The following is a 54,957-nucleotide window of genomic DNA, read 5'->3' on the forward strand; positions in this document are numbered from 1 at the left end:
AGACATTAAAAGCCAGGGAGCTGATAAGGTCCGGTGCAAGCGATGAAGAGCTTTACGAAAGGTTCATAGTCGGGGAACTGAGGCTGTACCCGGGAGAAACCATGCTGAACTCTGTAAAAATACTGAAGAAGAGGGTCCTTGAATCATGAACCCCTTTTTTCCATGATCACAGCCAGACCCGGCAGATCCGCAGCAACCGTTGAAACCCTGACCAGGATGGAATGGGCAACTCCGGCATTCAGATTGCTGGAGATAGCAGAAACCAGCAGAGCTGAGCCTGATTCAAAAACTCCAAGCCCAGCAGGAGTTAGAGGAACGAACATCAGGAGAGTCGCCAGGGGCTGAATGAGCATGGCCTGAACGAATCCTGCATCAATCCTGGCTGAAAGGAACAGATAGTACCACTGGAGTCCGGTCAGCAACCAACCCGCAAGCGATATCAGAACGATAAATGGAGTGTGCCTGGCGGTTTTCCGTGCATGAATTCTTATTTCTCTCAGCCGGCCAATGTCTGGGGGAATGTCAGACCACAGGTAGAGTATGGCCGCCACCGTCAGAATGGCGGGAAGAGCGAGAAGATAAACCTCTTCAGGCTTCAGAAAGTAAACCACCGCAAGTGATGCCCCGAATATCTTGACGACCAGCTCCACCGCCTGGGATGACAGGATCACACCCATGAATGCATCCGCGTTCATCCCATATCTCTGAGCGAAAAGCGGTGCAGAGAAGTATCCAACCCTGCCGGGTGTGAAGTCTCCAAGGATCATGCCGGCAAAATGTGCTTTCATAACATCGATGAAGTCAGAGTGCTGTCCCGATTTAACCAGAAGGTAGTGAATTCTGAACGAGAGGATGAGGTTCAGCAGAACGTAGAAAACAACTCCGTAAAAGAAGTAAACAGGATTTGCAGAGAGCAGATACTGGAGCGAATCCCTAAAAAGGAAAACCAGCATGACGACCAATGCCAGCCCCACAGCAAGTCTGAGACGCATTGATGAAGTAAACAGGTTATAAACTTTAAATATTTCGAGTCAGTCTTTCGTCAAATGATATCGATAATATTTCCTGCATATAACGAAGCGGCAAGACTGAAAAAAGCGTTTGAAAGCGTAAGAGAATACATGACAGAAAATTTTGACGAATTTGAGATAATCATAGCTGAAGACGGCTCCACTGACGGCACTGACAGAATAGCACAGAGCTTGGAGGAAAAATACTCTTTCGTCAGGCATCTGCACAGCGATGAAAGGCTTGGGAGGGGGAAAGCCCTGAACAACGCCATAAAAAACTCCAGATACCAGTTTGTCCTCTACATGGACGTTGACCTGTCCACAGATCTCAAACACATAAAAGACGTGTACGACGCCCTCGAAAGCGGTTACGACATCGCCATAGGGTCAAGACTCATGAGAGAGAGCTCCGCCAGCAGACCATTTTCAAGAGACTTTCCCTCGAAAACATACAACTTTCTCGTGAGAACTCTGCTGGGGTCAAAAATTCACGACCACCAGTGCGGATTCAAGGGCTTCAGGAAATCAAGTATCATCAGAATAATAGACAGAATAGAGGACAACCACTGGTTCTGGGATACTGAACTGCTGGTCCTTGCCCAGCGAGAGGGGCTGAAAATAAAGGAAATTCCGGTGAGTTGGAAACACGGCGGCGATTCGAAGGTGAGTGTTGCCAGGGACAGCATCTACATGCTCAGAAACATACTGAGAATGATATGAAATGCAGGTTCTGCTTCTCAGAGCTTGAAGAAGAGTTTGATTTCTGTCTTGTCTGTGGCAACCGCAATCTGAAGCTCGCGGGACTTTTTGCAGAGTCCGGAAGGCTGAACCTGGCATTATTCGGGGACGTGCAGAGAACGCTAACCTTCAGGCTTTACGGTGAATGGGAAAGTCTGAGAAACACCTTTGAGGTTGTCTGGGAAAAGCTGCACAGAAAAAGAGCAGATAAGCTGTATCTGTCGGGAGAAAGCAGAGACATTATCTCCGAAACCGAAAGAATGCTCAAACTGAGTGCCCTCTACCCTCTGGAGATCTCGGTTCTTGAACCGATGGAGAGGAATGAATTCCTCAGAACTCTGAGTGAGTTTATGACAAGCTCCGGAGAGATGGAAAAAGTGCATTTAAGGCCTGAGAGCAAGATAGGTGGGGCGCATTCGACAATCATAGGGGGGCGGGAGGGAAGAGGGCTTGTGATGAGAATAGCTGAATCAGAATTCGTGAAAAAGATTGTGCCCGGAATTATAGAAAACAAGGGAACCACCACAGGCAGTGTCAGATTGAAGCTCACGAGAAGCGATGACAGGGGGAACATAAGGGCGCTGCTCATCCACGGGGGAAGTGTCCAGCAGATTCACGTGATTACGACGGCAAGAAACAGAGAAGAGGGGGAAATGCTGATAAAAATGCTCCGCTCACTCCTTCATTAGATCCCGGTCGTGCGCCCAGATTTCCCCGTCAATGTAAATCTCCTTCTTCCAGACCGGGAGCTTTGCCTTGAAAAGCCCTACAGCTTTTTTCAGCGGTTCCCACAGATGTTTTCTGTGTTCCGCCATAACCGCAACATAAACTATGTCCTCTCCTGGAACGAGGGTGCCAACCCGGTGGTAGATCCGAACTCCCCTCACACCATCATATCCCAGAATCTCCTGCTCAATCTCCTCCCTGACCCTGTCAAAGAGTTCATCGTACTTCTCGTACTCAAGTCTGACCACCTCCCTGCCATCAGAAATTCTCCTCACGAACCCGACGAAGACTCCTATGGCCCCGGAAAACTCCGCTCCGGCACTCTCCTTAAGCTTCCGCATTATGCTCTTTATGGTCTCACAGTCATCAGCGGTTTCAGCCTCCTCAGCACTCTCAATCTCCGGAATTTCAATGCCCAGATTCTCGACCTCTTCTTTCATGAATCCCTTCAGCAAAGCGTAATCATAACCGAGGTCTGCAAGAACCTCAAGCACATCCCTGAGATTTCTGGGCTTTACGGTAAAACTCACGCAGTTTTCACCGAAGAGAACTTTTTCCCCTTCTGGATTGCCTTTCTCGATTACTATTGCCTTCCCTTTTTTTTCAAGCTCCTTGGCGATCTTTTCTGCACTGGCACTGACGATGCACACCTTCATGACATCACCCGATCAGCTCTCTCCTTATTTCTACCTTTCCTTCATCAATATCGATGACCGCACAGCTCGGAAGCGAGAGTCTGGGTCTGGTTGGACTTCCCGGACAGATGACTCTGACACTGTCGAACTGCTCCGAATGAAACCGGTGAATGTGGCCGAAAATCACAAGCCCGGCACCAAGCTCCATGGCTCTGTAGGCAAGATCATGAAACTCGTAATCGAAATGCCCCGCATGTGTGAGAAACACCCTGACTCCATCAACCTCAAAGACCTCAAATTGATTCAGTTTTCTCTTAACCTCAGGGTCGTCGCTATTCCCGTGCACTCCGATGAAATCGTATTCTGAAGACATGACATCGACGACATCCATTGTGGTGTAGTCCCCTGCATGGACGACCATATCGGCAGCGTCAAATAAACCGATCAGCGAATCCGGAAGGTCCCGGAAATTCTCAGCATGCGTATCCGAGACTGCAACAATTCGCATCACTCATCTCTCCCGTGTTTCAGTTCAGGCTCATTCGCAAACCAGATTACTCTCTGAGGGAACGGAATTTCAATACCATTCCTCTCCAGCTCCTCCTTAATTCTGCTCAGCAGGGCCATCTTCACATCATACCACACCTGCACGGGAGACCATATCCTCACGACGATGTTCACTGAGCTATCACCGAGATCGTTCACAAATACCGCCGGTGCCGGATTTTTAAGAGCGAATGGTTCCTTTTCTATGACTCCCTTTATTATTTCCACAGCCCGGTCAATATCATCCGAATACCTTATCCCTATGACGTACTCGAACCTTCTCGCCACATTTCCGGTGAGGTTCGTTATTTCACTTGTGAAGAGAGTATTGTTGGGTATCCGGACATAAAGCCCGTCATACGTTCTGACGATTGTTGACATTATCCCAATATCTTCCACATAACCCGATATGCCTGCAACGCTGATCTGGTCCCCAATTTTCACGGGCTTCTCCCACAGGATGAAGATGCCTGAGATGAAGTTGGACACCACACTCTGGCTTGCGAAACCGAGAACTATACCGGTAATCCCACCTGCAACAAGAAGTCCTGATGGATTCAGACCCAGAAACGGCAGAGCCGTGAGAAACGCAACAAGAACTATGATGTAGTAAACCACCTTTAATATAAGCTCCCTCTGATTTTTCTCAATCCTGTCGCCAAGCGTCCTCCTCAGATTGGTGGTAAGCACTTTTGCCAGAAAAACACCGAACGAGATTATGAATATGGCAATCAGGAAATTCCCGATGGTTACATCGCCGTATATTTTGACACCGAGCAGGTCTATCATACGCCCCACTCCATGAAAAATCTCTTGGTAACCACAGGCACTTTTCTCGGCGTGAACACTTCCACGCTCTTCCTCATACCATCCCTCATCGTGTCCATCAGGAACTTCGTTTCGGCAGAGGCCTTCGAGAGAATCTCCATCTCGGCATTTGAGAACACCATCTCGTCGCTGTAGTAAATCTTCATGAGATAGACGTTGAATACCGCACGGCTCACCTCAACCCATTCGCCGAAGTTGTTCCTTATCGATATCCTCATGACCCCCTCTTCAAGCGGATTCCGTTCCGGCAGGTTGGTGAACAGTTCACTCTCCCAGTACCTGCACACCACCCCGTTTCTCGGGTCTCCGTAAAGACTGTACTTCAGACTGACATTGGAGAAAACATCAATCAGCTCGATATCACCCTTTCCAGTTGTGAAAACCCCAATTTCCACAGGAAAAGTCGTGAAAAAAGTTTTCCTGTGGCCCGGTTCGATTAAAAGCGTATTTCTGAAATTTATTTCAAGATAATTGGTAACGTTTTTAGGGAGATTCACGGGTTCCACCGGATTCACTGCAATTTTACCCTCCCTCGATGCGAGAACCTTTTCCACCCGGCCGTCATCAGATTCCCTGATGTACCTGAAAACCTCTGACTCCTTTTCGATCCTGAGTGTGTGCCTTCCAAACTTCAGTTCCATTTCCTGCAGGGGATACACCCCGTAACCCACCTTCATCTTCTCAGAACCCCACGCCGACAAAATACACAAAAACCAGCAGTGCAGAAACCACCATGAAAATTGAGTGCTTTATTCCAGACCTCAAGCTTCCTGACCCCATGACTCCGGCAACAAGTCCACTGAAAAGCCCGTTAAGGAGGCTTGCGTGGTAGAAGAGAGTTGTGGTTTCAGAGACGTTAAGGGAGGCAAAGTAAACTCCTGAAACAGACTGGGGAACCGAGATATTCGAGAAAACCTTGATGAAATTCTGGTTGAGTATCACAATCGTGAACAGGAAGACATAGAAGGTGACGTAGACTATAACGGTGTAGACAAACATCTCGTTCGCAACCCTCTTTCTGAATTCAAGGAACATCTCCGCATCCGTTGCTGCGGTGAAAATGGCAGCCTTTACATTGTCCGTGGCTTCAAGCGCTTTCACGAGGATGGATATGACCTTCCCCACGACCGGGCTGCCCACCCTCTCTTCAAACCTCAGAAAGGCTTCGGTGGCGAGCCTTCCCCACTCTATGTCCTTCCTTATGTTGGATATCTCCCTCGTCAGGGCCCCGAGGTCAGACATGGAGAGGACCTTGAGGGCGTTCACAAGTGTTAGACCGCTTTCGTTAAGACTGCCCAGCTGCTTCAGAAGATCCGGCAGTTCATTTTCCATTTTTCTGAGTTTTACAATCCTGATTTCATAAAGTATCGTATATGGTATTGCCACAATCAGAAGCACGGCCACAAGAAGGGTTTCTATTCTCAATTTACCGAATGCAATCGCAGAAAACAGCAGTGCCGCCGGAATGGTTGCTGCAAGAGTGTAATGGGGGTTTCTCAGAATTAGGTCGATATTGAAAATCTTTTTCAGATCAGACTTCAGCCTCTTCAGCAACCTTGCCAGCCTGCCCTTTGACCGGTATCCTGAGACTCTGTCCACAGAGATTATCTTTGCCCCGATGAAGAGGGGAGTCGCTACCCTCTCGACCCATCCTCCCTCCTCACGCTTCATCATGGAGTTTATGAGCCAGATGAACATGACCGCACCGATGGGTATGTAGCCATACACAATCAGCTTCGAAAAAGACGATTCCGCTCCACCCATCATACCCAGAAGTATGAACACGATCAGCGAGAACAGGGGGGCAACAACGAACATGGCCACATACACTTCCCCGAAAATTTCAAGCGTGTTGATGAATATCTCGTAGTATCTCTCCCTTTCCTCAATGAAGTGGGATGATTTGAACTCGAGGAACTCACTGACCTTCCCGCCACCCTCAACAACGCCAATCATGTCCTCAAGAAACTCGGAGAGTTTCGAGGATGGTGTGGTGTTGGAAACAAACCTCATTGCAGATATGAGATCCCTGTGAAAAACGCTCACCTCCCTGTAGATTATCGAGAACTCCTTTCCCACTTCTCCGGTTATCGATCTTTCCTCAGCAATTGTCTTTATGATCTCGAGCAGCGAAGCCCCTCCCTTGGACATTCCCAGCATTATGTTCACAACATGGGGGAGGGTTGATTCTATCTTGGACCTTCTCTGTACCAGAATGAGTCTCGGGTAATACAGAATGGCGAGCCGGGATAGTATGAAGAGAAGCGCTGTCATGGCTGTCAGCACGATAAGTTCGAACACGAAAACATCCGGTTTCTGAAATGAAAGCCTGATGGGTATTTCACGGTAGCTGACGATGTCAACCGGGAGAAATGACAGGCCACCGGTGTAGCTGGCGTAATAATAACCGAGAACCTTGGCCACCGAGTAGGAGAACATTATGTACAGCGGGAGAAAGACGAGAGGATAAAATGTGGCTATCGCAAGATATCTCGGGACGGTCACGGGCAATCTCGAGGAAACCAGTGTCTTTTCAAGATTGTGATATCTATCCCTGTCCCTCTCATACCTCTTCCTGAAATACCTGACAAATGGTCTGGGAGCGTAAACTGCAAATTTTTCCCTGAAAGTGTCCTCAGAGTTGGATCGCCTGTCCTGCATCAGTGTCATGGGCCTCTACCTCTCTATATATCATTTCGAACGGCTGGCCTGGGTTGAGATAGTACGCTTGGAACATGTGGGTCAGCTTGATGTAGTCCCTGACGTTATTTTTATCGAGGAACTTCAAAAATTCCGCCCTTCTCTTCAGCTCTTCCTGCACCTCATCATAGCTTTCACCCCTTATCATCGCAATTTTCTCCAGCTTCTTTGAGGGGTTTATGAGGTAATAGGCATCATCGTAAGACGACCAGCGGACGAATTCATTGATGAGAAGCTCCTTCTCATTCGGATCTATTCCGAGGAACTCGTAAATTGCTTTCGCTCTCCTTCTTCTAACACTCTCCTTCGTCCACTGGGTCTGAACCACCACTATGTCGAGGAACTGTATCAGGCTCCTCGGGACATTCAGAGGCTCACTCTCAAGCCTGTAGATCACCTGATACACATCACCTGCGTGGAGCGTCGAGTAGGCCGCATGACCCGTCGACATAGCCTGAAACAGAGTCTGTGCCTCTATACCTCTAATCTCTCCCACGACGATGTACTCTGGCCTCTGCCTCATCGCAGCCTTGAGCAGGTCGTACATGGAAATAACGTTCTCATCACCTGTGGTAACCTCTCGAGTAACTCCTGCAATCCAGTTTTCATGATAGAGGACGATTTCCCTTGTGTCTTCTATGGACACAACCTTCACGTCCGGAGGGAGAAACATCAGTATTGCGTTGAGGGTTGTTGTTTTCCCCGCTGCAGTTTCACCGACTACCAGAATGTTCAGCTTGTTCTCTATTGCGAGCCAGAAATACGCCATCTGCTCGTAGGTATAGGTGCCGAACCTTATGAGGTCTATGGGCGTGAGTGGCTCCTCAGTGAATTTTCTGATCGTGAATGAAGAACCTCTCGGAGTTATTTCGGTACCGTATGTGGCCTGCAGCCTGCTGCCATCGGGCAGTGTCGCATCGATTATGGGGTTTCCGTAGCTTATGTGCTTGCCGGACATCTGAACGAGTGACTGGACGGTTCTGTCAAGCTCCACATCGCCAAAAATGATGTTTGTGGGTATGTTGCCATACCTCTTGTGGTACACGTAAACTGGTATGTTGTATCCATCACAGCTTATATCCTCGATATACGGGTCATTGACAAGTGGATCGATCTGCCCAAAGCCAATAAAATCCCTGTACAGATAGTAAAGGTACTTCAATCTCAGAACCGGGTCGAGTTCAACCGCAAATTCATCGACAACCTCATTGAATGCAGAGAGGAGAATCTTCTCCTTCTGAAACAGGTCAGTAACCACGTCCTTCAAAACCAGGATGTTCGTAAGCTCAAAATAAATCCTTTCAAGGAGCTGAAACTCGTCAGGGTTCAGCGTTGGCTCCATCGTGTTGTACTTCAGTTTGTTCGTATCCCTGTCAAGTATAATCTCAGCCGCAACAAATGGTCTGAAAATCCAGTAACCCTCTCTGATTACCCCCTGAGCCTCCTCTCCCAGATCCTCGATTATCTCCTCTTCAGACACATACTCCAGAAGATGCTTTTTGAGAAGCGGATAATACTTGGTACTAAGCGTAAACATACAATCTTTTATTTTCTGTTAACAATATATAAATGTTACATTATCCTCACAGCATAACGCGTTTTGGAGATTAATTTTTTATAGCATTTTTAAATGGCTTAAAGAGATGACTGTGAGAATCCTTGACACAACCCTGAGGGATGGGGAACAGACGCCGGGCGTTTCACTCAGCGTTGAGCAGAAACTGATGATAGCCGAAGCTCTTGACAAGATGGGCGTTGACATAATTGAGGCTGGCACGGCGATAGCCTCAGAAGGAGAGTTCCGGGCGATAAAGGCGATAAGTGAAGCGGGTTTGAACGCTGAAATTTGCAGCTTTGGAAGGATTAAATTCGAAGACATTGATGCTGCCGCAGATGCGGGAGCAGATTCAATCTTCATGGTAGCACCCTCATCAGATATTCACATCTCAAGCAAGTTTCCCGGAAAAACGAGAAGTGAAATTGTTGAGATGTCTGTAAAAGCCATAGAATACGCAAAGGAGAGAGGTTTGATAGTCGAGTTCGGTGGAGAGGATGCATCAAGAGCAGATTTTGAGTTTCTGATAAAGCTGTACGACAGTGCCGTTGAGGCCAGAGCAGACCGCCTTACATTCACAGACACCGTTGGTGTATTCACCCCAGAAAGGGCATTCGAAACCATGCAGAAGCTCAGTGAAAGATACAGCATCCCGGTGGCATTTCACGGCCACGACGATTTTGGGCTTGCAACGGCAAACACCGTTTTTGCTGTGAAGGGTGGAGCAGACGAAATACACGTTGCTGTGAACGGTCTTGGAGAGAGAGCAGGAAACGCAGCACTGGAAGAGGTGGTCATGGCTCTTGAGTTCCTCTACGGTGTCAAAACGAAAATCAACAAGCAGATGATTTATCCCGCATCTCAGCTCATAGAAAAGCTCAGCAGGGTGAAGGTGCCTCCAAACAAGCCCATTGTTGGAGATAACGCCTTTACACACGAAAGCGGGATACACACATCCGCACTTCTCAAAAACTCACAGACCTACGAGCCCATATCTCCCGAGATTATCGGAAGAAAGAGGCTCATCGTCCTCGGAAAGCATGCCGGCAGGGCAAGTGTTGAGATGATAATGAAAGAACTCGGTTACAAGGCAACTCCAGACCAGATGAAGGAGATACTTTCCAGGATAAAGGAGGTCGGAGACAGGGGCAAGAGGGTAACGGATGCGGACATCAGAACAATAATAGAGACTGTCCTCCAGATCAGAAAGGAGAGAAAGGTGGAGCTTCTCGATTTATCGATCGTCAGCGGTGTGAACCTGATGCCCACCGCCAGCATAAAGCTGAAAATCAACGGCAAGGAAGTGATAGAGGCAGGGGTCGGAACGGGCCCGGTAGATGCAGCCATAAACGCAATAAAGAAAGCAATAAAGGATTTTGCAGACATAGAACTTGTGGGGTATCACGTCGATGCGATCACCGGCGGGACTGATGCGCTTGTTGATGTGATAGTCCAGCTGAAAAAAGAGGACAAGGTTGTAACTGCGAGAGGCGCGAGGACCGACATAGTGATGGCGAGCATTGAGGCATTCATCGAGGGTCTGAACATGCTGATAGACTAATCGAGCAGTATCACCGCAACGCTCCTGCTATCGCCAATCCTGATACCAAACTGGGAGACAATGATACCCATCGATGAAACGGACGGCCTGACCCTCTCTTTTTTCACACACTCTCCTGTTTTCTCATAGGAACATTCATCACACAGGTCGCATCCTCCGGGGAACAGGGCAAAGGCAAGCGGATACTTTTCGAGCAATCTGGACTCCAGCTCAGGCAAGAGCTCCTGCATTCTTTTTTTGTCCTCCATGTAATCCCTGAAGGAGTACGTGATGACCACAGCCTTCCTGTAAGAGCCTATAAATTCGGTGAAGTTTTCAGGCACCTCTGGCGGGCAGGAATACCTCTTACCGTAATACATGCAGCCGAATTTGCACTTCCACCTTGTTCTCGAATCCGTTTTGATTTTTTCAATCACTGAGATGCTATCAACCCTGATTCCCTTCCTTTCTGCCATTTCTGCAATAAGCTCTACCAGATCCATGGAGAAGGTTTTATGCGAATTAAAAAAAATAACGCAGGAAGTTTTTAATACTTCAAAAACCGAAATTCCTTAAATGAAAAAAGTTGAGATCGTGGGGGTGTATCTCGCCCCAAGCATATTCGGAGGAACCCCTGTGGTGCTGCTCAGAGAGGATACCGGAAGGATTCTCCAGATATTCATAGGGGCTCCCGAAGCCCTTGCAATCCATTCCGCCATACAGGGCATAACTCCCCCCAGACCCATGACTCATGATCTGACGGCCGAAATACTGGAAAGGCTGAACGCCAGAATCGAGAAAGTTGTTATCGACGACCTCATCGAAAACACATTTTATGCGAGAATATTCATAAAGATGGACGAAATGGAGCATGAGATAGATGCAAGGCCGAGCGACAGCATAGCTCTCGCTTTGAGGTTCGACGCAGAGGTGTTTGTGGAGGAAAAGGTATTCGACGAGGCAGGGTACATTCGGGATGTACCTGAAGATTACGTCCCCTTTGAGCAGCTCACCATAGAGTGAGAAAACTTTTTAACATGCCTAAAAGACCATGTTTCTATGAGTCTGAAGGAAAAGGTTGAAGAGGTTATCGAAAAGGAGATTCGCCCGGCTCTGATAAGGGATGGAGGCAATATTGCAGTTATCGATGTTGACGAGGAGAGTGGAGAGGTCAAGGTTAAGCTTCTCGGTTCATGCCACGGCTGTCCGATGTCCCAGCTCACACTGACAATGTTCGTCGAACAGCACCTCAGGAGCAGAATACCAGAAGTGAAAAAAGTAACCCCGGTGTAAACTTTTTAATCTCTGCCTTTAATTTTCCCCAATGATAGCATACATTGAACCTCTGAAGGTTCTTATTTACGGCGGAAAGGCTTTGAAAGGCGAAGAGGGCAGTGGGTTCGGTGGTTTCTGCTCCTGCGGTGGTGAAATGCAGCAGATTACCTGGCACAGTGATCAGGACACAAGAATACTGATCGCAGAATGTGAAACCTGCTGGAAAACCGAAGCCATTGTTTTCAGAGACAGACAGTTTGTCGAAAGGTGTGAGGTAAAGGTATTCAAGAGAAACGAGCTGAAAGACCTGCTTTCAGAGCTGCTATCCGGCTCAGAGTATGAAGCACTCATGGCAAAAAGGCTTGGTGAACAGTACAACTACTCTGCATTCAGCAGAGCTAAAAAGAAGCTCGAAGAAATTGGATTTGATGCTGAAGAGCTGCTGTCAGAGCTTATTTTTTAAATAATACACTGCAGACACCAGCCCCACAAGAATGTTGGACACGTAGGTTATTATCCTCCACAGCCCCGCAACTGCCCCTATCCTGCACGATGCAAAGCTCGAGTAGAGGTAGAAAAAGCCGAACTCGGCTATACCGCTGCTTCCGGGCGTCAGGGGGACGAGAGACACGATGACAAGTATCGCCTGGGAGGTCAGAGACAGAATCCAGTGAGGCTCGCACGAGAACGCCATTAAAAGAACAGAGGGAATCAGAAACTCTGACAGCCATATGAAGCCTGTCAGGAGGAAAAGAACAAACGCCATCCGTCTGTTTTTCAGCATTTCTGAAATCGCATTTCTGAAACTCCAGATTTCTCTTTCCAGTCTCTCGATCAGATCTCCCCTGAATCTCTTTTCGAGAAAGCCGAGAAGTCTCCCTATGCGTTCTGGAGACTTGAAAAGCTCGTACAGGAATACGAAGAAGAGAATGAGCAGAGCGGTGAATATTATGCCCACTTTCAACCCGAGTCCCACAGCGAATCCCGAAATGGATATCATGGCAAGGAGAAATACGGAAAAGAAGAGAGCATCGAGGAACCTTTCAACCATTATGCAGGCTGTGGCGGAACCTGCACTCATTCCTGAGTCAACAAGAACCTTGATCCTCACCGGCTCCCCGCCTGCGGAAGAGGGAGTTATTGCTGCCACAAAGTTGCTCGAAAGGACTCCAGCGAAAAGACGGGATATTCTGGCTCTGTGTTCTAGAACTCTCACAATGACCCACAGTCGAATCGTCCAGAAAATCCAGAAGAACGCGTGAAGGATTAGCGCAATAACAATGAAGCTGAGTTTCGCCCCTGCGAAATCCTCAACGCTGACATTTCCGATTTTCGTGATTGCCGCAATCGATAGTACTGTTATCGTTACTGCAAGTATCAGCTTTTTAGCTGTTCCATTCTTTTCACTGCCTTCCACTCGACACCCTTGTTCCTCAGGAAGTTAAAAATTGCGGAAATTGATGCTGCCTGTAGCACAAGTGAATAAACAATGAACCCAACAAAAGTCCCGAATCCATCCTTCCCGTAATACAAAAGCAGGGAAGGGAGAGATAGCAGAATGAACGGAATGAACAGAGATGGGAAGAAGGTCAGGGTCAGTGCCGAAATCCAGGAGGTGACGAATGCGGCATTCCCGGATTTAAGCACGTCAGGAAGATACTTCCAGAGTTCAAGTCCGCCGTAATACCACCTCTTCCTCTGTTCAAAAAAGTCTCTCCAGGTCAGAGGAGATTGTTCGTAAAAAAACCCGTCCACAAGCTCCGCTTTAAGTCCCTTACAGTGCATCCTTGTTGAGAAGTCGGCATCCTCGGTCAGTGCATCCTCATTCAACCTGTGCCTGAACAGAGTATCTCCATCAAGAACGCCTATCAGCCCGTTGAACTGCCTGAAACCGGAGTGTTTGAGAAGAAAGCCGATAAGCCGGTATTCAAACTCCACCGCCCTTGTTGTGCTGTTCACGGGATTGGATATTCGCCGCCTGGCAGAGGCGATGAAGACGCCATTCCGTACAGCATCAGCACACCTTGGGATAACACCTTCTTCAGGCCGGGAATCCACGTCGAGTATGGCCACAAAATCAGGCTTAAATTTCCTCAGATGATCGAGAGCATCGTTTATCGCTCCCGCCCTCTTACCCCTTCTGGTATTCCTGGCAAGAACCTCGAAACCGTACTTTCTGAGCATCCTTGCCCTGTCATCACTCTCATCGCCATCGAAAGAGAAAACAATCATGCACTCCATTCCACCAAAATCGAGGTTATTGAGGTATTCAGCACATTCCTGCAGAGTTTCAGCAGGTTCAAAGACCGAAACGGGAACGATCAGTGCAATTCTTTTCCTCACATCCGATGCTGAATTTTTCGGAATTTTAGTGTTTCGAATGACACCTGACTCCACCATCAGGTAAAAGCCGTCTAATTCTTGAGTGTGTCCTGCAGGAGTCTAAATGAGAGACATATACAGCTTCTCCACCTTTCTGGCGATTATGCTCCAGTCGTGCATCTCCGCAAATTTTCTGCCCCTCTTTCCAGCCTTAACGACTGTCATGTCATCCAGATTTTCAATGATTTCCCTGAGTTCCAGCTCATTGCGGAAAACAAAACCACCATGACTGGCAACATATCTAACCCCTGGAGTGCTGTACGCTATTACCGGAGTGCCGGACGCCATTGCTTCGAGGAGAACGATGCCAAACGCCTCGAGCCTGGTTTTTGATGGCAGAACCAGAGCTTTTGCTCTCCCCATCAGCCCCACCAGTTCCGAATAACCAATCCTTCCAAGAAAAGTTGCATCAACATTTTTCTTCCCGGCAAGAGATTTGAAATACTCCCTGTCCTCGCCATCGCCCGCAACAACCAGTTTCACTCCTGATCCCTCAAGAGCATTCAGCAGTGTTCCGAGACCCTTGTATTCCACAAGCCTCCCTGCATAGAGGATGAAGTCCTCCTTCTCCTTAGAGTAGGCAAAGTCATTCACCCAGATGCCGTTCGGGATGACGTGCAGTTTTTCAGCATATTCCTTCAGGACAGGCGAGGTCAATGCGTAATCAAGGGTTGTTGCAATTACCGCATCGGCTTTATCGAGAATGTCCCTCGTTATCTTCCAGTTTACATTCTCGCTCATTGATGCAAAAAATCGAGGCATGGTGTAACCGGAAACCCTGTTCGGGACCTCAACATCGTTGTGATATGTTACAACAAAAGGGCCTTCGTCAGCATACATGCGGGCAAAAAAGGGGCTTGGAATGTGAGCGTGATACACATCTGCCTCAACATTCACCTTCTGCAGGGGGATGGGAGAATACGGCACGGGAATGCTCTTCAGAACGACCTCTCCCGAGTTTGATGAAATCGTTATTACCTCGTGCCTGAACTTCAGTGCCTTTGAAAGGTTTTTCACATGGATTTCAACTCCCCCAATGTGAGGATATGCATAGGGAGTGATCTGAGCAATTTTCAAATCAGACCCTCTTTTTCAAGGATTTTTCTGGCCCATACAAGTTTCCTCCCCTTGATCCCTTCGGCACTGAAGTCAAATCCGTGCAGGGTTATTTTTTCAGCACCAAACCTCTTTGCGATTATCGCAGCCCTGTCTCCATCTGTAAACCCCCCAAAGTTATAGACTCTGTCGAAAGGCACATTCTGGGTCGTGCCGACAAATCTCCTCACCCTCGGAACCACCTCTCTGATTCGATCCATGTTATCCCCGTGAGCATGAAGAACGAGCAGTGTACCGTTTTCCTCGAGGGAAATCAGGAGACTGGCAGATTCCTCCATGTCGGTTACGTGAACATCCGGAGTTCTGTCCGACAACCCCAGCCACTTCACAATGGCCTTTCCCGCCGTTATGATTACCTCGCCGTCTATCTCGCTGTCCACCGCCCCACCAACAACCACAACATCCCTGCCTTCAATTTTCTCTCTGAGAGACTCTGCGTCGAGCAGCTTGTCCTTTCCAAGCTCATGCATCAATCTTGCAGCTTTCGCATCACCCTCGGCAGAAAAATTAAAGTCAGACAGGATTTGCCTGTACAGTTCAAACCATTCCTCAGGCCTCATACCTCTCAATGCCAATCTTTATCGTTCTTCCATCAATGTCCCACTCCCTGACGTAGCCCTCTGCCCTGCCAAAGACCATTTCCCTAGATCTCGTTTCCTCCTTAACGTAACCAACCCATCCCTCAAGCTCGTCAGGGCTCAAATCAATATACGTCCTGATGAACTCATCCACCTCGAGGTCCATCTCCTTCCTCATTTCCTGAATTCTCCTGACCACTTCCCTGGCGAAAGCCTCTCTCTTCAGTTCCTCATCAATTACAGTGTAGAGATAAACCGTTCCCCTGCCAAACTCCGCCACCTCGTAACCTTCCTGGGATTTGTAAGATACCTCAAGGGCCTCACTAACCTTCAACAGGGTACCATCAAACTGAATCTCGCCGTTTTTGACAATCTCTCTCAGCTCATCCTGGGACAGAGAGCTTACATACTTTGCAAAATCGCCCACCCTGTCCTTCAGTACCGGTCCGAGTTTTCTGAAGTTCGGTTTTGCAACAACAATCTTTTCGAATTCCTCCACATGCTCAACTTCCTTGACATTGCACTGGTTGAGTATTATCTCCCTCAGTGCCTCAACGGCCTTTCTGACACTCTCATCCCCCTCAACGACCAGCTTTCTCAGTGGCCACCTCAGCTTGATTCCGGCTTTCTGCCTTGCGTTATAGCTCGCCTCGCTCACGTCCCTCACGATGGCCATCATCTCATCCAGCTCATCGTTTATCCAGCTCTCATCGGCATGCGGATACTCTTCGAAGAAAACCGACTCCTCTCCTTTGCCGAACTTTCTGACAAAGTTCTGATAGATGTACTCAGAGATGAAGGGTGCGACAGGAGATACCGCAAGAGTCGTCCTCTTGACGACCCTGAACATCGTTGCATAGGCAGAAATCTTTGCAGGGCTGTCCTTCTCCTCCCATACCCTTCTTCTGACAAGCTGCACATACCATCTGCTGAAGTCCTCGACAACGAATCTGGAGAACTCCTTGACAAGCCTGTGAAGCTGGTAATTCTCGAGTGCATCTCGAGCAGTTTTCACGAACCTTTCCAGCCTTGAAAGGATCCACCTGTCCTCCACTCTCAGCTCGGTGCTCTCAACATCGACTTCCCTGAAATCGTCAAGCTCCATGTATGTGTGGGCAAACCTCACAGCATTCCAGAAGATGTTCAGCACCCTGAGGTAATTTTCAGCTTCATTCCAGCTGAACTTCAGATCCTCCCAGAGTGCAGATGAGAGGACATACAGTCTGAAGCCGTCAACACCTATCTTCTCAACCACCTTCTCAGGTTCAACCACATTGCCCAGACTCTTGCTCATCTTCCTGCCCTTCTCATCGAGAGTGAAGCCGTGCATCAGCACCGTTTTGTACGGAGCCTTTCCAAAGGCAATGACGCTTGTACCAAGCTGTGAATAGAACCAGCCTCTCGTCTGATCGTGGCCCTCCGTGATGAAGTCAGCGGGCCAGAGCTTTTCAAACATCTCACGCTCAAAGGGATAGCTGAGAGTCCCCCAGCTCGCAACTCCGCTGTCGAACCAGACATCAAACACATCCTCAACTCTTCTCATTGTCCCTCCGCATTCGCACTCAAAGGTAACCGCATCTATTCTGGGTCTGTGAAGGTCAAGGTCTTCCTTCCAGTCAATCTCGTTTATATCTCCAACAACCTTTTCCTTACCGCACTTTTCACAGATCCATACCGGGATCGGAATCCCCCAGTATCTCTGCCTGCTTATGCACCAGTCCCTTGCGTTGCTCACCCAGTCTCTGAATCTCGCCATTCCCGCCCAGTCCGGAATCCACCTTACACCATCCACTTCCTCAAGCATTCTGTCCCTGACCTCGCTGACCTTCAAAAACCACTGTTCAGTGGCTCTGTAAATTATGGGAGTCTTGCACCTCCAGCAGTGTCCATAGCGGTGTGTGATCTTTTCCTCGGCAAGCAAAAGACCCTTGTTCCTCAGATCCTCAATTATGACCTTGTTGGCCTCTTTCACATTCAACCCAGCATACTTGCCTGCCTCCTCCCTGTAAACGCCCCGGTCATCAACAGGATTGAACACCTCAAGCCCCTGCTTCATGCCCAGCTCGTAATCCTCAAGACCGTGTCCCGGTGCAACGTGGACGCATCCCGTATTTTCGGCTGAGACGAAATCGGCCATGAAGACCTGATGTTTCTTTTCCTTCTGCACAGGCACCTCATCAGCCAGGGGATGCTCATATTCCAGCCCAACCAGGTCCTCTCCAAGCTTGGTCTCAATTATCTCCCAGAGTTCGTAACCTCCCTTCCTGAGAATATCCTCCGCAAGCTCCTTTGCCATGATGAGGTACTCTATCCTCCCCTCCCTGTAGGCCTTGATGAGAGCATATTCAAGGGAGGGATGGACGGCAACGGCCATGTTTGCCGGCAGGGTCCAGGGAGTTGTGGTCCAGATGACAATGAACGTGCTGTCCTCGCCCCTGATGGGGAACTTGACATATATGGAAGGGTCAGTCTCCTCCCAGTACTCAACCTCAGCATCGGCCAGTGCGGTTTCACACCTCGGACACCAGTTCACGACCATCAGCTTTCTCTCGAGAAGGCCCTTTTCATGGGCTTTTTTGACGGTCCACCATGCAGAGTTTATGTATTCGGCTTTGATTGTCATGTAGGGATTTTCCCAGTCCATCCACACGCCCAGCCTTTTGAACTGTTCAGTCATAGCGTCCCTGTTCTCTATGGCATATTTCATGCATTTTTCAACGAACTTCTCTATTCCATAGCGCTCAATCTCCTTTTTTTCCCTGATTCCGAGCTCCTGTTCAACCTTGACCTCGATTGGCAAACCGTGCATGTCCCATCCGGGCCTGTCTGTAACCCTGTACCTCTGCATTCTCCTGAACCTCAGCACGGTATCCTTGATAACCTTGTTCCACGCAGTTCCGAGGTGAATCCTTCCAGTTGTGTATGGGGGACCATCAACAAAGAAAAACGGCTTTTTTCCCCTCTCCTTAGCCTTCTGATAAATCTTATTTTCATTCCAGAAATTATTCACCCAGTTCTCCACATCCCTGAAGGAGTAAACATTAGTGAAGAGCGTCATGTTGGAATGACTGGTTGCTTGATTAAAATAATTTATTGGTTCTCCCCCTCAACCAGCCTGTAGCCGGGAAGGAACTCAATCATACCCACAAACCATCTGGAGTTCAGCAATTCCTGCAATTTTTTCACCCCGTTTTTGTACAGGCAATCTCTGAGAGCAAAGCATTCGTATCTCTCCCACCTCAGATGATATGCCTGCAATCCGTATTTTTCAGCCACATACCTGAGCAGAATGCCGGCATCAGCATCGCCATTCGCAATTCGGTAAGCCACATCCTCATGAGTCCTGCACTCGTATTCAAGACCCCTGATCGACGCTTCACGAATTCCAAAAGTTCTGGCATACCTCTCAAACAGAGACCGGGCGAGTTCTCTCGTTCCAGAGCCAAGGTTTCTCGCTGCAAACCTGAGTTTACCTTCAAGAATCTTTCTTATGCCGTCTTCCAGTCCAGCAATACCCGAATCCCGCCGGAATGCAAAAACAAGTTCCCTCTCGAATCCGCCCAGTCGGACGACCCTGTCGAGAAGCCAGAACTTCTCAAGGAACGGAATGTTGTACTCTCCGCTTTCAGCATCATACAGATGGCAGCATGCCACGTCCGCCTCATTCAGGGTCAGCATGGCAAGCGCCATTCCCGAGCCGGGTGAAATGCTTTCCACATTCTCCTCACCGGCAAGCCTGTCAACAACCATCGCAAACAGAGGGTCGTTGCTGTATGCGATGAAGACAGACTCGGAGTGTCTTTCAGCCATAACTGTTCTTTTTTCAAGGTCCATTTTCGCCTTCATGTAAACAGCAAGCAGCCTATCACCAAAAGCCGTGAGGTGCGCACCTCCTCCACTCCTCCCGCCTCTCCTGGTCTCAACCACCTTTCTTCCAGAGATTCTCTCGATTCTGGAGAGTATTTCCCACGCTTTTGAATAGGGAATGCCGAGCGAGTGTGATGCTGAGAGAATTGAGCCTTTCTCCTTTATAGCCCTCAAAAGTTCGGCCGCATCGCTGTCAGCAACCTTTTTCCCATCATATTCAAGAAAAATCTCGATTCTGGGTGTTACGGTTCCGAAGTCCATGACATCTTTTTTCACCGAAATTTAAAACGTTATCGGTTTTTCAATAACGAAATATTTATGTTTAAACCCCGTTTACAGATGGAGCATGAAAAAACTGGCGATAGTGATGCTCTTCATAGTGGCAGCCGGAGTGTTCGCAGGCTGTTCGGCAGCAAATGAAAAACAAAGTGCGGTGAGTGCCGAAAAAGCAATCATCAAAATTTTCCACGCTGGTTCTCTCAGCAACCCCCTGAAGGACCTCGGTGAATCATTCACGGCATACGCAAAAGAGAAGGGATACAACGTGGAAATCCAGAACGAGGCGAGCGGCAGTGTTATGGCGGTCAGAAAGGTGACAGACTTAGGCAAGAAAGCAGATATTGTTGCGGTGGCGGATTACACGCTGATACCACAGATGCTTGTCCCGAATTACACGGACTTTTACGTCCTGTTTGCAAAAAATGAGATCGTCATCGCATATACCGACAAAAGCAAGTACGCCGATGAGATTAATTCCAATAACTGGTATGACATTCTGGCAAGAGATGACGTGAGCTTCGGATTCAGCGATCCAAATCAGGACCCGTGCGGGTACAGGTCAGTGATGGTTACGAAGCTTGCGAGCCTGTATTACGGAAAGCCCATCTTCGAGACTCTCATAGGGAACAACACCAACATCTACGCTGATGGAAACCACATATTCGCGCCCAAAGACATTCAGGTCGGAACAGACAGGATAATCGTGAGACCGAAGGAGAGCGACCTCACGGGAATCATAGAGAGCGGAAGCATAGACTACATCTTCACCTACAAGAGTCTGGCAGAACAGCACGGACTGAAGTACGTGGAACTTCCCGGAAAAATAAGCCTTGGCGATTTCAGTCAGGAAAAGTACTACAGACAGGTAAGCATAACCCTCGGCTCCACCGGTAAAACAATTGAAGCGAAACCGATTGTGTATGGCATAACCGTTCTTAAAGATGCACCAAACAGAGAACTTGCAGTGGACTACCTCAAATTCCTTCTGGGCAATGAAGGAAAGGAAATCTTCAAGAAGAACTATCAGGATTTCCTGAACCCGCCGATTGCTTTTGGAAACGTGCCTGAGGAGATAAAAGGCTTAGTCAAAGTTGAGAGTGAATAATTTTTTATTTTTTAACCAGCCAGACAGTGGTAACATGAGGGACTACGTAAATTCATTCTTCGCCCTCATCGGAAGCTTCATAGTAATCTACATCGCTCTGCCAATCGGTACGCTCATCGGAAAACAGATGCTCAATTTCGGAGCGCTTTTAAAGGCTCTGCAGGATGAGACGGTTCTTGAAGCCCTGAGAAACTCACTGATGACCTCGACCATCACGGCAGTTATCGCACTTCTGCTTGGAGTTCCCCTCGGATATATTCTTGCGAGAAAGGAGTTCAGGGGGAAAAGCATAATCCAGGGAGTTGTGGATGTTCCCATTGTCATACCCCACTCAGTCGTCGGAATCATGCTTCTCGTAACCTTTTCCAGCAAAATTCTCGACAGCTATCTCGGAATAGTCATGGTAATGCTGTTCGTCTCTGCCTCATTCACAATAAACTCTTCGAGAGATGGATTCAGGGCTGTTGACGAGAAGCTTGAGCACGTGGCGAGAACACTCGGGGCGAGCAAGCTGAAATCGTTTTTCACCGTCTCGCTACCGATAGCCATGCCCGCAATACTGAGCGGCGCAATAATGACGTGGGCCAGAGCAATAAGCGAGGTCGGGGCAATACTGATAGTCGCATACTATCCCAAAACGGCCCAGATACTCGTCATGGAATACTTCAACAATTACGGTCTGAAGGCCTCACAGCCGGTATCGGTGATTCTGATCATCATCAGTCTCGGTGTCTTCATCTCTCTGAGATGGCTCATAGGGAGGTCGAACAATGCTTGAAGTGAAAAACCTGAGCAAGAGCTGGATGGAATTCGAACTGAGAAATATATGCCTGAAGGTTGAAAAGCAGGAATATTTCGTGATTCTGGGTCCGAGTGGTGCGGGGAAAACGCTGCTGCTCGAGACCATAGCCGGGATATTCGTTCCCGATCAGGGGAGGATCCTTCTCAGCGGGGAGGATATAACCGAACTTCCGCCGGAAAAAAGAGGAATTGCATACATCCCTCAGAATTACGCCCTTTTCCCTCACCTCAATGTTCACGATAACATAGCCTTCGGACTGAAACTGAGAAAAACGCCCAGAAACGAAATGGAGCGAAAAATCGCAGAAATATCGGAAGTGCTTGGAATCTCTCACCTGCTGAAGAGGAATCCAAAAACCCTGAGCGGCGGGGAACAGCAGAGGGTTGCAATAGCGAGAGCGCTTGTGTTACGGCCAGAAATACTTTTGCTTGATGAACCGTTCTCAAATCTCGACGTGGAAACAAGAAACAGACTTATTGCTGAAATGAAGGAGTGGAAGAAAGAACTTGAATTCACGGCACTGCATGTAACCCATTCATTTGAGGAGGCGATCAGTCTCGGAGACAAAATCGGAGTGATGGTCGATGGAAGGCTCGAACAGGTAGGAGATGTCAAGGAGGTCTTTTCCAGGCCCAAAAACGAAAGGATTGCCAGATTTCTCGGTTTTGAGAACATAATCGAGGGGCATGCCTCGGAAAAGGTCCTCATAATAAATGGCACCGAGATCGAGCTGCCATTTGAGGCCGACGGTCGCATAAGGGTGGGGATAAGACCTGAAGACATAATCATCTCCCGCGATGCGGTCAGAACATCTGCCAGAAATGTGCTGAAAGCGAAAGTGAAGAGCATTGAGGAGACCGGTGCATTGGTCAAGCTCACACTCGATGCCGGGGATGTCGAGCTGAGGGCATACATCACCAGATCGTCGTTACTCGAAATGGGGATAAAGAGAGATGAAGAGATTTATGTCAGCTTTAAGGCATCAGCAATACACATATTCTGAGATTTTTTCATGACAAGTTTTATATTTGTTTAATCCGGTAAAACTCCATGCTGAATCTCGAAGAGATGAAGGAGAGGCTCGGTATTGATGTTATGGGTGTTGCAGATCTCGATTCTCTCAGGAGCTACTCCACATATCCTGAAAACCTCCTTGAAAAGTTCACAAGAGGAATAGTCATAGGTGTGAGGCTGAACGATGCTGTTTTCGATGGGCTGCCTGAAAGCAGGTCAATCTACGCAAGACAGTATCAGATCGCCAACGACAGGCTGGATCATGCTGCATTTGAAATCTCAAGAGAGATTGAAAAACAGGGCTTTAAAGCAATGCCCGTTCCCGCTTCAAGGATAATAGAGGGGCTGCACTGGAGAAGCTACATATCTCACAAGGCCATAGCCAGAGCCGCAGGCGTGGGATGGATCGGAAAAAATCTCCTGCTGGTTACAAAGGAGCATGGTCCGAGAATAAGAATGGCAAGCATTCTCACGGACATGCCCCTTGTAACCGGAGAGCCCGTCAAGAGAAGATGCGGTAAATGCAGAGAGTGCATTGAAAACTGCATAGTCGGAGCGCTAAGAGATTCCGAGTTTGAGGACTATCCTGTGAGAGAGGATGTCTTCGATGTCGACAGGTGTGCCGGAAAACTGAAGGAGTTCGCCTCGGACAGAAACATAGGGGCTATGGTCTGCGGGATATGCATAAAGGTGTGCCCGTGGGGAAAAAGAAGGTAAAGTTTAATAATGACATGACAGTGGAAAAGATATGCCCGGTATAATACCCCACAGGCACTGTATTGTTTGCGGGAAAGCAATCGAGCCAGAAGATGTCTTCTGCGGCAAAGACTGTCAGCAGAAGTACGAAGAGGATAAGAAAAGACAGAGAAACTACATGATATTCATGTTTGCCATGCTGTTTGGAATTCTGTTCCTGATGATGTTCTCTGCTCGCTGAAGACATCAAGCTTATCTATTTTTCTGAAGATTCCTGCAATCCTGCAAAATGCGGTTTTTTCTTTCAGTTCAGATAGAATGCTGTCATCGAGTTTTCTTTCAGCCTCTGCGAAAAAGACGTAATCCCCCAACTTTGTCCCCGCAGGCCTGCTCTCAAGCTTCCTGAGATTGATGCCGTGCCTGTAAAACACCTCAAGAACCCTGAATAGTGCACCGGGCTCATCCTCGACTCCAAAGAAAAGGCTTGTTATATCTCCATCTCCGTTTTCACCCGTTTTTCGTATAAGGTAAAACCTCGTCCTGTTATTATTTGCGGTCTGAATGCTCCTCTTTATCACATGCAGTCTGTAAAGTCTTGCTGCAAGCTCGGAAACTATTGCTGCAGAGCTGTCGTCGAGCATCTCCACCGCCTCACTGGTGCTTCTCGTGTACCTGATTTCAGCATGGGGAAGATAGTTGTTGATGAATTCAGAACACTGGGCAATTGCCTGGGGATGCGAGTATATGGTCTTTATCTCCTTCAGAGGTAGATCCCTCCTCGCAGCCAGATTGTGCCTGATGTCATGCTCATACTCTCCGAAAACCTGAACGTTGTATTTCAAAAGCGCATCCAGAGTGTTCAGCACGGTGCCGTAGGTTGAATTCTCAATCGGCACGATACCGCAATCCACCTCTTCCCTCTCAACTGCCCTGAAAATTTCATCCACGCTGCTCTTGTAGATCAGCGGCAATCTCGAGCCCGTAAGCCTGAGCGCAGCCTCCTCAGAAAAGCTGCCCATTGGCCCAAGGACTGCAACTTTTCTGCTGATGCCCAGAACCCTGTATTCCCCCTCCTTGGTGAGTTCCATGATCTTTTCAAATATTTCTGACACCCGCACAGGATTGAGACCTGTCCTCTTCAGAATCTCCCTCATCTTGACATCTTCAACGCGAGATATCTCTATCGGTTCGTTCAGCTTTATTTTTTCCATGGCAACCTTTCTACCGGCGTTCACTCTTCTCTCAATCAGCTCTAAGATGAGCGAGTCCAGCGCCCTGATGTAACCCCTGAGTTCATCTATCCCCTGTGCATCCACCGTGGCCTTGTATGACTCAAGAATGAGGGTGGAGTCTCTGAAGTTTCTGAATGAGTCTCTCAGACTGTAAACCAGTTCTCTGAACCTATCCCTGTCGCTGAGAGTTTCATCAAGAATTTTCGCATTCTCAACAACAGCCTTCCTCAGCTCTTCAGCGTTTTTCTGGATCAGGTAATACATCTCCCAGTTCTGGTTGATGATCCTGCTGGCAAGCTTGTGAAGAACGAGAAACACGGGACTGGCAATTTCAAAATCGTCACGGAACCTGTTCTTCAGGGAGAGGGCGAAGAGGAACAGAACGAAATGAGCAACACCCTGTATTTCAGCCATCCTTCTGTCATGCTCCTCAACCGACATCTCAGTTATGACTGCTCCGGACTTCCTGAATTCGTCGAGAATGGTCTTTTCCTCGGGAACTCCGCTTTTCCTCACAACTATAATGTTTGACAGTCCCAAATCACTGCCGGGACCGAACATCGGATGGATGCTGAGATACCTCAGCCCGTATTTTTCGAGAATGTCTATCGTATTTTTCTTAACGCTTGATATATCCACCACAAGCTTTGGAGCGGAAATACTGACAATCGTCTTCACTGCCTCTTCAATCCTGTCCATCGGGACGCAGAGAAAAACGACATCAAAATTTCCAGTCTCCTCAACTGGCACGTCGGCCTTCGATTCATCAACATCATAGCTCCTGACGTAATATCCTCTCGCCTCAAAGAAATCTCTGAAAATCCTGCCCATCCCGCCATGACCAAATACAAGAATCCTCATAGCCCTTCAGATCATTTTCAGTATTTTTCTCGCCGTGTAAATGTCGTACTGTCCGGGAGCTACCGCATTGTATAGCGAGCAGTAAATGAGCGGAGAACCCATAAGCAGGGACAGAATTCTGGTAAACGAATACTTCCTGCCCATGAGAAACGCAACAACGTTGTCGTATTCTGTGAGAAGTTTCATTATTTTAATCACGTCCTCCTTACTCCGCCCCATGGTCGCTATCTTGATAATGTCCCCTCTCCTGCCCTCAACTATGTCCTTAAGGACATCATAATCTGGCGTTTCAGCAAAGTTGTGATACGACTCAATAATGTTATTTTTCTCGAACTTCAGAAAGACCTCGTCATCAAGCTCATGTTCAAGGTCCACGTAACTGGCATACCGGGAATATTTCCTGAGAAGCTCAAGCCTGTCCTCCTCCTCACCATCAAACTGACCCCCATCTTCTTTCCTTCTGATGGTGACTATGTTTTCCTTCTCGGTCTGAATTCTATCGTACTCCGGATAAGATGGAAACAGATCAAGTCTGAACTCAATGATGTCTGCAACCCTCAGTGCCTGTGAAGCTTCCGCAAAGTTTCTGACAGTCACAACAAACCTACCCTTCAATTATGCTCTCCTCCACCGCCATGCCAAAATGTCTGGCCTTCTCGCCCATGTACGCAAGCACCCTGTCTCCCACCTTCAGCTCCGCTACACTGACGTGTTTCCCTTCAGGGGTTACCAGCTTTATCGTTTCGGCGTTTTGCAGGATTACCGAGCCTGAAACGCCGTTAAACCTCGCCCTGAGAAGAATCATTGGTCTCTTTTCTATCTTGACCCTTCCAACAAAGCTTTTCCTCGTTTTTCCGTCAAACCTCACTATCTCGACTTCGTCCCCAGCCCTGAGCTCGGCCAGATACCTGGTTCTCGACCCAACCCTGATGTAGGCATTCACACTTCCGGCGTTGACCCGAAACGGTCTGGAGGCAACATACTCGCTTTCCTCACTTTCACTTGCGACGAGGAACATGAACTCCGCCGAGTTTCCCACAAGCATGCCTTCTCCGGGTGACATTAGTGTGATGGTGTCCACACAGACCCTGTCCCCCACTCCAAGCTTTTTTATTTCAAAAATCTCTGCCTCAACAAGACTGAGGTCTTCAGACCTTTCCACTATCCCGGCGAACTCCCTCATCAGCTCTCTGCTTTTCGGTCTTATGGCAAAACCATCCGCACCCCTCTCAAGAGTTGTGAGAACCACCTCGGCCTCATCAGGTGTCTCTACAACGGGAATTATCTTCCCCTTCCTCCTCATCGCTATCAGGTTCTCAAGGGGAATTATTTTCCAGTTTTCGAATTCAATGAAGACCCTTTTACCCGCCTCAAGCATCTCAGCAACCCGGTTTTGATCATCCGCATCTGAAATTGCTTCAATTGTGGACTCCTCAACCTCAATATTTCCGAGCTTTCTGGCAAACTCCATAAAATCCCGTCTCACAGCCACACCCGTAAATCCTGTTTCTATTGCGTCTATCACGTGATCCCTTACATCCTCCCAGCTATCGCCATTATCGATTAACCATACCTCTTTCATATATCACACCATGAACTATTTCAGAGATTTTCATCGCAAGATTTCTTGGATTTCTGCTTTGAAAAACATTTCTGCCTATTGCTACTCCTCCAGCACCGGCAGATATCGCCTCCTCAATCGTCTTCAGCAGGGATGCCTCATCGGTCTTGCTTCCACCGGCTATCACAACTGGGACCTTTGAGAACTTCAGCACATCCCTGAAGGATTCAGCATCACCGGTGTAGTTGGTTTTAACGATGTCCGCACCTATTTCATTTGCAACCCTCACAGCAAGCTTGATTTCATCGGCACCGAACTCGTTTATCCCCACACCTCTCGGGTAAGCCATCACAAGCAACGGCATTCCATAATCGTCGCATTTTTCGGAGATGAGTGAGGCTTCCCGTATCTGCTCTATATCCCTCTCACACCCGATGTTTACGTGAACGCTAACCGCATCTGCCCCAAGCTGTATGGCCTTTTCAACGCTCGTGATCACCCTCTTGTCTAAGGGGTCGGGGCTGAGATATGTGGATGCAGAGAGATGGATAATGAGAGCCGATTCAAGCTCTTCCACCATGCTGGAGTTTTTTGCCATACCCTTGTGAAGAATGAACGCATCTGCAATGCCATCAAGCATTGCGATAATTCTGTCCACATCCTCAAGCCCATTTTCCGGTTTAGTCATTCCGTGATCCATAGGTATTATTATGGCTCTACCGTTTTTCATTATCCTTTTCAACCTTCGTTTTTTTCCCTGCAATTTTATTCACCTCTTATATTCAAATTGCTTATATATACTGACGCACAGACCATGGCAGCAACCATACCAGAACACCTCCCAGAACCGATCAGTAGCTAAAGCTATACGAGAAAAAGCCAAAGAATCCAGATTCCCAGCCTCTGCAAAAGGACAGCGACATTTCAGAATAAGGTTAGCATATCAGTATTTAAAGATTGCGAACATTATGAAGGCACGAACCACAGAAACCCCTGGCATTAAAATTAAAATCAGCACAAAATTATATCCGCTATGCTCAAAAAAACACATCTGATCGCATCATTTACACCTGTGTTCATATTCACCGGAAACCTGGAATACGCACTCATTGCATCCACATTTGGAGTTATCAGCGATCTGGACCTGGTTATTGGAATAAAACACAGAACAGTGACGCACTCACTGATCTTTGCAATACTGGTTGCATTGCTTTCAGGCATCATCAACCCGGCATACGGAATTCTTGCCCTTTACGGAATCCTGAACCACATAATTCTGGACATGCTCACAAGATCAGGAGTCGAACTTTACTGGCCCCTTAAACGAAGGGTCAGGATATCCGGATTCTCCTACAACAGTGTCATTCCAAATTACACCATAATCCTCGCCTGCATACTGGCACTTTATTACTATTCGGCAGAAAAAATTGAAGTGATTTCAGGTCTCTCTATTTTCAAAGAAGCTCTCAAGTTCCCCAATATCAACATCAATCTGTTCTTCCGTCCTTAAATCTTTGATTCTGACTGTTCCCTTTTCAAACTCCTCTCCCGCAAAGACTGCATAATCTGCATTGATTGAATTTGCAAAGCTCAGTTGCTTTCTGACGTTCCGGCCCATGACATCCACAACAGCATCTATTCCCATGTTCCTCAAAAGCTCGGCAACCTTCTGACCTCTGACGAAGTCCCCAAAGCTCACAACCACAGCCACCGGTCTTTTCGGAATTTCAGCACTGCATACCTCTACCACCCTGTCAAATCCTATGGCAAACCCGGTTGACGGCACATCCTCGCCACCAAAAAGTCTTGCGAGTCTGTAAGACCCCCCGCCACATATCTGCTTCTGCGCTCCAAGACCTTCAGCATAAACCTCAAAGACTATCCCCGTGTAGTAGTCCAGACCCCTCGCTATCCCGAAATCCAGACTGAATTCAACTCCGAGTTCTGTGAGAATCTCAGAAACTTTTTCAACGTGAGAGTAGTCAAATTCCGGATAAACCTCTTTTGCCTCCTCTACGGTGCTGCATCCTGAAAGTCGAACCACAGTCTCGAACAGGTCTGCTGATTTTCCCCTTTCATCCAGCAAAACCTTCAGCCCATCAAAATCCTTTTTATCGATCAGCCTCATTGCACTGTCAGCGTTGTCAAGACCCTCAAGCACCTTTCTCAGCAACCCCACGTGTCCAACATGCAGCCTGAAATCTATGCCGAGACCTCTTAAAATCCTGTATGCCAGATAAATGACCTCAGCATCACTTTCAGGTTTATCGCTCCCTATCAGCTCAACTCCGAACTGCCAGAATTCCCTGTATCTCCCTCTCTGCGGCCTCTCATACCTGAAGCAGTTTCCAAAGTAGTAAAACCTGAGGGGTCTCGGCATAACCGAGCATTCGTTAACGAACATTCTCATAACTGGAGCGGTAAGCTCAGGCCTCAGAGCGAGATCCCTGCCTCCCTTGTCCCTGAAGGCATAAATTTCCTCTACGATACCCTCCCCGGATTTCAGGGTGAAAAGCTCTAAATGTTCAAAGGTCGGAGTCTGAATTTCCCTGTACCCAAAACTTTCGGCAACCTTTCGCATCAGGTTTTCAATATGTCTCCTCTTCTCCATCTCCTGAGGTAAAAAATCCCTCGTCCCCCTCGGCTTTTCGATTTTCATCAAATTCACCCTCCACAAGCCTCAGATACTCTCTCAGCATTCTCGGAAACATTTTCGCCTCAACAAACCTGAGACCCATTTTTTCGGCCCACTTCTTTATACCCTCGTCGCTTGAAACCACCGCAGCGTCAAGTTCCTTCGCAAGAAGGAGCACATCAAGGTCTGGCGAGGAATCGAGAACCCCGTGCCTCGTAACCTCCCTGAACTTGTCCCTGAATCTGGAGATGATGTCGCCAACCTCATCTCTCACCTCGTCTTTTCGCTCATACTTCAATCCAGCTGCAGAACTCTCCCAGATGTGCTCCTCAGCAACCCTCATGGCCTTGTTTATTTTCTGCCGTACGGTGGTGATGTACTCATGAAAGATTTCGGCAGGTATCTTGACCTCGAACCTGTTGGGGGTCTTTTTGATGAGCCAGGTGTCAAGCTTCACGAAGACCTCTTTTTCACAGCCATATCTCTTCATGAAGCTGACAAGCTCGGAATAAACGGACGGATACGGTACGTAGCAGCTTATCTCAAGCTTCAACCTCGCCTTTGCTATTAAATCGAGAATCGTATTTGCGGATACGCATATATTTTCAAAACCTTCCTTGGACCTCATCCCGGTATCCGTGATGGCTGTCGTGTCGAGAACAAAGCGCTGCTTCAACCTCTCCACCTCACGTGAATGAATATGTGGTCCCTGTGGTATGGCTCGAGGCTCGCATGCTTTAGTATCTCAAAACCATCCTCAAGTTTGCGGATTACTTCCCCGTAAATTTCCTTAGGCTCTTTTGTCGAGTCGATGCTCCTCGCCTTAACAAAAATCAGACCCTCAGCATTTTCTTCTGCAAAAAACTCGAAATTCTTTCTGAATATTTCGACCTGATTCCTCTGAGCTATGTCCTGGTAGATGAAGTCCACCTTCTCGACAATCCCGCTGTACATCTCTGGCTGGGAAGCATCTCCGAGAATTGAGATTATGTTCTTCCTCTCCATCGCAAGCTTCAGAAACTTCTGAAACGGCTTCGCAGAATACTCCACCGCATAGATTATCCCGGAATCAAGTATATCCGAAAGGTGGCTAACGGTAGTTCCGCTTGCAGCCCCGAGATACAGGAGCCTGATATTTTCTCCAAAATCAATGCTATAGCCTTTCATGTAAAGTGCGCCAAGCTTGCTCCGCTGGGGTATCCACTCCCGGTATTCGCCCACTTTCCTTTCCCCGTAGTGCGGGGGATATGCAGATTTTGTGAAAATCCTCTTTCTTCCTTCAATTTCCGCCATAAACACATTATGGGCAATCTCACTTCCTTGAAAGCTGCTCATACTTCTTTCTTACCTCCTCAGAAAGTTTTTCATCAAGTTCACCCTTAAAGTAATCCATCCTCGCAGCTATGGCAATTTTATTTGCAATGAATCTTGCCATCTTTCCTCTTTTCTTTTTCGGCAGGTTCCTTATGAACGGATGCTGGAATATCACGCCGTGCTTTGGCACCTTGGCTTTCTTCCCCTTCCTTATCCTTGAGAGAGCCTTGAAAAGGGACTTCTCAGCTCCTATAACCTGTATGGTGCTTGCTGGAAATTCCGCCAGCCTCTCGAGGCTACCTGCCTTCTCAAGAAGTCTTGCCCCAATTTTTTCTCCGACAATTTCGCTTACGTTTGGAGCAATCTTCCGCATAACATCTTCGATTTCCCTTTCTATCTCCATCCTGAATTTTTCAAGCTCCCTGATTCTCTGCTCGAAAACTTCCACAACCTCACTTTCCCTTATCTCTTTCAGATCCCTGAGCTTCTCTCTCAGGAGATTTATCGAATTGTTCAGCTCGTCCAGAGTCCTTACGAGGGCTATGACGTATCTATCTTCCCGCCTCAGCTCTTTCTCAACAAGGTCTCTGCACACCTCAATGGCAGTTTTTCTCAAAATTCCGTAATAATCATCTCCGAAGACTTCCCTGCCGACATCAGCAGGTGAGAATGGCAGAGGCTCAGGGTTGCGTGCTGTGATAAACGATTTCTTCAGATTTTCAGACTTTCTGAGTTTTCCATCTTCGTAAACTCCAAACCAGAGATTATATTTCAACTTCAGCCCCCCTGTTTCTCGCTTTTGTTTTTATAATTTCAACTCCTATTTCCTTTTCCTTGAAATAACTTTTCGCGGCGTCAATGCCATCTCTGTCCCCCACGAAATAAACCGTTGGTCCGGTTGACGACATTCCCGCAGCACCATAGTCTCTCAAAACCTCTATGAGGTCGAAGATAAGCGTTCCATACTGGCTGACCTCTGCCCTCTTGAATCCCAGGTACTGAATCGCGTGAATTGCGTTGGCGAATTCATCAAGGTCATGTTCAACCACGGCAGGAAGGAGTTTCATGAGAATTATGTGAGCAAGCTCCCTCACGTCCTGCAGGGAGACGGGCGTATTTTTTTCAAACAGATGCTTTTCCCGCATACCTGCAAAACCCTTTTCGTCAGGGATTATCAGATACACATCCCAGTCCGGAAAGTCGTGCCTCGCAATAACGGGTGCCGGCTTTGCCCTGCTGAATGACGACGGGAGAAAACTGTTTTTCTCCTTCATGGCGTGTCCGCCGTCCACGATGAAACCACCAAGCTCAAATGCCGCGACTCCTATACCGGATGTTCCACCTCTGCCAGCAAGCTCCGCAATCTCCCTTACACTCAGCTCAATTCCATTAACCAGACTGTACGCCTTTCCAACCGAAAGGGCAAGCTGGGTCCCGCTCCCCAGACCGATGTGAGAGGGGTAAGCTCTCTCAATTTCCACCTCAAGGCCATAACCGAATTTTTTCTGAAATTTCTCGAGAACAGCTTTGCCCCTTTCAGCAAATTCTGCTTCACCCTCAACCCGAACCTCATCGCCTTTCCTGGCTCTGATAACAAACCCGGGACTCTCCAGAGTCAGACCAACGCCACCATCGACCCTTCCAACGGCTCCGTTGAGGTCCACAAGCGTTATGTGGATCCTTGACGGGGCTTTAATCCTCATTCTTTCACCCTCAGCCGGATTTTCTTGAGGTAATACTGGGAACGGGTATCAACGATGTACGCATCCGGAGCTATTGTCGGCATGTGGTAACCAGTAAAAATCCTGAGTATCTCTCCAGCCTGGAGGGAACATGTGAGAGCATACGAAATCGGATCAAACTTAACCCTCGGCATCTCCACTTCCCAGAATTTCACCCCATCGGGCAGGAAGGTGGTAATCAGATTGGGTATGAAGGGTGATCCAAGCTCTTCGGCTATTCTGGCGGCAACATCAATGTGTTTGTGAGCCACAATCACGTCTATCCCCTTCAGCTGTCTTTTAAGCTCGTCGTAATCATCAGGATACGGATAGCTTATCACACAGGAGTCGCTGCTCATCGGGTGGACTGCATCATAGTCATTCGCCTCAAGGGGATGCACGGTGCAGTCAATCCTCGAATCGTTCGGAGTGATGAAGTCGCCGATGTACCTCACACAGCCCACTCCGCCCCTCCAGAGGAGCTCCATGAGCATTCTGCTCCCGATTACCGCTACGCTGAACTTCCTTAAGTAGTCAATCTTCTCCTCCTCCGCCATCCCGTGCCAGAAAATCTGCGGAAAGTTCATCATTTCTCCCTCATGGCCTTCATGACATCGTGTTTGGTAACTATCCCCACTATCTTGCCCTCTTCAACCACAAGGAGAGCGGGGTTATTTAAAAGCATTTTTGAGATGCTGTCCAGGGACTCATTAGGTGAGATCTCCGGCAGGGGTTCTTCCATCACATCCCTGACACGCATGTCTTCACAGCCATCGAGCCCCTTCATCATGATGACCCTGAGAATCGAGCTTTCAGTGATGCATCCGAGATTCGCCCCATCCTTCACTACCGGTAACTGAGAGATTCCCTTCTCCCGCATAACGTCGATTGTGTCCACAATCAGTTCATCAGGACTGGCGAAAATGATGTCGGTCGTCATAATCTTTTTCGCAGTTATGCCTCTGCCCTCAAGCTCCCCGAGGACCTCAAAAATTTTTTTCACGAGAGACAGTTTGGGATCGAGATCGCCGCTTTCAATCCTCGCTATGAGCGGCTGACTGACGCCCACAAGTTCTGCGAGCTTTTTCTGAGTGATGCCAAGCTTTTTCCGTCTTCGCTTGATCTCCTCAATTTCATAAAACATGAGTACAACTATGTACCGGGTCCATTTAAATTATTAACTATCGTAATTTGATTCCCTGAACATATCAAGACATGTTGGGCAGCAGAAGACGTAAACCCGGTTATGTCTCTTGTACATCAGGGGCCTCTCGAAAGCCTCCTTTCCACAGTAATCGCACCTGAAGCTCAGAGGTATTTTCGAAAGTTCATTACCTCTGCGCCTCTCAATGACCGGAAAAATCTGTTCGAACTCGTATTTTTCACAGAGCTTTGCAAGTTCATCGGCCTTCTCCACCAGCGCCCTCACAAGGTATTTCCTCTTGCCTATCCTGAAAATCTCCACAAAGTCCTTCTCATCAGGCACATCATTTAAAATTGCAAGAAATTCATTGCCCTTCCCCGCACTTATCTCGATCTCGATCGTGTACTTCCTGATTATTCCTTCCTGCTCAAGCTTCTCTATCCTGGATTTCACGGTCTGTCTTGTCATCCCAAGAGCCTTTCCAATATCGCTGTAGGATAGCCTTGAGTTCTCCCTGAGCAGTTCGAGTATTTTCAGGTCATATTCGTCAAGCCGCACACATAACACCATGTTTACAGATACTTAAATCTTACCTTACATGCTGTTAGAAGTGAACTATATTACCAGTTAAATCAATTAAGCAGTAGTAAAACCGGAGGTGGTTGAAATTAAGGTGAAACTTGAGCTTTCAGGACTGACCTGCCACGGATGTGTTATGACAGTCAGGAACGTTCTCACAAAGGAGGGCGCCAAAGTACTGTCCATAGACCTGAAGTCTGCTGAGATAGAAGTCGATGGTGATGTCGAGAAATACCTGAAGGCCATCGAAAAATTCGGGTATTCGGCAAAGGTCGTCGCAACGGAGTAAGCGGAGAAATCCAGATATAATTTTGAAACTTCAATTTAATATTTTAATTTAAAATTTGGATCAAAATGGAAACAACGGGAACTATTCTAAATACTTCTCAATTTTTGCTATAAGTTCTGTTTTTCTTATGGGTTTACCAACGACATCGAGGGCACCCACTTTCAGCATATCCTCACCTTTGGTTGACGCATAAGCTGTGATCGCAATGATTTTCGCATCAGGATCAAAAGCTTTTATTTCCCTGGTTGCAGTTATGCCATCCATCTCCGGCATGAGAATGTCCATAAGAACGATATCGGGCTTAGACTTCCTGTAGGCCGCTACGGCCTCCTTCCCATTTGATGCGGAGATTATCCTACAGTAACTTGACAGCATAATCCCAAGAACCTCCCGAACCATGGGGTCGTCGTCAACAATCAGAACCTTTCTCATGATAATGGAAATTGTAATCATTAAATATAAGATTTTCGAAATGTCAGGAAACAGAAAAGGGAATCAAAGAAAAAAATTACACATATTTTTTCAGGAATTTTTTAAGCTTCTCGGACTCAATCCACCCATTATCTATCTCATCCAAGATTTTTTTAATTCTATCAACCTGTTCGAGAATTTTTGCCGACTCGACACCGGAAATTTTCAGTTCAGCAATGCCGGAGATTACCGTCAGCGCATTTTTAATCTCATCCGTGAGAATTGCAGAGCGATAGACGATGTCCTCGATTTTCTCATAAGCCTTCATTCTGATTTCCTCCAGTTCAAACGCCCGTAAAGCAAATGATATGTCCGCAGACAGTGTTTCGAGTATCGCCAGTTCTTCCTGACTCAGACTGCCGGAATGAAATACGGTGAGGGCTCCAGAGACCCCATCTGCTCTGAGAGGCAGGGAGGTTATCCAGATCTCATCACTCCCGGACAGATTCCTCAGAGTGCAGTTTTCGTCACAAACATCAACCTTCATGCTGACAGATACTCCGTGCCGGATTGCCCTTTCCATCACCCTGCAGTGCATGTCGCCAGCAGCATCCGCAAGGTTTCCAGAAACGACACTCAGTCGATCCTTCCCGACAAGGTCAATGCGAACAAGGAGATAATTCGGAAAAGAAGACAGTTCACTGCATACTTCTTCAAGCAGTTTTTTCCTATCTTTTTCGCTGTCAACCAGCATCTCTATTCTGATGAGAGTTCTGAGAAGCATTTCCCTGTGTTTCATCTCCGTAACATCTCTGCCGATTAAAAGGCAGTGTCTTTCGCCTGCGAGATCGACAGGAACCATGCTCACGAGATAGTGTCTGCCGTTGCAGCTGAATTCAAATGCGATTCTCCTTCTCCTCTCTACCACATTCGCAATATAATTCATCCACTTCTCCGAAACCTCCTTAGGAAGCACATCTTTTATGTTCCTGCCGGCCAGATCAGGACCGAAACACTCGGCCATCACGGCGTTGGCATCTACAATTACACCATCGCCCGTAAATATGCCGACCATGTTGGGTGTGTTATCGAATATCGCCCTGTAGATTTCCTCATTTCTCTTCAGCTCACCTTTAAGCAGTTCATTCAGCTTTGCCTCATGGGGGTCCCAGAAAATGCAAAGAAACAGCCTCTTTTCATTCTGATTTTTTGTATGCAGCGGACACACAGCTGTTGCCAGCCATAGATTTCTGGAAAAATCGCGCAATTCAAATTTAACCGGAACATATCCTTTTCTGATGGATTCGCACAACGGACAGTCCTGGGGGTGAGACGCACCGTCTGAGGCATCGGGACAGTACCGGGATATCACGCCCTTCAGCTTCCCGTCAATGTCATTTCTGAGGATCCTGTTCATGTAAACAAGAGAATGGTCCTCATCAACAAGCATCGTGTAGAGAGGAAAATTCTCAAACACCTGACTGATTGGCTCCATTATGCGTTCAGAACGAAATTCATCCCCTTCTGTAGATTCTCCGGCCATCCAGTCCATCACACTCTCCGGCAATAAAAAGTTTTCCATGAGAAATAATGGTTGTGAGTATGAGAACACGTGAAAAAAATCCTGACATAACAAGAAATATAAAATTTAAAAATTTAATTTTCGACAGTTCACACCCTCCAAGATTACAACCTGCAATTACTGGGCAATATCACCATCTTGAAGCAGGAGAATCAGGCAGTCGTAAATGCTGTTCGGGATAGAGGACGTCTCAGACCTGCTTCAGAACCCGTACAAGATTTTTCCTGAATTCAACCGTCACGCTTTCTCTGAAAGCAAATGGATTTCCATCTGCAGAGATGACAGTCTCTGCATAAAGACTGATCGAGCTGTCAAAACTCATCGTCTCTGTTCTGACCGGCTCCATGTTCCTGAGAATCTCCTTCGTTATCGAACCAAGAACGATTGTGTGGCTCAAACACGCAACGAGACAGTTGAAGCCAGCAAATGCTGAAATTGACGCACCTCCGGAGATTCCCTTTGCCAGATACCGCTGATCAAGCATCGAAACGAAAACATTGCCGTAAACGCCCTCAATGGTCCTTTCGCCTTCTGAAACTCTCACATAGAACTTGTCCGGATTGCCCTTCTTCATTTCCCCCCTCATGTAGCTCAGAGCATCGAGCTCAGCAATTTCGCCATCTACAGTTCCAAGAATCGTGGGACCGGCAACAACATCGTTGAAAGCCACTCTCCCGTACTCGGGGATGTAAAGCCCATCCACCTCCACAACCTCAAGGGATTTGAACTCCGGATTGCACATCAGAGGCCCGGCATTCGTTGTCCCCATGGGTATGCAGAGCAGCGGTTTTTCGGGGAATGCAGATGCTGCATCGCTTGCCGTGCCGTCTCCCCCAAAAACAGCTATGACGTCCACAGCACTGTCAAGCTCCTTAACAAGCCTGATGGTATCGTTCCTGTCGAAAGTGCGGTGTATCTCAACAATGTCTGCGTTATCAAGGTAATCCTGGCCAAGATCATCCTGTCCGGTAACCACTCTGTCAGGCTCAAGCCTCGATACCACGTTTCGTACAAGCTCCGGATCCGGCCCATCACCCGCCTTAGGGTTCACGACCACGCCGAGTTTCATGACAATATTTATTAGGTTGCATTCACATATTTAAAACCATGAGATACCCCAGATTTGCGGGCTCATTTTACCCCTCCAACCCGGAGTCCCTGCTTGCCATGCTCAACGATTTTACCGACAGGGGTAGAAAGGACGATGACGTTATTGGAATTGTTTCCCCTCACGCAGGATACATGTATTCGGGAAGAACTGCGGGAAAGGTTCATTCCCTGCTGAGGGACGCCGAAACCTACATCATCATAGGCCCAAACCACACCGGACTGGGAATGCCCGTGGCGGTGTCAACGGACGAATGGGGCACACCGATTGGAGTTTCAAAACCGGATTCAGAGTTTACGGATGCGATGCCAAAGGTTGCTGTCGTACCTGATGAGATGGCCTTTGCCGAAGAGCATAGCCTTGAAGTTCAGCTTCCGTTTTTGCAGTTCCTCCATTCGGATTTTGAGATTGTCCCGATATGCATGGGTCTGCAGGATGAGGAGAGTGCAAGAGAGGTGGCCAGAGAATTAATCCAGGCTTACGAGGAGACGGGAAAAAAGATCGCCGTTGTGGCTTCCAGCGACATGCACCACTACATACCCGACGAGGAGTGCAGAAGAAGGGACGAGATCATAATTGAGGCTGTGGAGAGCATGGACGTGAGGAAATTTTACAGAACGATCTACGACACGCAGGCAAGTGTGTGTGGATACGGGCCCATAGCCGTGGCAATGCTGATTGCCGAGTATTTCGGTGCAGGTGCCGAGCTTGTGCATTACTCCACGAGTGGAGACGTGGCAGATAAGAGCTACGTTGTTGGATATGCGGGAATCGTTTTCAGGATTTAAGTGTTACCCGCTGCATAACCTGAAAAAGTGCCATTTTTGTTTGGAGAGGTTTGTTCACGCGCACAGTGAATAATTCGCAAAAAATACGTCGGCCCATGAAGATTTCAATACCAAATGATTATATATGACCTTTAGACAAACCTAGGTATGGTTGAGGAGTTTGATTTTCTTTGGGAATACCTGGATTACTGGGCAGAAGTCGACAGGGATTACACGGCCATAAAATTCGGAGACAGAATGATCAGCTATGGAGAGCTGAAAGATTCCGTTGACGCTCTGGCATCAGCTTTTCTATCTCTCGGTGTTGAAAAAGGTGACCGGATTGCAACAATCCTTCCAATGAGTCCGGAGTACGTTTATACCTTTCTCGCATGCACGAAAATAGGGGCGATATGCGTTCCCATGGATGTAAGATACAGAATAGCCGAGCTGAGGCGATTTCTCGGCCATGCGGAGCCAAAAGTGGTGGTATCGATCAACACTTTCCAGGACAATAACGTGAAGGCGACTCTTGAAGAGATCAAAAACGAAATTGGAAATCCTGAGATGTTTTTCCTCAATTCAGAACGATCTTTCTACGAGCTGCTGAAAGAAAAGCCCTTAGAAAATCCGGTGGAACAGTCTCCAGATGACGATATTCTGATAATTTTCACGGGGGGCACAACAGGTGTCCCAAAAGCCACGCTGCTGTCCCACAGAAACGTCATTTCAATGGCAGCTGGCGAGCTGAGGAGCATACTCGGATATCTGGAGAGGGAGGAAAGGCTGAATTCACTCATTCACCTCCCGCCAAGCCACGTTGGGGGAACCACTGAGCTTCTCGCCGTTGGAATCATCAACGGATCAAAAATGATTCTGATTGACCACTGGAGACCGGACGCTGTCATCAAAGAGCTTTCAGATGAAAGGATACCGTTTTTCGGTGCGGTTCCGACGATGTTCGCACTGGTGTTTTCCTTCGCAGCCCAGAACAAAATACCCCTGCCTCCGGTTGAGATGCTCGTAACTGCCGGTGAGAAGCTGAACCCAGAGATGCTCAGGAGAATGATGGGCTGGTGCAGCAAAATAGGTATAGGATATGGCTCGACAGAGACGTCAGGGTTCGCGACGTTTTCCCGGCCTGAAGATGACCCTGACAAATTCACAGAGGGGTACGTCGGCGTGCCTTTTGAGGGCGTCGAGGTGAGGATTGTGAACGACAGCGGAGAAGAGCTGAAGGATGGCGAGATCGGAGAAATCCTTGTTAAAGGACCAATGGTGAGCAAGGGCTACTTCAACCAGCCGGAAGAAACTGAAAAGGGTTTCAAAGACGGATACTGGATAAGCGGAGACCTCGGATACATGAAAGGCGGAGAACTGTATATTGTTGGCAGAAAAAAGGAGGTCATAAGGGTGGGGAGCTACACGGTACTGCCGTCCGAAGTTGAGGAGGTCGCAATGAAAAATCCGAAAGTGGCCATTGCTGCAGCATTTGGGGCTCCACACGAAATTTACGGAGAGGTTGTATGGCTTGCAGTCGTTCCAAAGCCGGGTGCTGAGATAGATGCAGAGAAAATTCTTGCAGCGTGTAAAGAAGAGCTTGCTGACTTTAAAGTTCCGAGAAAAGTACTGGTAAGGGATTCGATACCCCTCACGCGCCTCGGCAAGGCAGACAGAATAAAATTGAAGGAGATTATTCTGCAGGAGATTTCCTGACGAGCGCAGAATATCTGGCGACCAGCACCACCTCATTTTTTTGGTTCACCACCTCAAGCCTGTAGGTTACAATCCCTGATTTCTCTCCGGCATCTCTCTTCTCAACCACCTCTGCCCTTGCTCTTATCGTATCTCCGATGAAAACCGGTTCGAGAAATCTGACGTCCTCTATCCCGTAAAAAGCCACAACGGAGCTTACATCATACCTGGACAGAAGCACCTGATCAACCATCCCGAGCGCAACTGAGAGAACAAGCATCCCCTGAGCAATTCTCTCTCCAAAAACCGTGTTCTTGGAGAACTCCACATCCGTGTGGAGTGGAAAGAAGTCGCCGGTGAGATATGCAAACATCCAGATGTCAGACTCGACAATCGTTCTCGGAATCGACTCCACTGCATCTCCAACACTGATTGCTTCAAAATACATGGGCTCCCGATTCATCGATTTTACTGTCATTTCCAAAATATTTAAACATTGGTAACCGTGTAAAGCAGTGAGCCGAGAGTATTGATGAACTGAGTGCACTGAATCCTTCCCGGCCATGCTGGCAGTAATGACTATAAAGAACTCCGGAGTAGTTCAGTTAATGGGATTCGGATTTTTTAAAAGAAAAAAGGTGGAGCATCCAACACTGGAGGAAGCTGAGGTTAGAGTTCTGAACATGATAAGCTCTGCCGAAAGAGGTATTGAAACATTCATCTCAGAAAAAGAGGCGGAAATACGTGCAGAAATTGACAACCTGGTCTCGGCTCTCGAGATGTTTGACGTGGATGCGGTGCACCCGAGGCTGAGAAATCAGGCCCGCAACTTTGTTTCAGCCATGCTGACGCTGTGGAGAACTGGGCCAGATGGTGGCACGGGTGATGTGTTCCTTGAAGCATCGAAAAAGCTCGAAAAAGTGGCGTCCATGAAGGCAGGGTATTTCAGAATGCTTTTTGCGGTAAATCCTCAGGAGATTGAACAAATTGACAGCCACCTCAGAGGCATAGCAGGCATCATCGCGGATGTTGAAGGAAAGAGGAAGGAGGCAGGAATTGTCGACCTTGAGGACGCACTCCGGCTGATCGAAAACACAAAAAGCCTCACTGAAGAAAGGAACAGGGCGAGTCGTGAGCTCTCTGAACTGCTGTCTGAAATTGAGCGTGTCAGGGCAGAAGTGGAATCTGAAGACGAAGAAGGAGCTGATGGACTCCTCGCAAACCTGAGGGCAGAAATAGAGGCGATAGGACATGAGATCAATATTAGAGAGAACGAGGTGCACAGAAAAATTGCCCGCGTTAAAAAGCCAATCAGGCTTTACGCCCACGCGATAGGAGTTAAGGTCAACACAGACACCCGCAACCTTCTGCTCAACATGGATGATCTCAAGAGCCTCGCCTCTGGTGCACTTTCTGAGGTGAAAAAGGGAAACATAAAGCTGAAGGAGAAAAAGCTGGATACCACACTCAGATACCTTGAAGAAATTTTGAATGGGAGTCTCGAGCTCGAGGTTGAAAAAGTCGATGAGCTTAAAAGAAGGCTTAAGGCTCTGGAATCTGAGGTCAGAAAACTGGAGTCGCAGTGTGAGAGACGCAATCCTGCCGAAAGACAGAGAGCACTTGAGAGAAGGATAACATCGCTCGAAGAAACGATAAGCCTGCTGGATGGTGAGGTTGCGAAGTCTGAAGAGAGTCTTGAGAGGGTACTATCGGTGCTGTGGGACTGTGAAGTAAGATTGCAGACCGGGAAGCTGTAGAGCATTCTGTGGGCAGAAGCTGATTTGGAGGTGCGAACGTGACTCTCAGACATTCATCAGTCCCCATACCACAACCTCTCGAAACAGCCATCCACTCCAGAACCCCGGTTCTGGTGGATGTCTGTGGAAGAAACTGTCTTTTTGAGAAGTGAAGAAGACTGGTGTAAAGCTTTCCCCAGGAATGGAGATTGAATACGTGGTTGTTGATTTTAGTAAAAAGCTCGTCTCAGTCAGAAATTCTGAGAGCATTGATGTGAATTACTACAGAAAACTGCTTGAGAAGGATACAGGGAGGTTGATCCCCATCCAGCGTAACCAAAGCATCAACTCCGTGCTTTATGCAGGTCGCGAGTATAATTGCATCGTTTGGGAGAAGGCCATAATCTTTCATCAGGTCATAGGACTTTTCCACCACTTCTTCATCCACCTGAAGGATGCTGAACTGGTTTATGAACTCGAGTGGATCCTTCTCATCAATGTACTCCGAAATCACTCCCTTTCCCTTCATCGTCAATGGAGATTTTCCCGATTTAAGAGACAGATAGTGAAATACGAACTCGCTGAAAACGATGTCATTTATGTACGTATCGACATCAACATTCTTGAGCTTTTTGAGAATCGCTCCAGCTTCAGAATTACCCTTTACAAACTCGACGAGAACTGACGAGTCTACGAAAACCCTTACTGGAGATACCACTCCTCTTCCCTCACTTCACCCTGATACCTTCCAAAATACCTGTCGAGAACGTCATCTCTGAGTTTTTTCTGCCGGAGAACACTCTTCACGGCATCCTCAACAGCTTTCCTAACTTTCTCTTCCATTCCGTCGGGGACCTTCAGCCTGATGGTTATTTCGGCCATAACTGATTACAGTTCAGTCATGGAAGTATTTAAGGGTGTTGATGTTTGTCTAACCCTCCATCAGAGCTTTCAGCATCAGCTCTCTATCGCATCTCCTGAGAATGTACCTGGTCCTCCCCCTGCCCTTCTTTCCTGTCTGTCTCAAATATTCGCGCAGATTGGCTCATCCATTCTCGCTCTGGATATTCCCGTCTTTGGAGGCAGTCCAGACTGTACTCCATTGCGAAAGTAAAACAGATCCTTAATTTGATTTATTTACCACACAAAACAGACAAATTTTCCAGTTAAACGGACTTAATTCATTTTTCATTCTCAATTCTCTTCAAATCCCTTTCTATCAACCTGATCCAGAGGTCTATTTTGCTCATGCACTCCCTAAAAGGTAATTTATCTCTCTCATCAAGGATTATTTCTCTCGATACTGCATCTTCAGGTAATGTCTTGACGAACTTTTTCAGCTCGTGCAGTTTTACATAACCGCATTCTCGCATATCTTAATCTTATCTCTCGGCTTATAAATATTTTCGGTGATATATATTTTGCACGAAATTAAATAATCTCATGATTTATCATAACAGATCCCCATGGCCCTTTGGAGGATGGAGAAGCTGGCGGGAAAAATTAAAGAAGTTCTGGATTCATTAGGTTATAGGCCGGGATGATTATGAAGCTCGATGATGTTGTTCAAAAAATCAGAGATAACGAAGGCATACTGAAAAAGAGGTTCAAAATCAAGAGTATTGGCCTTTTTGGCTCTCTCGCAAGAGAGGAGGAAGTAATCCACGACGTAGATATAATTGTGGAGTTCAGCGAGCCAGTTGGGTGGGAAATTGTGGATCTGAAGGAGTTCCTTGAAGATCTGCTTGGGATGAGAGTTGACATCCTCACAAAGAAAGCAGCCATGAGCAAACCTCTGCTCTGGAAGTCAATTGAAAGGGAGATTGTGTATGTCTAAGAGGAGCCCTGAGCTTTTCGTTCGGGATATGCCTGAAGAAATGGAGGAATAGTACGTGGGTTTGATTACACAGTTTGTGTTTGGCAGGCTGAGAATTGCTGAAATGTGATATCTCTCGCCTTTTCTGATCGCCATCAATTAAGGATGCAGGGGGCAACAGTTTTATAAAGCACCAAAACCAGAACATCTATCGTGACAACGCTGACAGCTCTCGTGTGGAAGGAAGGAGATCAGTACGTTTCAAAATGCCCCGAGCTTGAGGTTGCGAGCTGTGGTGATACAATAGAGGAGGCTCTTGAGAACCTCAAGGAGGCCGTGGAGCTTTACATCGAGAACGCAAAAGAGCTCGGCATACTTGATGATGAGCTTGAGGCTGTTTTCAGTAAAAAGTTTGTGACAACATTTGAGGTTACTATCTGAGAAGCTCCAGAAATTCCTCCTTGCTCAATCCTGCCTGTTTTAAAATTGACAGGAGCGTACCTTTTGGGATGTTCTTTTTCCTCGGAATTATCACCAATCTTGCTTTTCCTTCATCATCCACTCTGTACATGGCAATGTGGCTACCCTTGCCTCTTTTTGGTGCATAAATGAATCCGGCTTTTGATAGAGCCTTTATGACATCGCTGTAAGACACTGCTGGCAGTTTAGCCATGAAGTTTTAACCAAACAAGAAAATAAAACAGTTGTGGAGAATGCTGGAAAATGCATAGAAAGTTCGGTTTATCTCATTTATCGCTTTCTCCAAAATCCTCATATAATCTGTGAATCAAATTTACAAACATGGATGCCGAACTCCTCAGAAGAGTTGAAAGACTGGAGGAGAAACTTGACAGAATCCTTGAAATTCTTGAGGATGAATTAACTGAAGACGAAATCGAAGAACTCAACAGAATGAGCGAGAGAATGAGGAAGGGTGAAAAAGTTCCTTTGGACGATCTTTTATGAAGATTTACCTTGATAGAGATGCAGCAAAACAGGTAAAGAAACTTAAAGAGGATGAAAGATCAAGAATCTTAAGACGAATCAAAGCCCTTGAAGTTGATCCATTTCTCGGAAAGAAACTTAAGGGGCGAGAAAACACATACTCCCTGAGAGTTGGCAAATTCAGGGCTATATACGAAATCCATGCGGATCGGGATGAAATCTGGGTTTTAAAAATTGATTTAAGAAGTAGAGTTTACGACAGAATTTGAGTTTCTGACAATTTAGAATCCTGTTACTGCCAACATGTTTATGCTTTTTCAATCCGATTATTCTAAGTTGAAGAAAAAGAGTTTTTATAGTATCGAACAAAATTGTAAACGCATGCAGGTTCAGGCTGGGCTGGGCGAGAACAGAGCTGACGGAAGAACGATTGATGTGATTGCAGAGTACATCGGACTGAAAAGAGAGGATGCGAAAGAGTTTTTTCGATTATGCGGAGTGGTATTTGTTTAATGGGTGAAGGTGGTTTCAAATGAGGTGGAAAGAAAAAGTAGTAGCTGGCTACCTCGTTTTTATTATAGTCAATCTTGCGATTATAGATTATCTTGTATGGAAAGGGGTAGAACCTCAAGTGTTGAATGAGGGCTTACCGCCAGATGTTGCAGAGGCTCTTCTTCTTTCGTTTTCAATACTGTTGACAATATTCCTATTGGTAGTTTATTTAGAGCAGTCTAAATTCATGGAGAAGCAAACTAAAATTTTTGAAGTTGATAAACTGCCTATGCTTATCTTTAAAAAAATAAAAGAAGGAGAACGGGCTTTTGAGATATTTAATGCTTCTAAATATCCAGTTAAAATAGAGTTTGATAGCTTCATACCGGAAGAACACTACGAAAAGAGGTTCAATGAACAGCAAAGAGGGAAAGAGGGACAAAATCCACCACAAGAAGTTCGTTTTCGTCAAATGCTAAGAGAGGTTTATATCTATCCAGATCAAAAAAGAACAGTTCCTGATAAAAGCAAATCAGAAGCTGATATTGATGTTCCGGGAGTTTTGAGAATAAAAGCATCAAATGTGTTTTATCCGGATGATTTCACTCTCACGTATGAGTATGATATAAAATCCGGAAGATTTAGGCTGGTTGGAAATGGTTTTCAAATTGGTTATAGGGGGTGGAATAACACAGGTGCGAGTGTGGAACATTTTTATGAGTTTGCAAATAAATTTACACCATACTTAGTGATCTATTCAGCTATGATGAATATATCCATCGCACTCATGGCATTTTCAGATAAGTTGGCAAAGCTTACTTCTATCGGAAACTGGGTGTTTGCTCTCATAGGATTCTTGTTTGGCATATCTGGGATTTTAACACTAATAGGGTTGGCATCTCGTATATGGTCGGAGATTAAACTTTTCAGACCGTTGAGAGAAAATCTTGTGAGGTTCTTCGCTTTCTTAGCGGTTCTCCTTCCTTCTGGTGGGTTAATTTTGTTCTTTTTACTTTTATTTAAAGAAGTTCTTGTAAAGTTTTTTTAGGCTTATTTTTGTTCCTACCCTTTTATATACTACCTTCGCCCCTTATGTTCCACATGGAACAATCTGGAACACACTCTGAATCAACCTCTGTAAAGAGACTTTCCGCCAAAAACAGCCAGCAGAGGGTTGATTTGCATATAAGAATTTCAAAGGAGAATTATATATTTTTAAAAGAAAATTTCAGAAATCGATTTTCTGAGACTATTGACAAACTTCTGGACTCCCTTAGGACTGGAGACCCTGTAAGAATTGAAATTTTAAGAATTGGAGGTTATGAGTGGGTCCGGCCGGATTCGAACCGGCGACCTCCTGCGTGTGAGGCAGGCGTCATAACCACTAGACCACGGACCCTCAAAACTTGGGAAACGGTAGGGTTTATGATTTTTATGGTGGCAATCCCTTTGCAAGACTGGAGTCGGGGGCAGCAAAAATAACACCGGTGCGAAAAAACAGTTAAATACACGGTAATGAATAAATATTCAAATGCCCAGAAGGAAAAGAAAGAGATTCGTCGAGTTCAGCTTTCTCGAAAAAGGAGGAGAAGTGGCAGTTTATCCAGATGAAGCCGAAGCTGTCAGACTCGTTGACGTTATGGGATTCAGCCAGAAAAAGGCAGCCGAGCTTATGGGGGTTTCCCAGCCAACGATAAGCAGGTTGCTCGAATCCGCCAGAAAAAAGCTGGGCATTGCGATGCTCGAATCCCGAAAGATAAGAATTGTGTTTGATGACTGTTTTATCGAGGTTAAAAGGTGTGGGAAGTGCTTTAAACCGGTTGAGAAATGCAGGTGTGAAAATGGCTGTTAAAAGAAAAAAAGGTCTTGAAAGGAAGATAGCCAGAGAGAGGATAGGTTACCTGCTTGATCTTGCCGACAGGGTAAAGCTCGAGGACTACGATCTCTCCAGGAGGTATGTTGAGCTTGCAACTAGGATTGCGAGAAAGTACAGAATCAGGCTGAGAAAAAAGAAGCTCAGATTCTGCAAAAAGTGCCTGTATCCATACAGAAGCGACAGGGTCAGGGTGAGGACAAGCAAGGGCGTCGTCAGGATAACGTGCCTGAACTGCGGAAATGTCAGGAGGTTCAGAATAAAATAATCAGTCCTTGAAGCTCTTCAGACTGTACAGAATCTCAAGCTTTTCAACGCCTTCAACTCTTCTTGCCCTGTCTGCTATCTGCTCTATAATTTCTCTGTTCACAGCATGAATCATAAAGTACACCGGATAATTCCATTTCTCCGGTACCTCCCTCTGGACCAGGTGAGTTATTTCGGGAATATCTTTCAGGAGCTTCTTCGCAACTTTCTCCGGCTCGCCTGTCTTTATCAGGTTCATACCGTTCTCCCTGAAACCCGCATTGTAACCGTTCAGCACCGCATAGAAATCCCTCACAACCCTTTTCTCGATGAGCTCTGAAATCAGATCAGCAAGCTCAGCCTCTGAATATCCGTACCTTTCGGCAAACTTCCTGAATGGTCTTTCCTCTACGCTGAAGTTTCGCTCCATGTCTCTGAGCATTTCTCCATCAATGCCAAGCTCCTCGACCCCCGGCACATCTGCCCTTTCCTCCACTCTCGTGCTGAATGAAACCCCTCTGAACAGGTCATACTTGACATCCATCTTGTAAACCCGGACACTCGGCAGGACTACGTAATTTTCAACCCCGCATCTCTCCATCAACTCTCTCGCCTTCTCAAAAAGCTCCTCTTTCGTGGGAGCCTTAATCGTGAACCAGATGTTGTAAGTCTCATGCTCTCTGAGAAAGTTATGCTTCACCTTCTTTTCAGCGTTTATTATTCTGACTGCTTTCTCCACATCTTTAACCTCCGCACCCACAAGGGCGGCATGGCTTATACCCCTGAAGGCTTTGTAGTTGAGCTGGGGACCGATTTTTTTCACGATGCCATTTTTCAGGTATTCTTTCAGAGTTTCGACCACATAATCTGCAGGCTTACCAAGGCTGTCAGCCATATCAGCAAACGGAGTTTCACTTACGGGCATTTCGTACTGGGCCTTCATCAGAAGCTCTCTGTCCAAGATTACCACCTCAGAATTTTATCCTGACGACACTTTCGTCGATTTCCCTTCTGCCTTCCATATATTCCTCAATGAACTTCACCGCAAAGTCCTTTGCCTCCTCGACCCTTCCATCCCTGACGAGTTTTCTGAAATGTTCATCACTGCTTACAGCAAAGTACATCTTCATTCTCACGTTTACAGGGACATTATTCTCCTTCATGTATTTCTTGAGGAAATCCATCGCCTTCAGCAGATTCAGAACCTCTTCATCTTCCTGAAGCAGTTTCAAAAATTTGTCTCTCACAGCCCTGGCAACCACTCCGCTCTTACCCTCGGTCGTAACCGCAAATCTGATACCATCAACTTCTCCGTCAAAAGGAACAACCACCTCTGTTTTATCAGCATCATTTGCGAGATTGACAAGGGCTTTGTGCTTTCTCGCAAGCTCAATGACCGTGTCGTTTATTCCAATGTCGGGAATTGCGACGGTTACCAGATCGCACCACATGATGTTTTTCTCAAGAACATCTGCGTCCCTCGCATCCCCCATAACAAGCTCAATCCCCTCAATCCTCCTAAGCTCATCACTGAAGTCGAGGCTTAAAACTCTCACGTTTGCTCCGGCGTTCAGAAACTTCCTGACCCTGCTTGTCCCGACTCCACCCCCACCGATGACCAGGACATTTTTACCCTTAAACTCAATGTAAAGAGGTATTCTCAAACTCACCACCTGAAAAACAGAGAGAAAGAGGGATTGATAAAATTAACCTTGCAGATGTTTTATCGCTTCTCTCCAGCCCATATTTTCATGAACGATTATTGAGATGGCTTCAGTCATCCTCCTTGGGTTTTCCGCCTGAAACACATTCCTGCCTATTGCCACACCTCTTGCCCCGGCATCCATCGCCATATCTATCATCTTCAGTATCTCCTCAGTCGAATTCATTTTTGGACCTCCTGCAACCACTACAGGCACTGGACTGCCTTCAACCACCTTCCTGAATGATTCCACACTGCCCGTAAAATTCGTTTTGATTATGTCGGCACCAAGTTCGGCCCCAACTCTGACTGCGAGAGACACGGTCTTTTCGTCAAACTGGTTTATTCCGTTACCTCGCGGGTACATCATCGCAAGCAGCGGCACACCCCACTCCCTGCAGTCCCTGCTTATTCTGCCAAGCTTCATGAGCTGTTCCGCCTCGGTGTTGCTCCCGATGTTGATGTGAACGCTCACCGCATCCGCTCCAAGCTTTATCGCCTCCTCTACGGTCGCCACAAGCACCTTTTCGTCAGGGTCCGGGGAAAGCATGGTTGATGCAGAAAGGTGAAGTATCAGACCAACATCCTTGCCGTACCCCCGGTGGCCCTCAGCCACAATGCCCTTATGAACAACAACAGCATTTGCCCCGCCCTCCGCCACCTCGTTTATCGTTTTCCGGAGATCAACAATGCCCTCAATTGGTCCCATGCTCACACCATGATCCAGAGGGACTATCACTGTATTTCCGCTGTCCCTGCTCATTATTCTCTCAATCCTGATCCGTTTCCCAATCTCCATGTCACCACCTTGTTAGTATGAGACACAGTAGCAATAATTTAAAAAAATTTCGGTTTGAGTTCAGGAGAGAGGATACTCAAGATCAGAAAAGGGAAAAACAACACAATCTATGAGCTATCCAGTGCCTGTTTTATTGCATTCCTGAGTTTCTCTGCAATGACCTTTCCATCAACCTTACCTCTGAATTCCTTCATCACAAGCCCCATAAGCGGTTTGAACGCATGTTCGCCCCTCTCCGCTATGAAATCCTTTTTTTCTTCCACAAGCCTTGCAATGAATCCGTCCAGATCTTCGGCAGGAGACAGTCTCGCAAGTATCTCATCCTCTCCAAGCTTTTCCTGGGTGAGGAGCCTGAGCACCTCCTCTGCTCCCTCCTTCGCAATCTTCCCGTCCCTGATCATGGAAAGTGTGAGTCTGAAATCATCCTCGTCCAGCCTTTCAACATCGTAACCATCTCTCCTGAGCTGAGACGGCAGGATGTGCAGAACCCTCGCAACAACGGTTGGCTCCATCTGCCCCGCAAATTCCTCGAAGATTTTCGCATTTGATGGTTCCGCCATGATAACCGCAAGGTCTTCCGGCAGAGCGTAATCCCGGACAAACCTCCCAGCCCTTTCTTCTATGAGTTCGGGAATCTCCACTGACCTCAGTTCTTCATCGATTAAAACTGGCGGCACATCCGTTTCAGGATACATTCTCGCTGATCCCGGGAGAGGCCGCATGTACGACGTGGTGCCATCCTCGTTTGCTCTTCTTGTTTCCTCGGGGACACCCACAAGACAGTACCTTGCCCGTTCGATGATTCTTTCGAGAGCGCTCCTGACATTCTCCCTCTCACCCGAAGCGATGATTACTGCATCGCTATCCTCGGCTCCAACCGTCTCCCTCAGCCTCGCAACCTCCTCCTCGCTTATACCATAGGCAGGAAGTTCATCAGTGTGGAATATGCCTCCAAGGCCAAAGGTTTTTGCAATGTCTGCAAATTCAGTGCCGAGCCTTCTTCCGGGCTGTATTTCCATACCAACAAGTCCAGCAAATCCTGAAAGCCTTATTGCCATTATTGACTTCGCTCTCCTCAAAATCTTGGATTTCGTGTCTGCAAAAACATCTTTAACGTCATATATCTCATCAAAAACCTTCGCACCCCTTTCCCTGAGCTCATCTCTTATTTTCAGAAGGTTCAGCTGTCTCTCCACCTCATACTCAACGATTTTGTCAAGAATGTCCAGATTCTGAACGCCCTTGATCTCAACCCTCGCACCATCCCTGATTGAAATGTTCACATCCTGTCTTATCGTGCCGAGACCTCTTTTAACCTTCCCCGTGCTTCTCAGAATCATTCCCAGCTTCCATGCAGCTTTCCTGGCGAGTTCAGGACTGTCGATGTCTGGCTCAGTCCCGATCTCGACAAGAGGTATGCCGAGTCTGTCCAGAGAGTACACGGTTTCACTGCCCCTCTCCTCCACCTTTCTGGCAGCCTCTTCCTCAATGCAGAGTGTTGCTATGCCTATTCTCTTACCGTCAACGTCAACGTGACCGCCGAAAGCGAGAAGGGCTGTGCGCTGGAACCCCGTCGTGTTGCTGCCGTCGATCACGATCTTCCTCATGACATGCAGTTCATCAACAAGCTCCATGTTCAGCATCCTTGCAATCTGAATCCCAATTTTTATCGCTTCTCTGTTTATTTCTCTCGGTGGCTCTTCATCCGCCTCAACAAGACATGTTGTATCGTAAAACTTGTAGATGAATTTCTTTCTCCTCATCACTTCCTCTCTCGCTGCTCTGTCCACATCTCCAAGCTCGCTCCGTTTTGACCTCAAAAATCTGATGAACTCAAAATTCGATTCCTCCACCTCTCTCAGCACGGTTGGACAGTTGCAGAAGAGTTTGTGCCTCGTGTCAAGCTGCTGGTGAATTTCAATCCCAACCCTGAGACCAATATCAGCGTAATTCATTGCTGGCATTTTTGGCAGGAGGGTATTAATTTTTAACTGATGACGTGGATAATGCAACCATGGAAATCATCCACGCTGGAATAAGGGCAAGCTACAGAGAAGCGGGAAATGATGCTGTGCTTCTCTGCCCTCCACATCCTTTAATGGGGGGCAACAGATTCGACATCCGTCTTGAAAGGGTCTCAAATGCCCTGAATGAGATTGGTATTTCCACGCTTTCATTTGACTATAAACAGCCATTCAGAATGGGCACAGGAGAGATAGAGGATGCAAAAATCATGCTTGATTATCTGAAGGAGAGACACAACAGCGTTTCGGTCTTCGGCTACTCTTTCGGATCCGTAGTTGCGAGCAACATTGCTGAGGAAACAAAAGCCCTGATACTGGTCTCACCTCTGAAAAAAATCAACAGCATATCACTCAGGGACAGCCCGGTCCCAAAGCTCATTGTTTATGCCGTAAGAGATGAATTTGTACCCTACAGTGAAAGCAGGAAGATAATCGAAATGATGAGCGGGCCAAAAAGGATTGTTGAGCTTGACACGGACCATTTTTACACGGGAACGATGGATCAGCTCGTGAACTCTGTCGTGGAGTTCATGAAAAGCGTCTGACGTCAATGTACGAATTCCTGCCAGCATGAATGTTCTTTTTTCCCCTGAATTCATTCACATAAGCATTGAAGATGATCACCTCATCACCCGGTGATAGAATCTCCGCAAACTCCACCTTGTCATCCCACAGAATGAGAGGCGTAAACTCTTTACCATCCGTTATCACGAACGAGGCGAGCTTCTTTCCATCTCTTGTCTTCCTTATCCCTTCTATTCCTGCAATACGTCCCCTCACATTCACGGTGCCATTCTCTATTTCGGACACGGTCTTTATCCGGCTCTCGTCAACCTCCACCCTGACAAGCTCAGCACTCCTGACGTGGTACCCGCTCTCGCCCCTTGACGCCTCAACCTCCACATCCATTCCCGGAAAGATGTCATTCAGTGCGACCTCATAGGCCTCGTCCCAGAAGTACACGTTCACATCGCCATCCTCGGTCTCCACCACAAGTCTGCAGTATCCCCTATCCCTGTAAATTCTCTTATCCTTGACGGGGCCCTTTACTCTGCCCTTGCGGGTGTCCGGTACGAACTTTCCGAGGCTGTATTCTGCAAGCAGTCTCGCAGTATCGTCATCGATAAGCTCTCCGAAATGCTCCTTAATTTCCCTCAGCCTTTCCTCGACATTCATACCCATCAGTCCCAGAATGCCCTTGATTTTATGTAATTCTTTTCCGCCTCAAGCAGAGCCTTAAGAAAGCTTTCCTCATCGGGATAAAAATTGAGCAAAACTCTGGTTGCAGTCTCAACCCCAATACCATACGTGTTCATGGCGTAAACGGCCTTCATGCCGTGCACCATTACAAGATTCGCTATTCTGTAAAGCTCACCCCTGTCAATTTTGCTCAGGTCCCTTCTTCCGTTCACAACCGCAACCATTCTCGATTTGCATCTGGGACACTGCAGGGAGTCGATCATCCTGACCTTCAGTGTTATCGTATAACCACAATTCAGGCAGTGAAAGTGGCAGTCCTCATTCTCTATCCTTTTCCTGAAAGTTTCAATGACGGCACGTATTGGTCTGGACGTGAAGAGAACGTCGAAACTCTGTTTTGATGATGCACTGCCAACAGGAGTGATTGTGTGATATGTTACAACCTCAAAATCATCAAAATTCGCAAGAATCTCATAAATCTTTTCGAAGTCGATTTTCTCGACGAGAATTTCTCTCATCGCCTCCCTGAATATAGGCGTCTCATAGAGCCTCTGAACCAGCTTTTTAACGTTGACTCTGTTCACCTCCACATCCTTGCTGAGATAGCCTGTTTTTCTCGCCACATTTATGATCTTCCAGTGAAACAGTCTGGTGTCTGCAAGGGAAAGCTCGAGAAGTTTCACCAGTTCATCCCTGTTCAGATTGCGCAGAGACTCGAGAGCGTTCAGAACGTCCTCACACGTGGCAGGGATGAGCCTTATTCTGTAGGGGTCTATCTCCACTCCAACGTTTCTGCCCTTCCTGTTTGAAATCAGCAGGGCAAGGACTCTTCCAAGCCCCTCATTCACCTTGTGACCAAAACAGGCGTTAAGGATTGCGGCATCATCACTGCACTCAATTACGAGCCGGGTATCTGTCGGCAGTCTGAAGCCCTTTTCAACGTGTTCTTTTATAATTCCCACAACGTATCTCGCACCATCCTCATTTATCCTGTAGTTTTCCATCAGGTATCTCACAGCCCTCTCCTCTCCCTCCCCCACCAGCAGATCCCCAATGATTCTCCTGACCCGCCCAACATCCTGGGCAACCTCATAGGGAACAGGTATTTCCTCTCCCGTCCACGAGGGTACTTCCGCATCAACACCCGCTGGCAAAACCCTGACAAACTCGTCAACGGATATTACTCTCCACACCTCGCCCCTCATTGCAAAAAGCTCACCCGAAAATGTCTGGAGGAAAGACTCATCAAGGACTCCTATGATTTTCCCGGTTGTGATCTCCTTTACGGGATAGTGCCGCTCATCAGGAATCATGGATATGTTGTCGTAAAAATACCTCCTCGTTCTCCTCCTTGCTCTCACCACGCCGTCACCATAAAACACAAGTCCCATTCCAGCCAGAAAATCCAGGAACTGGGTGAAAAACTCATAGTCGAGATTTCTGAATGGATATGCCCTTGTAATGATCTGATACAGCTTTACATCTTCAATTCTCCCATACTCCAGAGCAATGGCGGAAATCTGATTCGCAAGGGTGTCGAGACTGTTCTCATGCACATCCGTTTTTTCGACCTTCCTCTCCTCCGCCCTTCTCACAATCACAATGGACTCGAGGAGGTCGTCAAAGCTGCTGGCAATAATGTATCCCTTCGAAACCCTTTCAAGCCTGTGTCCCGCTCTTCCCACCCTCTGAATGAGCCTCTTAACTTCCCTCGGGCTGTTGTACTGAATAACACAGTCCACATGTCCAATATCGATTCCAAGCTCAAGAGATGAAGTGCATATCAGTGCCTTAACCTCACCCTCCATGAACTTCCTCTCGTTCTCGATCCTC

The 54,957-nt window shown here is 47.3% G+C and carries 66 protein-coding genes and 1 tRNA gene (2 of these 67 cut by a window edge); 26 read left to right on the forward strand and 41 right to left on the reverse strand.

Features of this window, described 5'->3' with window-relative positions:
- Positions 1–149 carry the final stretch of an MBL fold metallo-hydrolase gene (locus GACE_RS05870; protein WP_048091957.1) on the forward strand. Its footprint begins 655 nt before the window's first position, so 149 of the gene's 804 nt are visible here — the last part of the coding sequence; its start codon lies off the left edge, out of view; the stop codon is at positions 147–149.
- Here the strand turns inward: GACE_RS05870 and GACE_RS05875 are convergent.
- Positions 144–992 carry a lysylphosphatidylglycerol synthase domain-containing protein gene (locus tag GACE_RS05875; RefSeq protein WP_048091959.1) on the reverse strand — a complete coding sequence of 283 codons (849 nt, stop codon included), beginning with the start codon at positions 990–992 and terminating at the stop codon, positions 144–146. The two genes, GACE_RS05870 and GACE_RS05875, sit on opposite strands and share 6 nt — an antisense overlap.
- 54 nt (positions 993–1,046) lie before the next feature.
- On the opposite strand from GACE_RS05875, the gene GACE_RS05880 reads away from it, so the two are divergent.
- Positions 1,047–1,730 carry a dolichyl-phosphate beta-glucosyltransferase gene (locus GACE_RS05880; protein ID WP_048091963.1) on the forward strand — a complete coding sequence of 228 codons (684 nt, stop codon included), beginning with the start codon at positions 1,047–1,049 and terminating at the stop codon, positions 1,728–1,730.
- The gene (locus tag GACE_RS05885) at positions 1,727–2,437 is read left to right on the forward strand and encodes a DUF2103 domain-containing protein (protein ID WP_048091965.1); all 711 of its coding nucleotides are present in this window, start codon (positions 1,727–1,729) and stop codon (positions 2,435–2,437) included. The genes GACE_RS05880 and GACE_RS05885 overlap by 4 nt, the downstream gene beginning before the upstream one ends.
- Here the strand turns inward: GACE_RS05885 and GACE_RS05890 are convergent.
- The 6 genes from GACE_RS05890 to GACE_RS05915 are packed head-to-tail and all read right to left on the reverse strand — an operon-like array spanning position 2,423 to position 8,720.
- On the reverse strand, positions 2,423–3,130 hold the full coding sequence (locus GACE_RS05890; RefSeq protein WP_048091966.1) for a molybdenum cofactor biosynthesis protein MoaE: 708 nt from the start codon (positions 3,128–3,130) through the stop codon (positions 2,423–2,425). The genes GACE_RS05885 and GACE_RS05890 overlap by 15 nt on opposite strands.
- Before the next feature lie 4 nt (positions 3,131–3,134).
- Entirely contained in the window at positions 3,135–3,617 is a 483-nt protein-coding gene (locus tag GACE_RS05895) for a YfcE family phosphodiesterase (RefSeq protein WP_048091968.1), read from the reverse strand.
- On the reverse strand, positions 3,617–4,444 hold the full coding sequence (locus GACE_RS05900) for a mechanosensitive ion channel family protein (protein ID WP_048091969.1): 828 nt from the start codon (positions 4,442–4,444) through the stop codon (positions 3,617–3,619). The genes GACE_RS05895 and GACE_RS05900 overlap by 1 nt, the downstream gene beginning before the upstream one ends.
- Positions 4,441–5,160 (reverse strand): DUF432 domain-containing protein, encoded by a 720-nt coding sequence (locus GACE_RS05905; protein ID WP_318249123.1) that lies wholly within the window; start codon positions 5,158–5,160, stop codon positions 4,441–4,443. Before GACE_RS05905 ends, GACE_RS05900 begins: the two co-directional genes overlap by 4 nt.
- 4 nt (positions 5,161–5,164) lie before the next feature.
- Entirely contained in the window at positions 5,165–7,153 is a 1,989-nt protein-coding gene (locus GACE_RS05910) for a type II secretion system F family protein (protein WP_084063678.1), read from the reverse strand.
- Entirely contained in the window at positions 7,119–8,720 is a 1,602-nt protein-coding gene (locus GACE_RS05915; RefSeq protein ID WP_048091972.1) for a type II/IV secretion system ATPase subunit, read from the reverse strand. The genes GACE_RS05910 and GACE_RS05915 overlap by 35 nt, the downstream gene beginning before the upstream one ends.
- Positions 8,721–8,826: 106 nt before the next feature.
- Here GACE_RS05915 and GACE_RS05920 point away from each other — a divergent pair, with 106 nt between their 5' ends.
- Positions 8,827–10,299 carry a 2-isopropylmalate synthase gene (locus tag GACE_RS05920; protein ID WP_048091973.1) on the forward strand — a complete coding sequence of 491 codons (1,473 nt, stop codon included), beginning with the start codon at positions 8,827–8,829 and terminating at the stop codon, positions 10,297–10,299.
- Here GACE_RS05920 and GACE_RS05925 read toward each other — a convergent pair.
- Complete coding sequence (locus GACE_RS05925) at positions 10,296–10,781, reverse strand: DUF2284 domain-containing protein (protein ID WP_048091975.1); 486 nt, start codon at positions 10,779–10,781, stop codon at positions 10,296–10,298. The genes GACE_RS05920 and GACE_RS05925 overlap by 4 nt on opposite strands.
- A gap of 73 nt (positions 10,782–10,854) precedes the next feature.
- Here GACE_RS05925 and GACE_RS05930 point away from each other — a divergent pair, with 73 nt between their 5' ends.
- Genes GACE_RS05930 through GACE_RS05940 form a run of 3 tightly spaced genes read left to right on the forward strand, consistent with a single transcriptional unit; the run spans position 10,855 to position 12,016 of the window.
- Complete coding sequence (locus tag GACE_RS05930; protein ID WP_048091976.1) at positions 10,855–11,301, forward strand: bifunctional nuclease family protein; 447 nt, start codon at positions 10,855–10,857, stop codon at positions 11,299–11,301.
- A 36-nt stretch (positions 11,302–11,337) separates the two neighbouring features.
- Positions 11,338–11,571, forward strand: coding sequence for a NifU family protein (locus tag GACE_RS05935; protein ID WP_048091977.1), 234 nt, complete (start codon positions 11,338–11,340; stop codon positions 11,569–11,571).
- A gap of 31 nt (positions 11,572–11,602) precedes the next feature.
- Positions 11,603–12,016: a hypothetical protein gene (locus tag GACE_RS05940; RefSeq protein WP_048091978.1), complete on the forward strand. Its 414-nt coding sequence runs from the start codon at positions 11,603–11,605 to the stop codon at positions 12,014–12,016.
- Here GACE_RS05940 and GACE_RS05945 read toward each other — a convergent pair.
- From GACE_RS05945 to GACE_RS05970, 6 genes are all read right to left on the reverse strand, one after another.
- Positions 11,999–12,970, reverse strand: a complete 972-nt coding sequence (locus tag GACE_RS05945; RefSeq protein ID WP_048091980.1) for a flippase-like domain-containing protein — start codon at positions 12,968–12,970, stop codon at positions 11,999–12,001. The genes GACE_RS05940 and GACE_RS05945 overlap by 18 nt on opposite strands.
- On the reverse strand, positions 12,931–13,896 hold the full coding sequence (locus tag GACE_RS05950; RefSeq protein WP_048093719.1) for a glycosyltransferase family 2 protein: 966 nt from the start codon (positions 13,894–13,896) through the stop codon (positions 12,931–12,933). Before GACE_RS05950 ends, GACE_RS05945 begins: the two co-directional genes overlap by 40 nt.
- 99 nt (positions 13,897–13,995) lie before the next feature.
- Positions 13,996–15,012, reverse strand: a complete 1,017-nt coding sequence (locus GACE_RS05955; RefSeq protein ID WP_048091982.1) for a glycosyltransferase family 4 protein — start codon at positions 15,010–15,012, stop codon at positions 13,996–13,998.
- Positions 15,009–15,611: a 6-hydroxymethylpterin diphosphokinase MptE-like protein gene (locus GACE_RS05960; protein WP_048091984.1), complete on the reverse strand. Its 603-nt coding sequence runs from the start codon at positions 15,609–15,611 to the stop codon at positions 15,009–15,011. The genes GACE_RS05955 and GACE_RS05960 overlap by 4 nt, the downstream gene beginning before the upstream one ends.
- Positions 15,601–18,687, reverse strand: a complete 3,087-nt coding sequence (ileS, locus tag GACE_RS05965) for an isoleucine--tRNA ligase (protein ID WP_048091986.1) — start codon at positions 18,685–18,687, stop codon at positions 15,601–15,603. Before ileS ends, GACE_RS05960 begins: the two co-directional genes overlap by 11 nt.
- Before the next feature lie 32 nt (positions 18,688–18,719).
- Positions 18,720–19,757 (reverse strand): substrate-binding domain-containing protein, encoded by a 1,038-nt coding sequence (locus tag GACE_RS05970; protein ID WP_048091988.1) that lies wholly within the window; start codon positions 19,755–19,757, stop codon positions 18,720–18,722.
- 85 nt (positions 19,758–19,842) lie between these two features.
- Between GACE_RS05970 and wtpA the strand changes: the two genes are divergently transcribed.
- Genes wtpA through GACE_RS05995 form a run of 5 tightly spaced genes read left to right on the forward strand, consistent with a single transcriptional unit; the run spans position 19,843 to position 23,633 of the window.
- A complete protein-coding gene (gene wtpA / locus GACE_RS05975; RefSeq protein WP_048091989.1) occupies positions 19,843–20,880 on the forward strand; it encodes a tungstate ABC transporter substrate-binding protein WtpA in 1,038 nt (345 codons plus the stop codon).
- 34 nt (positions 20,881–20,914) lie between these two features.
- Entirely contained in the window at positions 20,915–21,658 is a 744-nt protein-coding gene (gene wtpB, locus GACE_RS05980; protein WP_048091990.1) for a tungstate ABC transporter permease WtpB, read from the forward strand.
- Complete coding sequence (gene wtpC, locus GACE_RS05985; protein WP_048091991.1) at positions 21,651–22,685, forward strand: tungstate ABC transporter ATP-binding protein WtpC; 1,035 nt, start codon at positions 21,651–21,653, stop codon at positions 22,683–22,685. The genes wtpB and wtpC overlap by 8 nt, the downstream gene beginning before the upstream one ends.
- A gap of 47 nt (positions 22,686–22,732) precedes the next feature.
- The gene (locus GACE_RS05990; RefSeq protein WP_048091992.1) at positions 22,733–23,413 is read left to right on the forward strand and encodes a 4Fe-4S double cluster binding domain-containing protein; all 681 of its coding nucleotides are present in this window, start codon (positions 22,733–22,735) and stop codon (positions 23,411–23,413) included.
- Between the two features lie 31 nt (positions 23,414–23,444).
- Positions 23,445–23,633 carry a DUF2116 family Zn-ribbon domain-containing protein gene (locus GACE_RS05995; RefSeq protein WP_048091993.1) on the forward strand — a complete coding sequence of 63 codons (189 nt, stop codon included), beginning with the start codon at positions 23,445–23,447 and terminating at the stop codon, positions 23,631–23,633.
- Here GACE_RS05995 and pheA read toward each other — a convergent pair.
- The 4 genes from pheA to GACE_RS06015 are packed head-to-tail and all read right to left on the reverse strand — an operon-like array spanning position 23,578 to position 27,809.
- A complete protein-coding gene (pheA, locus tag GACE_RS06000) occupies positions 23,578–25,485 on the reverse strand; it encodes a prephenate dehydratase (RefSeq protein WP_048091994.1) in 1,908 nt (635 codons plus the stop codon). The genes GACE_RS05995 and pheA overlap by 56 nt on opposite strands.
- Before the next feature lie 6 nt (positions 25,486–25,491).
- Entirely contained in the window at positions 25,492–26,100 is a 609-nt protein-coding gene (gene aroD / locus GACE_RS06005; RefSeq protein WP_048091995.1) for a type I 3-dehydroquinate dehydratase, read from the reverse strand.
- Positions 26,090–27,067, reverse strand: a complete 978-nt coding sequence (locus tag GACE_RS06010) for a 3-dehydroquinate synthase II (RefSeq protein ID WP_048091996.1) — start codon at positions 27,065–27,067, stop codon at positions 26,090–26,092. Before GACE_RS06010 ends, aroD begins: the two co-directional genes overlap by 11 nt.
- Positions 27,042–27,809, reverse strand: a complete 768-nt coding sequence (locus GACE_RS06015; protein WP_084063680.1) for a 2-amino-3,7-dideoxy-D-threo-hept-6-ulosonate synthase — start codon at positions 27,807–27,809, stop codon at positions 27,042–27,044. Before GACE_RS06015 ends, GACE_RS06010 begins: the two co-directional genes overlap by 26 nt.
- 270 nt (positions 27,810–28,079) lie before the next feature.
- Between GACE_RS06015 and GACE_RS11220 the strand changes: the two genes are divergently transcribed.
- The gene (locus tag GACE_RS11220) at positions 28,080–28,556 is read left to right on the forward strand and encodes a metal-dependent hydrolase (protein ID WP_052400240.1); all 477 of its coding nucleotides are present in this window, start codon (positions 28,080–28,082) and stop codon (positions 28,554–28,556) included.
- Here GACE_RS11220 and hisS read toward each other — a convergent pair.
- From hisS to GACE_RS06060, 8 genes are read right to left on the reverse strand one after another with little or no spacing between them, the layout of a single operon-like run.
- Complete coding sequence (gene hisS, locus GACE_RS06025; protein WP_048091997.1) at positions 28,485–29,705, reverse strand: histidine--tRNA ligase; 1,221 nt, start codon at positions 29,703–29,705, stop codon at positions 28,485–28,487. The genes GACE_RS11220 and hisS overlap by 72 nt on opposite strands.
- Complete coding sequence (locus GACE_RS06030) at positions 29,635–30,357, reverse strand: RNA ligase partner protein (RefSeq protein WP_084063762.1); 723 nt, start codon at positions 30,355–30,357, stop codon at positions 29,635–29,637. Before GACE_RS06030 ends, hisS begins: the two co-directional genes overlap by 71 nt.
- The gene (locus tag GACE_RS06035; RefSeq protein WP_048091998.1) at positions 30,354–31,016 is read right to left on the reverse strand and encodes a fibrillarin-like rRNA/tRNA 2'-O-methyltransferase; all 663 of its coding nucleotides are present in this window, start codon (positions 31,014–31,016) and stop codon (positions 30,354–30,356) included. The genes GACE_RS06030 and GACE_RS06035 overlap by 4 nt, the downstream gene beginning before the upstream one ends.
- The gene (locus GACE_RS06040; RefSeq protein WP_048092000.1) at positions 30,994–31,770 is read right to left on the reverse strand and encodes an NOP5/NOP56 family protein; all 777 of its coding nucleotides are present in this window, start codon (positions 31,768–31,770) and stop codon (positions 30,994–30,996) included. Before GACE_RS06040 ends, GACE_RS06035 begins: the two co-directional genes overlap by 23 nt.
- Entirely contained in the window at positions 31,760–32,698 is a 939-nt protein-coding gene (locus GACE_RS06045; RefSeq protein WP_048092001.1) for a beta-ribofuranosylaminobenzene 5'-phosphate synthase, read from the reverse strand. Before GACE_RS06045 ends, GACE_RS06040 begins: the two co-directional genes overlap by 11 nt.
- Positions 32,695–33,306 carry a hypothetical protein gene (locus tag GACE_RS06050; protein WP_318249126.1) on the reverse strand — a complete coding sequence of 204 codons (612 nt, stop codon included), beginning with the start codon at positions 33,304–33,306 and terminating at the stop codon, positions 32,695–32,697. The genes GACE_RS06045 and GACE_RS06050 overlap by 4 nt, the downstream gene beginning before the upstream one ends.
- Complete coding sequence (locus GACE_RS06055; RefSeq protein WP_048092004.1) at positions 33,303–33,860, reverse strand: CBS domain-containing protein; 558 nt, start codon at positions 33,858–33,860, stop codon at positions 33,303–33,305. Before GACE_RS06055 ends, GACE_RS06050 begins: the two co-directional genes overlap by 4 nt.
- 33 nt (positions 33,861–33,893) lie before the next feature.
- Positions 33,894–34,418, reverse strand: coding sequence for a winged helix-turn-helix transcriptional regulator (locus GACE_RS06060; RefSeq protein WP_052400241.1), 525 nt, complete (start codon positions 34,416–34,418; stop codon positions 33,894–33,896).
- A gap of 100 nt (positions 34,419–34,518) precedes the next feature.
- On the opposite strand from GACE_RS06060, the gene GACE_RS06065 reads away from it, so the two are divergent.
- Positions 34,519–34,728: a cation transporter gene (locus GACE_RS06065; protein WP_052400242.1), complete on the forward strand. Its 210-nt coding sequence runs from the start codon at positions 34,519–34,521 to the stop codon at positions 34,726–34,728.
- Between the two features lie 81 nt (positions 34,729–34,809).
- Here the strand turns inward: GACE_RS06065 and GACE_RS06070 are convergent, their stop codons facing one another.
- From GACE_RS06070 to GACE_RS06080, 3 genes are all read right to left on the reverse strand, one after another.
- Entirely contained in the window at positions 34,810–35,160 is a 351-nt protein-coding gene (locus tag GACE_RS06070) for a response regulator (protein WP_048092007.1), read from the reverse strand.
- Between the two features lie 76 nt (positions 35,161–35,236).
- Positions 35,237–36,691 (reverse strand): PAS domain-containing protein, encoded by a 1,455-nt coding sequence (locus tag GACE_RS06075; RefSeq protein ID WP_158413819.1) that lies wholly within the window; start codon positions 36,689–36,691, stop codon positions 35,237–35,239.
- A 220-nt stretch (positions 36,692–36,911) separates the two neighbouring features.
- The gene (locus GACE_RS06080) at positions 36,912–37,790 is read right to left on the reverse strand and encodes a diacylglycerol/lipid kinase family protein (protein WP_048092009.1); all 879 of its coding nucleotides are present in this window, start codon (positions 37,788–37,790) and stop codon (positions 36,912–36,914) included.
- A gap of 38 nt (positions 37,791–37,828) precedes the next feature.
- Between GACE_RS06080 and GACE_RS06085 the strand changes: the two genes are divergently transcribed.
- Positions 37,829–38,617 carry an MEMO1 family protein gene (locus tag GACE_RS06085; RefSeq protein ID WP_048092010.1) on the forward strand — a complete coding sequence of 263 codons (789 nt, stop codon included), beginning with the start codon at positions 37,829–37,831 and terminating at the stop codon, positions 38,615–38,617.
- Between the two features lie 147 nt (positions 38,618–38,764).
- The gene (locus GACE_RS06090) at positions 38,765–40,312 is read left to right on the forward strand and encodes a class I adenylate-forming enzyme family protein (protein ID WP_048092012.1); all 1,548 of its coding nucleotides are present in this window, start codon (positions 38,765–38,767) and stop codon (positions 40,310–40,312) included.
- Here GACE_RS06090 and GACE_RS06095 read toward each other — a convergent pair.
- The gene (locus GACE_RS06095) at positions 40,290–40,754 is read right to left on the reverse strand and encodes a MaoC/PaaZ C-terminal domain-containing protein (RefSeq protein WP_052400243.1); all 465 of its coding nucleotides are present in this window, start codon (positions 40,752–40,754) and stop codon (positions 40,290–40,292) included. The two genes, GACE_RS06090 and GACE_RS06095, sit on opposite strands and share 23 nt — an antisense overlap.
- Before the next feature lie 145 nt (positions 40,755–40,899).
- Between GACE_RS06095 and GACE_RS06100 the strand changes: the two genes are divergently transcribed.
- Positions 40,900–42,048, forward strand: a complete 1,149-nt coding sequence (locus tag GACE_RS06100) for a hypothetical protein (RefSeq protein ID WP_048092014.1) — start codon at positions 40,900–40,902, stop codon at positions 42,046–42,048.
- 226 nt (positions 42,049–42,274) lie between these two features.
- Here GACE_RS06100 and GACE_RS06105 read toward each other — a convergent pair whose 3' ends face one another.
- The 3 genes from GACE_RS06105 to GACE_RS06115 all read right to left on the reverse strand — a co-directional run bounded on the left by GACE_RS06105 (position 42,275) and on the right by GACE_RS06115 (position 43,400).
- Positions 42,275–42,745 (reverse strand): type II toxin-antitoxin system VapC family toxin, encoded by a 471-nt coding sequence (locus GACE_RS06105; RefSeq protein WP_048092016.1) that lies wholly within the window; start codon positions 42,743–42,745, stop codon positions 42,275–42,277.
- Complete coding sequence (locus GACE_RS06110) at positions 42,730–42,909, reverse strand: hypothetical protein (protein WP_048092018.1); 180 nt, start codon at positions 42,907–42,909, stop codon at positions 42,730–42,732. Before GACE_RS06110 ends, GACE_RS06105 begins: the two co-directional genes overlap by 16 nt.
- A gap of 299 nt (positions 42,910–43,208) precedes the next feature.
- Entirely contained in the window at positions 43,209–43,400 is a 192-nt protein-coding gene (locus tag GACE_RS06115) for a hypothetical protein (RefSeq protein ID WP_048092020.1), read from the reverse strand.
- A 173-nt stretch (positions 43,401–43,573) separates the two neighbouring features.
- Between GACE_RS06115 and GACE_RS06120 the strand changes: the two genes are divergently transcribed.
- Together GACE_RS06120 and GACE_RS06125 are read left to right on the forward strand one after the other, a co-directional pair.
- Entirely contained in the window at positions 43,574–43,864 is a 291-nt protein-coding gene (locus GACE_RS06120) for a nucleotidyltransferase domain-containing protein (protein WP_048093730.1), read from the forward strand.
- Positions 43,865–44,056: 192 nt separating this feature from the next.
- The gene (locus GACE_RS06125; RefSeq protein ID WP_084063682.1) at positions 44,057–44,284 is read left to right on the forward strand and encodes a type II toxin-antitoxin system HicB family antitoxin; all 228 of its coding nucleotides are present in this window, start codon (positions 44,057–44,059) and stop codon (positions 44,282–44,284) included.
- Here GACE_RS06125 and GACE_RS06130 read toward each other — a convergent pair.
- A complete protein-coding gene (locus GACE_RS06130) occupies positions 44,277–44,516 on the reverse strand; it encodes a type II toxin-antitoxin system HicA family toxin (RefSeq protein ID WP_048092024.1) in 240 nt (79 codons plus the stop codon). The genes GACE_RS06125 and GACE_RS06130 overlap by 8 nt on opposite strands.
- 128 nt (positions 44,517–44,644) lie before the next feature.
- On the opposite strand from GACE_RS06130, the gene GACE_RS11710 reads away from it, so the two are divergent.
- From GACE_RS11710 to GACE_RS06140, 4 genes are all read left to right on the forward strand, one after another.
- Positions 44,645–44,809, forward strand: a complete 165-nt coding sequence (locus GACE_RS11710) for a hypothetical protein (RefSeq protein WP_158413820.1) — start codon at positions 44,645–44,647, stop codon at positions 44,807–44,809.
- Positions 44,806–45,057, forward strand: a complete 252-nt coding sequence (locus GACE_RS06135; RefSeq protein WP_048092026.1) for a type II toxin-antitoxin system RelE family toxin — start codon at positions 44,806–44,808, stop codon at positions 45,055–45,057. The genes GACE_RS11710 and GACE_RS06135 overlap by 4 nt, the downstream gene beginning before the upstream one ends.
- A 112-nt stretch (positions 45,058–45,169) precedes the next feature.
- Positions 45,170–45,301 carry a hypothetical protein gene (locus GACE_RS11905; RefSeq protein ID WP_318249130.1) on the forward strand — a complete coding sequence of 44 codons (132 nt, stop codon included), beginning with the start codon at positions 45,170–45,172 and terminating at the stop codon, positions 45,299–45,301.
- Positions 45,302–45,320: 19 nt separating this feature from the next.
- On the forward strand, positions 45,321–46,328 hold the full coding sequence (locus tag GACE_RS06140) for a hypothetical protein (protein WP_048092028.1): 1,008 nt from the start codon (positions 45,321–45,323) through the stop codon (positions 46,326–46,328).
- 278 nt (positions 46,329–46,606) lie between these two features.
- On the opposite strand, the gene GACE_RS06145 is transcribed toward GACE_RS06140, so the two are convergent.
- Positions 46,607–46,679: transfer RNA gene (locus GACE_RS06145), tRNA-Val, on the reverse strand.
- Positions 46,680–46,811: 132 nt separating this feature from the next.
- Between GACE_RS06145 and GACE_RS06150 the strand changes: the two genes are divergently transcribed.
- Together GACE_RS06150 and GACE_RS06155 are read left to right on the forward strand one after the other, a co-directional pair.
- Positions 46,812–47,132 carry a DUF134 domain-containing protein gene (locus tag GACE_RS06150; protein ID WP_048092030.1) on the forward strand — a complete coding sequence of 107 codons (321 nt, stop codon included), beginning with the start codon at positions 46,812–46,814 and terminating at the stop codon, positions 47,130–47,132.
- Positions 47,122–47,421 (forward strand): ribonuclease P protein component 4, encoded by a 300-nt coding sequence (locus GACE_RS06155; protein WP_048092032.1) that lies wholly within the window; start codon positions 47,122–47,124, stop codon positions 47,419–47,421. The genes GACE_RS06150 and GACE_RS06155 overlap by 11 nt, the downstream gene beginning before the upstream one ends.
- Here the strand turns inward: GACE_RS06155 and GACE_RS06160 are convergent, their stop codons facing one another.
- The 4 genes from GACE_RS06160 to gatE form a co-directional block, all read right to left on the reverse strand.
- Complete coding sequence (locus tag GACE_RS06160) at positions 47,422–48,360, reverse strand: Lrp/AsnC family transcriptional regulator (RefSeq protein WP_394324663.1); 939 nt, start codon at positions 48,358–48,360, stop codon at positions 47,422–47,424.
- Positions 48,361–48,370: 10 nt separating this feature from the next.
- A complete protein-coding gene (locus GACE_RS06165) occupies positions 48,371–49,069 on the reverse strand; it encodes a precorrin-2 dehydrogenase/sirohydrochlorin ferrochelatase family protein (RefSeq protein WP_318249132.1) in 699 nt (232 codons plus the stop codon).
- A gap of 36 nt (positions 49,070–49,105) precedes the next feature.
- Positions 49,106–49,900 carry a 2-amino-3,7-dideoxy-D-threo-hept-6-ulosonate synthase gene (locus tag GACE_RS06170; protein ID WP_048092034.1) on the reverse strand — a complete coding sequence of 265 codons (795 nt, stop codon included), beginning with the start codon at positions 49,898–49,900 and terminating at the stop codon, positions 49,106–49,108.
- A gap of 107 nt (positions 49,901–50,007) precedes the next feature.
- On the reverse strand, positions 50,008–51,864 hold the full coding sequence (gene gatE, locus GACE_RS06175; protein ID WP_048092037.1) for a Glu-tRNA(Gln) amidotransferase subunit GatE: 1,857 nt from the start codon (positions 51,862–51,864) through the stop codon (positions 50,008–50,010).
- Positions 51,865–51,914: 50 nt separating this feature from the next.
- Between gatE and GACE_RS06180 the strand changes: the two genes are divergently transcribed.
- Positions 51,915–52,469 carry an alpha/beta hydrolase gene (locus tag GACE_RS06180; protein ID WP_048092038.1) on the forward strand — a complete coding sequence of 185 codons (555 nt, stop codon included), beginning with the start codon at positions 51,915–51,917 and terminating at the stop codon, positions 52,467–52,469.
- Here GACE_RS06180 and GACE_RS06185 read toward each other — a convergent pair.
- Positions 52,453–53,106 carry an OB-fold nucleic acid binding domain-containing protein gene (locus tag GACE_RS06185; RefSeq protein WP_048092039.1) on the reverse strand — a complete coding sequence of 218 codons (654 nt, stop codon included), beginning with the start codon at positions 53,104–53,106 and terminating at the stop codon, positions 52,453–52,455. The two genes, GACE_RS06180 and GACE_RS06185, sit on opposite strands and share 17 nt — an antisense overlap.
- A protein-coding gene (locus GACE_RS06190) for a DEAD/DEAH box helicase (protein ID WP_048092041.1) crosses the window boundary here: on the reverse strand, positions 53,106–54,957 show its 3' portion. Its footprint extends 842 nt past the window's final position; only the last 1,852 of its 2,694 coding nucleotides appear in the window; its start codon lies beyond the right edge, outside the window; it ends in the stop codon at positions 53,106–53,108. Before GACE_RS06190 ends, GACE_RS06185 begins: the two co-directional genes overlap by 1 nt.

Source organism: Geoglobus acetivorans (assembly GCF_000789255.1).
Classification (GTDB): Archaea; Halobacteriota; Archaeoglobi; order Archaeoglobales; family Archaeoglobaceae; genus Geoglobus; species Geoglobus acetivorans_B.

Coding starts and splice junctions, on each gene's coding strand:
- GACE_RS05875 (WP_048091959.1), bottom strand. CDS start 992: ATGCGTCTCAGACTTGCTGTGGGGCTGGCATTGGTCGTCATGCTGGTT.
- GACE_RS05880 (WP_048091963.1), top strand. CDS start 1,047: ATGATATCGATAATATTTCCTGCATATAACGAAGCGGCAAGACTGAAA.
- GACE_RS05885 (WP_048091965.1), top strand. CDS start 1,727: ATGAAATGCAGGTTCTGCTTCTCAGAGCTTGAAGAAGAGTTTGATTTC.
- GACE_RS05890 (WP_048091966.1), bottom strand. CDS start 3,130: ATGAAGGTGTGCATCGTCAGTGCCAGTGCAGAAAAGATCGCCAAGGAG.
- GACE_RS05895 (WP_048091968.1), bottom strand. CDS start 3,617: ATGCGAATTGTTGCAGTCTCGGATACGCATGCTGAGAATTTCCGGGAC.
- GACE_RS05900 (WP_048091969.1), bottom strand. CDS start 4,444: ATGATAGACCTGCTCGGTGTCAAAATATACGGCGATGTAACCATCGGG.
- GACE_RS05905 (WP_318249123.1), bottom strand. CDS start 5,160: ATGAAGGTGGGTTACGGGGTGTATCCCCTGCAGGAAATGGAACTGAAG.
- GACE_RS05910 (WP_084063678.1), bottom strand. CDS start 7,153: ATGACACTGATGCAGGACAGGCGATCCAACTCTGAGGACACTTTCAGG.
- GACE_RS05915 (WP_048091972.1), bottom strand. CDS start 8,720: ATGTTTACGCTTAGTACCAAGTATTATCCGCTTCTCAAAAAGCATCTT.
- GACE_RS05920 (WP_048091973.1), top strand. CDS start 8,827: ATGACTGTGAGAATCCTTGACACAACCCTGAGGGATGGGGAACAGACG.
- GACE_RS05925 (WP_048091975.1), bottom strand. CDS start 10,781: ATGGATCTGGTAGAGCTTATTGCAGAAATGGCAGAAAGGAAGGGAATC.
- GACE_RS05930 (WP_048091976.1), top strand. CDS start 10,855: ATGAAAAAAGTTGAGATCGTGGGGGTGTATCTCGCCCCAAGCATATTC.
- GACE_RS05935 (WP_048091977.1), top strand. CDS start 11,338: ATGAGTCTGAAGGAAAAGGTTGAAGAGGTTATCGAAAAGGAGATTCGC.
- GACE_RS05940 (WP_048091978.1), top strand. CDS start 11,603: ATGATAGCATACATTGAACCTCTGAAGGTTCTTATTTACGGCGGAAAG.
- GACE_RS05960 (WP_048091984.1), bottom strand. CDS start 15,611: ATGAGGCCTGAGGAATGGTTTGAACTGTACAGGCAAATCCTGTCTGAC.
- ileS (WP_048091986.1), bottom strand. CDS start 18,687: ATGACGCTCTTCACTAATGTTTACTCCTTCAGGGATGTGGAGAACTGG.
- GACE_RS05970 (WP_048091988.1), bottom strand. CDS start 19,757: ATGGACTTCGGAACCGTAACACCCAGAATCGAGATTTTTCTTGAATAT.
- wtpA (WP_048091989.1), top strand. CDS start 19,843: ATGAAAAAACTGGCGATAGTGATGCTCTTCATAGTGGCAGCCGGAGTG.
- wtpB (WP_048091990.1), top strand. CDS start 20,915: ATGAGGGACTACGTAAATTCATTCTTCGCCCTCATCGGAAGCTTCATA.
- wtpC (WP_048091991.1), top strand. CDS start 21,651: ATGCTTGAAGTGAAAAACCTGAGCAAGAGCTGGATGGAATTCGAACTG.
- GACE_RS05990 (WP_048091992.1), top strand. CDS start 22,733: ATGCTGAATCTCGAAGAGATGAAGGAGAGGCTCGGTATTGATGTTATG.
- GACE_RS05995 (WP_048091993.1), top strand. CDS start 23,445: ATGCCCGGTATAATACCCCACAGGCACTGTATTGTTTGCGGGAAAGCA.
- pheA (WP_048091994.1), bottom strand. CDS start 25,485: ATGAGGATTCTTGTATTTGGTCATGGCGGGATGGGCAGGATTTTCAGA.
- GACE_RS06010 (WP_048091996.1), bottom strand. CDS start 27,067: ATGAAAGAGGTATGGTTAATCGATAATGGCGATAGCTGGGAGGATGTA.
- GACE_RS11220 (WP_052400240.1), top strand. CDS start 28,080: ATGCTCAAAAAAACACATCTGATCGCATCATTTACACCTGTGTTCATA.
- hisS (WP_048091997.1), bottom strand. CDS start 29,705: ATGAAAATCGAAAAGCCGAGGGGGACGAGGGATTTTTTACCTCAGGAG.
- GACE_RS06035 (WP_048091998.1), bottom strand. CDS start 31,016: ATGAGCAGCTTTCAAGGAAGTGAGATTGCCCATAATGTGTTTATGGCG.
- GACE_RS06045 (WP_048092001.1), bottom strand. CDS start 32,698: ATGAGGATTAAAGCCCCGTCAAGGATCCACATAACGCTTGTGGACCTC.
- GACE_RS06050 (WP_318249126.1), bottom strand. CDS start 33,306: ATGATGAACTTTCCGCAGATTTTCTGGCACGGGATGGCGGAGGAGGAG.
- GACE_RS06055 (WP_048092004.1), bottom strand. CDS start 33,860: ATGTTTTATGAAATTGAGGAGATCAAGCGAAGACGGAAAAAGCTTGGC.
- GACE_RS06070 (WP_048092007.1), bottom strand. CDS start 35,160: ATGAGAAAGGTTCTGATTGTTGACGACGACCCCATGGTTCGGGAGGTT.
- GACE_RS06075 (WP_158413819.1), bottom strand. CDS start 36,691: ATGGACTGGATGGCCGGAGAATCTACAGAAGGGGATGAATTTCGTTCT.
- GACE_RS06080 (WP_048092009.1), bottom strand. CDS start 37,790: ATGAAACTCGGCGTGGTCGTGAACCCTAAGGCGGGTGATGGGCCGGAT.
- GACE_RS06085 (WP_048092010.1), top strand. CDS start 37,829: ATGAGATACCCCAGATTTGCGGGCTCATTTTACCCCTCCAACCCGGAG.
- GACE_RS06090 (WP_048092012.1), top strand. CDS start 38,765: ATGGTTGAGGAGTTTGATTTTCTTTGGGAATACCTGGATTACTGGGCA.
- GACE_RS06095 (WP_052400243.1), bottom strand. CDS start 40,754: ATGAATCGGGAGCCCATGTATTTTGAAGCAATCAGTGTTGGAGATGCA.
- GACE_RS06100 (WP_048092014.1), top strand. CDS start 40,900: ATGGGATTCGGATTTTTTAAAAGAAAAAAGGTGGAGCATCCAACACTG.
- GACE_RS06110 (WP_048092018.1), bottom strand. CDS start 42,909: ATGGCCGAAATAACCATCAGGCTGAAGGTCCCCGACGGAATGGAAGAG.
- GACE_RS06115 (WP_048092020.1), bottom strand. CDS start 43,400: ATGCGAGAATGCGGTTATGTAAAACTGCACGAGCTGAAAAAGTTCGTC.
- GACE_RS06120 (WP_048093730.1), top strand. CDS start 43,574: ATGAAGCTCGATGATGTTGTTCAAAAAATCAGAGATAACGAAGGCATA.
- GACE_RS06130 (WP_048092024.1), bottom strand. CDS start 44,516: ATGGCTAAACTGCCAGCAGTGTCTTACAGCGATGTCATAAAGGCTCTA.
- GACE_RS11710 (WP_158413820.1), top strand. CDS start 44,645: ATGGATGCCGAACTCCTCAGAAGAGTTGAAAGACTGGAGGAGAAACTT.
- GACE_RS06135 (WP_048092026.1), top strand. CDS start 44,806: ATGAAGATTTACCTTGATAGAGATGCAGCAAAACAGGTAAAGAAACTT.
- GACE_RS11905 (WP_318249130.1), top strand. CDS start 45,170: ATGCAGGTTCAGGCTGGGCTGGGCGAGAACAGAGCTGACGGAAGAACG.
- GACE_RS06140 (WP_048092028.1), top strand. CDS start 45,321: ATGAGGTGGAAAGAAAAAGTAGTAGCTGGCTACCTCGTTTTTATTATA.
- GACE_RS06150 (WP_048092030.1), top strand. CDS start 46,812: ATGCCCAGAAGGAAAAGAAAGAGATTCGTCGAGTTCAGCTTTCTCGAA.
- GACE_RS06155 (WP_048092032.1), top strand. CDS start 47,122: ATGGCTGTTAAAAGAAAAAAAGGTCTTGAAAGGAAGATAGCCAGAGAG.
- GACE_RS06170 (WP_048092034.1), bottom strand. CDS start 49,900: ATGGAGATTGGGAAACGGATCAGGATTGAGAGAATAATGAGCAGGGAC.
- gatE (WP_048092037.1), bottom strand. CDS start 51,864: ATGCCAGCAATGAATTACGCTGATATTGGTCTCAGGGTTGGGATTGAA.
- GACE_RS06180 (WP_048092038.1), top strand. CDS start 51,915: ATGGAAATCATCCACGCTGGAATAAGGGCAAGCTACAGAGAAGCGGGA.
- GACE_RS06185 (WP_048092039.1), bottom strand. CDS start 53,106: ATGGGTATGAATGTCGAGGAAAGGCTGAGGGAAATTAAGGAGCATTTC.